General features: G+C 65.6%; 46 protein-coding genes and 1 tRNA gene (1 of these 47 only partly in view). 15 read left to right on the forward strand and 32 right to left on the reverse strand.

What is annotated here, in order from left to right:
- Positions 1–64: 64 nt before the first annotated feature.
- Both fmt and truA read left to right on the forward strand, forming a co-directional pair.
- Positions 65–997 (forward strand): methionyl-tRNA formyltransferase, encoded by a 933-nt coding sequence (gene fmt / locus CXZ10_RS08515; RefSeq protein WP_101288728.1) that lies wholly within the window; start codon positions 65–67, stop codon positions 995–997.
- Positions 998–1,002: 5 nt separating this feature from the next.
- Complete coding sequence (truA, locus tag CXZ10_RS08520) at positions 1,003–1,740, forward strand: tRNA pseudouridine(38-40) synthase TruA (RefSeq protein WP_101288729.1); 738 nt, start codon at positions 1,003–1,005, stop codon at positions 1,738–1,740.
- Positions 1,741–1,785: 45 nt separating this feature from the next.
- Here the strand turns inward: truA and CXZ10_RS08525 are convergent, their stop codons facing one another.
- Entirely contained in the window at positions 1,786–3,369 is a 1,584-nt protein-coding gene (locus CXZ10_RS08525) for an OpgD/OpgG family glucan biosynthesis protein (RefSeq protein WP_101288730.1), read from the reverse strand.
- Between the two features lie 131 nt (positions 3,370–3,500).
- On the opposite strand from CXZ10_RS08525, the gene recD2 reads away from it, so the two are divergent.
- Together recD2 and glgB are read left to right on the forward strand one after the other, a co-directional pair.
- The gene (gene recD2, locus CXZ10_RS08530; protein WP_101288731.1) at positions 3,501–5,684 is read left to right on the forward strand and encodes an SF1B family DNA helicase RecD2; all 2,184 of its coding nucleotides are present in this window, start codon (positions 3,501–3,503) and stop codon (positions 5,682–5,684) included.
- A 261-nt stretch (positions 5,685–5,945) separates the two neighbouring features.
- Complete coding sequence (gene glgB / locus CXZ10_RS08535) at positions 5,946–8,192, forward strand: 1,4-alpha-glucan branching protein GlgB (RefSeq protein WP_101288732.1); 2,247 nt, start codon at positions 5,946–5,948, stop codon at positions 8,190–8,192.
- A gap of 34 nt (positions 8,193–8,226) precedes the next feature.
- On the opposite strand, the gene dapE is transcribed toward glgB, so the two are convergent.
- The 9 genes from dapE to rpmH form a co-directional block, all read right to left on the reverse strand.
- Positions 8,227–9,414: a succinyl-diaminopimelate desuccinylase gene (gene dapE / locus CXZ10_RS08540; RefSeq protein ID WP_101288733.1), complete on the reverse strand. Its 1,188-nt coding sequence runs from the start codon at positions 9,412–9,414 to the stop codon at positions 8,227–8,229.
- Positions 9,415–9,486: 72 nt separating this feature from the next.
- The gene (gene dapD / locus CXZ10_RS08545) at positions 9,487–10,350 is read right to left on the reverse strand and encodes a 2,3,4,5-tetrahydropyridine-2,6-dicarboxylate N-succinyltransferase (RefSeq protein WP_101288985.1); all 864 of its coding nucleotides are present in this window, start codon (positions 10,348–10,350) and stop codon (positions 9,487–9,489) included.
- A 323-nt stretch (positions 10,351–10,673) separates the two neighbouring features.
- Positions 10,674–12,485: a DEAD/DEAH box helicase gene (locus CXZ10_RS08550; RefSeq protein WP_101288734.1), complete on the reverse strand. Its 1,812-nt coding sequence runs from the start codon at positions 12,483–12,485 to the stop codon at positions 10,674–10,676.
- A 116-nt stretch (positions 12,486–12,601) separates the two neighbouring features.
- A complete protein-coding gene (locus CXZ10_RS08555) occupies positions 12,602–13,297 on the reverse strand; it encodes a pyrimidine 5'-nucleotidase (protein WP_101288735.1) in 696 nt (231 codons plus the stop codon).
- The gene (argB, locus tag CXZ10_RS08560) at positions 13,297–14,202 is read right to left on the reverse strand and encodes an acetylglutamate kinase (RefSeq protein WP_101288736.1); all 906 of its coding nucleotides are present in this window, start codon (positions 14,200–14,202) and stop codon (positions 13,297–13,299) included. Before argB ends, CXZ10_RS08555 begins: the two co-directional genes overlap by 1 nt.
- Before the next feature lie 106 nt (positions 14,203–14,308).
- Positions 14,309–14,959 (reverse strand): ribosome biogenesis GTP-binding protein YihA/YsxC, encoded by a 651-nt coding sequence (yihA, locus tag CXZ10_RS08565; protein ID WP_101288737.1) that lies wholly within the window; start codon positions 14,957–14,959, stop codon positions 14,309–14,311.
- 107 nt (positions 14,960–15,066) lie between these two features.
- The gene (yidC, locus tag CXZ10_RS08570; RefSeq protein ID WP_101288738.1) at positions 15,067–16,878 is read right to left on the reverse strand and encodes a membrane protein insertase YidC; all 1,812 of its coding nucleotides are present in this window, start codon (positions 16,876–16,878) and stop codon (positions 15,067–15,069) included.
- Positions 16,875–17,285 carry a ribonuclease P protein component gene (gene rnpA, locus CXZ10_RS08575; protein ID WP_101288986.1) on the reverse strand — a complete coding sequence of 137 codons (411 nt, stop codon included), beginning with the start codon at positions 17,283–17,285 and terminating at the stop codon, positions 16,875–16,877. The genes yidC and rnpA overlap by 4 nt, the downstream gene beginning before the upstream one ends.
- Positions 17,286–17,337: 52 nt before the next feature.
- A complete protein-coding gene (gene rpmH / locus CXZ10_RS08580) occupies positions 17,338–17,472 on the reverse strand; it encodes a 50S ribosomal protein L34 (RefSeq protein WP_026781973.1) in 135 nt (44 codons plus the stop codon).
- Between the two features lie 400 nt (positions 17,473–17,872).
- On the opposite strand from rpmH, the gene CXZ10_RS08585 reads away from it, so the two are divergent.
- Positions 17,873–19,321, forward strand: coding sequence for a sensor histidine kinase (locus CXZ10_RS08585; RefSeq protein WP_180335919.1), 1,449 nt, complete (start codon positions 17,873–17,875; stop codon positions 19,319–19,321).
- Between the two features lie 61 nt (positions 19,322–19,382).
- Here CXZ10_RS08585 and nagB read toward each other — a convergent pair whose 3' ends face one another.
- From nagB to CXZ10_RS08630, 9 genes are all read right to left on the reverse strand, one after another.
- The gene (gene nagB, locus CXZ10_RS08590) at positions 19,383–20,174 is read right to left on the reverse strand and encodes a glucosamine-6-phosphate deaminase (protein WP_245412974.1); all 792 of its coding nucleotides are present in this window, start codon (positions 20,172–20,174) and stop codon (positions 19,383–19,385) included.
- A 63-nt stretch (positions 20,175–20,237) separates the two neighbouring features.
- Positions 20,238–21,446, reverse strand: coding sequence for an ROK family transcriptional regulator (locus CXZ10_RS08595; RefSeq protein ID WP_101288740.1), 1,209 nt, complete (start codon positions 21,444–21,446; stop codon positions 20,238–20,240).
- Between the two features lie 78 nt (positions 21,447–21,524).
- Entirely contained in the window at positions 21,525–22,412 is an 888-nt protein-coding gene (locus CXZ10_RS08600) for a helix-turn-helix domain-containing protein (protein ID WP_101288741.1), read from the reverse strand.
- Between the two features lie 48 nt (positions 22,413–22,460).
- Entirely contained in the window at positions 22,461–25,010 is a 2,550-nt protein-coding gene (ptsP, locus tag CXZ10_RS08605; protein ID WP_180335920.1) for a phosphoenolpyruvate--protein phosphotransferase, read from the reverse strand.
- A gap of 119 nt (positions 25,011–25,129) precedes the next feature.
- Positions 25,130–26,272 (reverse strand): mannitol-1-phosphate 5-dehydrogenase, encoded by a 1,143-nt coding sequence (locus CXZ10_RS08610; RefSeq protein WP_101288743.1) that lies wholly within the window; start codon positions 26,270–26,272, stop codon positions 25,130–25,132.
- 118 nt (positions 26,273–26,390) lie between these two features.
- Positions 26,391–28,313, reverse strand: coding sequence for a PTS mannitol transporter subunit IICBA (locus CXZ10_RS08615; protein WP_101288744.1), 1,923 nt, complete (start codon positions 28,311–28,313; stop codon positions 26,391–26,393).
- A 591-nt stretch (positions 28,314–28,904) separates the two neighbouring features.
- On the reverse strand, positions 28,905–30,728 hold the full coding sequence (gene glmS, locus CXZ10_RS08620; protein WP_101288745.1) for a glutamine--fructose-6-phosphate transaminase (isomerizing): 1,824 nt from the start codon (positions 30,726–30,728) through the stop codon (positions 28,905–28,907).
- 161 nt (positions 30,729–30,889) lie between these two features.
- The gene (locus CXZ10_RS08625) at positions 30,890–31,213 is read right to left on the reverse strand and encodes a PTS fructose transporter subunit IIB (protein WP_101288746.1); all 324 of its coding nucleotides are present in this window, start codon (positions 31,211–31,213) and stop codon (positions 30,890–30,892) included.
- A gap of 196 nt (positions 31,214–31,409) precedes the next feature.
- Positions 31,410–31,943, reverse strand: a complete 534-nt coding sequence (locus CXZ10_RS08630; RefSeq protein WP_244617186.1) for a Crp/Fnr family transcriptional regulator — start codon at positions 31,941–31,943, stop codon at positions 31,410–31,412.
- A 71-nt stretch (positions 31,944–32,014) separates the two neighbouring features.
- On the opposite strand from CXZ10_RS08630, the gene CXZ10_RS08635 reads away from it, so the two are divergent.
- Positions 32,015–32,605, forward strand: coding sequence for a Spy/CpxP family protein refolding chaperone (locus CXZ10_RS08635; protein ID WP_101288988.1), 591 nt, complete (start codon positions 32,015–32,017; stop codon positions 32,603–32,605).
- Between the two features lie 273 nt (positions 32,606–32,878).
- Here CXZ10_RS08635 and CXZ10_RS08640 read toward each other — a convergent pair.
- From CXZ10_RS08640 to CXZ10_RS08650, 3 genes are all read right to left on the reverse strand, one after another.
- Positions 32,879–32,955 (reverse strand) — tRNA-Arg (locus tag CXZ10_RS08640).
- A gap of 249 nt (positions 32,956–33,204) precedes the next feature.
- Positions 33,205–33,492 (reverse strand): hypothetical protein, encoded by a 288-nt coding sequence (locus CXZ10_RS08645; RefSeq protein WP_143741503.1) that lies wholly within the window; start codon positions 33,490–33,492, stop codon positions 33,205–33,207.
- Positions 33,493–33,944: 452 nt separating this feature from the next.
- Positions 33,945–34,805, reverse strand: coding sequence for a MurR/RpiR family transcriptional regulator (locus tag CXZ10_RS08650; RefSeq protein WP_180335921.1), 861 nt, complete (start codon positions 34,803–34,805; stop codon positions 33,945–33,947).
- 119 nt (positions 34,806–34,924) lie between these two features.
- Between CXZ10_RS08650 and CXZ10_RS08655 the strand changes: the two genes are divergently transcribed.
- The 7 genes from CXZ10_RS08655 to CXZ10_RS08685 are packed head-to-tail and all read left to right on the forward strand — an operon-like array spanning position 34,925 to position 44,969.
- The gene (locus CXZ10_RS08655) at positions 34,925–36,154 is read left to right on the forward strand and encodes a diaminopropionate ammonia-lyase (protein ID WP_101288750.1); all 1,230 of its coding nucleotides are present in this window, start codon (positions 34,925–34,927) and stop codon (positions 36,152–36,154) included.
- Positions 36,155–36,156: 2 nt separating this feature from the next.
- Entirely contained in the window at positions 36,157–37,413 is a 1,257-nt protein-coding gene (locus CXZ10_RS08660) for a Zn-dependent hydrolase (protein ID WP_101288751.1), read from the forward strand.
- Positions 37,414–37,427: 14 nt separating this feature from the next.
- Positions 37,428–38,345 (forward strand): N-carbamoyl-D-amino-acid hydrolase, encoded by a 918-nt coding sequence (locus CXZ10_RS08665; protein ID WP_101288752.1) that lies wholly within the window; start codon positions 37,428–37,430, stop codon positions 38,343–38,345.
- Between the two features lie 16 nt (positions 38,346–38,361).
- On the forward strand, positions 38,362–40,386 hold the full coding sequence (locus CXZ10_RS08670; RefSeq protein WP_101288753.1) for a 4Fe-4S binding protein: 2,025 nt from the start codon (positions 38,362–38,364) through the stop codon (positions 40,384–40,386).
- Between the two features lie 13 nt (positions 40,387–40,399).
- Positions 40,400–43,042 carry a selenium-dependent xanthine dehydrogenase gene (gene xdh, locus CXZ10_RS08675; protein ID WP_101288754.1) on the forward strand — a complete coding sequence of 881 codons (2,643 nt, stop codon included), beginning with the start codon at positions 40,400–40,402 and terminating at the stop codon, positions 43,040–43,042.
- On the forward strand, positions 43,033–44,235 hold the full coding sequence (locus CXZ10_RS08680) for an amidohydrolase family protein (RefSeq protein WP_210199885.1): 1,203 nt from the start codon (positions 43,033–43,035) through the stop codon (positions 44,233–44,235). Before xdh ends, CXZ10_RS08680 begins: the two co-directional genes overlap by 10 nt.
- 53 nt (positions 44,236–44,288) lie before the next feature.
- Entirely contained in the window at positions 44,289–44,969 is a 681-nt protein-coding gene (locus CXZ10_RS08685; RefSeq protein WP_101288755.1) for a transaldolase family protein, read from the forward strand.
- Between the two features lie 9 nt (positions 44,970–44,978).
- Here the strand turns inward: CXZ10_RS08685 and CXZ10_RS21520 are convergent, their stop codons facing one another.
- The 8 genes from CXZ10_RS21520 to CXZ10_RS08720 all read right to left on the reverse strand — a co-directional run bounded on the left by CXZ10_RS21520 (position 44,979) and on the right by CXZ10_RS08720 (position 54,452).
- Positions 44,979–45,131, reverse strand: a complete 153-nt coding sequence (locus CXZ10_RS21520) for a hypothetical protein (RefSeq protein ID WP_180335922.1) — start codon at positions 45,129–45,131, stop codon at positions 44,979–44,981.
- 155 nt (positions 45,132–45,286) lie between these two features.
- Entirely contained in the window at positions 45,287–49,045 is a 3,759-nt protein-coding gene (locus CXZ10_RS08690; protein ID WP_101288756.1) for an EAL domain-containing protein, read from the reverse strand.
- Between the two features lie 317 nt (positions 49,046–49,362).
- Positions 49,363–49,695, reverse strand: a complete 333-nt coding sequence (locus CXZ10_RS08695; protein ID WP_101288757.1) for a hypothetical protein — start codon at positions 49,693–49,695, stop codon at positions 49,363–49,365.
- Positions 49,696–49,821: 126 nt separating this feature from the next.
- Positions 49,822–50,691: a formyltetrahydrofolate deformylase gene (gene purU, locus CXZ10_RS08700; RefSeq protein ID WP_101288758.1), complete on the reverse strand. Its 870-nt coding sequence runs from the start codon at positions 50,689–50,691 to the stop codon at positions 49,822–49,824.
- A gap of 98 nt (positions 50,692–50,789) precedes the next feature.
- Positions 50,790–51,845, reverse strand: coding sequence for a molybdenum ABC transporter ATP-binding protein (gene modC, locus CXZ10_RS08705; protein WP_342212722.1), 1,056 nt, complete (start codon positions 51,843–51,845; stop codon positions 50,790–50,792).
- 5 nt (positions 51,846–51,850) lie between these two features.
- On the reverse strand, positions 51,851–52,540 hold the full coding sequence (gene modB / locus CXZ10_RS08710) for a molybdate ABC transporter permease subunit (protein ID WP_101288760.1): 690 nt from the start codon (positions 52,538–52,540) through the stop codon (positions 51,851–51,853).
- Between the two features lie 56 nt (positions 52,541–52,596).
- On the reverse strand, positions 52,597–53,355 hold the full coding sequence (modA, locus tag CXZ10_RS08715) for a molybdate ABC transporter substrate-binding protein (RefSeq protein ID WP_101288761.1): 759 nt from the start codon (positions 53,353–53,355) through the stop codon (positions 52,597–52,599).
- A gap of 80 nt (positions 53,356–53,435) precedes the next feature.
- On the reverse strand, positions 53,436–54,452 hold the full coding sequence (locus tag CXZ10_RS08720) for an AI-2E family transporter (RefSeq protein WP_101288762.1): 1,017 nt from the start codon (positions 54,450–54,452) through the stop codon (positions 53,436–53,438).
- A 129-nt stretch (positions 54,453–54,581) separates the two neighbouring features.
- On the opposite strand from CXZ10_RS08720, the gene CXZ10_RS08725 reads away from it, so the two are divergent.
- Positions 54,582–55,940 (forward strand): GH1 family beta-glucosidase, encoded by a 1,359-nt coding sequence (locus CXZ10_RS08725; protein WP_101288763.1) that lies wholly within the window; start codon positions 54,582–54,584, stop codon positions 55,938–55,940.
- 153 nt (positions 55,941–56,093) lie between these two features.
- Here CXZ10_RS08725 and CXZ10_RS08730 read toward each other — a convergent pair whose 3' ends face one another.
- A complete protein-coding gene (locus tag CXZ10_RS08730; protein WP_143741504.1) occupies positions 56,094–56,387 on the reverse strand; it encodes a hypothetical protein in 294 nt (97 codons plus the stop codon).
- Between the two features lie 418 nt (positions 56,388–56,805).
- Here CXZ10_RS08730 and CXZ10_RS08735 point away from each other — a divergent pair, with 418 nt between their 5' ends.
- Positions 56,806–57,201, forward strand: a complete 396-nt coding sequence (locus tag CXZ10_RS08735) for a flagellar basal body rod protein FlgC (protein WP_101288765.1) — start codon at positions 56,806–56,808, stop codon at positions 57,199–57,201.
- Positions 57,202–57,214: 13 nt separating this feature from the next.
- On the opposite strand, the gene CXZ10_RS08740 is transcribed toward CXZ10_RS08735, so the two are convergent.
- Positions 57,215–57,671, reverse strand: partial view of a DUF4432 family protein gene (locus tag CXZ10_RS08740; RefSeq protein ID WP_101288766.1) — the 3' end only. 662 nt of this gene lie beyond the right edge of the window; 457 of the gene's 1,119 nt are visible here — the last part of the coding sequence; its start codon lies off the right edge, out of view; its stop codon occupies positions 57,215–57,217.

Genomic DNA, 57,671 nt, shown 5'->3' on the forward strand with positions numbered 1-57,671 from the left:
CAACGCTTGACGCCGCCATCCGCATGGTATGAAACGCCGGCAGAACAACTGCCGCAGGATCGCCATGCCGCTCAGGGTCGTCTTCATGGGAACGCCGGACTTCTCGGTGCCGGTGCTCGACGCCGTCGTCGCGGCTGGGCATGAGGTGGTCGCCGCCTATACGCGCGCGCCGAAACCGGCCGGGCGTGGCATGGATCTCCGCCGTTCGCCGGTGCATGTCCGCGCCGACACGCTGGGCATTCCGGTACTGACGCCGAAGACGCTGAGATCCGAGGAGGCACAGGCAGCCTTTTCCGCCCACAACGCCGACGTAGCCGTTGTCGTCGCCTACGGGCTCCTGCTGCCGAAGCCGGTGCTCGACGCCCCGCGCCTCCACTGCCTCAACCTGCATGCCTCGCTGCTGCCGCGCTGGCGCGGCGCCGCGCCGATCAATCGTGCCGTGATGGCCGGCGACCTGGAGTCCGGCGTCATGGTCATGAAGATGGAGGAAGGGCTCGACACCGGACCGGTGGCGCTGACCGCCCGCGTCACCATCGGCCCGGACATGACGGCCGGCGAGTTGCACGACGCGCTGTCGCCCCTGGGCGCCGCGCTGATGGCCGAGGCACTCGGCAAGATCGAAGACGGGTCGATCGCCTTCGTTCCGCAGGGCGAAGAGGGCGTCACCTACGCCTCGAAGATCACCAACGAGGAGACCCGCGTCGACTGGGGGCTTCCCGGCCGGGCGGTCCACGACCATGTGCGCGGCCTCTCGCCCTTCCCCGGCGCCTGGTTCTCCGCCGATCTCGGCAAGGGCGAGGAGCGGATTAAGCTCCTCCGCAGCGAGCGCGCCGAGGGCTCCGACCTGCCGGGAACGCTGCTGTCACCTGACGGTTTCGTCGCTTGCGGTGAGGGGGCCGTGCGTCTTGTCACCGTGCAGCGGGCCGGTTCGAAAGCGATGGCCTTTGCCGACTTCGCGCGCGGCGCCCGCCTCGGCGCCGGCTTCCGGTTCGGCTGACCGTCATGCCCCGTTACCGGATGCTCATCGAATATGACGGCACGGGCTTTTCCGGCTGGCAGTCACAGGCCGAAGGAACCGGCATCCAGGATCACCTGCAAAAGGCGATCCTCCGCTTCACCGGCGAGGCGGTGGTTCTGAAGGGCGCCGGCCGCACCGACGCCGGCGTGCACGCGCTCGGTCAGGTCTGCCACTTCGATATCGGCAAGACGCTGCGCACCGATACCATCCGCGACGCCGGCAACGTGCATCTCCGCCCGCACGCCATCACCATCGTGGCGGCGGACGAGGTGCCGGAGAGTTTCGACGCCCGTTTCTCGGCCGTGAGGCGGCATTACCGCTATCGCGTCTTCGTGCGGCGGGCACCGCCGACGCTGGAGCGCCATCTGGTCTGGCACGTTCCGGTGCCGCTCGACGTCGGGCGCATGGCGGATGCCGCCAAGGTCCTGCTTGGCCGGCACGATTTCACCACCTTCCGCTCCTCGGACTGCCAATCGAAGAGCCCCGTCAAGACGCTCGATCAGCTCGACGTCGTCGAAGCCGGCGGCGAGATACACTTCCTGGTCTCGGCGCGCTCGTTCCTGCACAATCAGGTGCGATCGATGGTCGGTGGGTTGAGGAAGGTCGGCGATGGCCGCTGGACGGTGAACGACCTCAGGGCGTCGCTGGAGGCCGCCGATCGCCGCGCCTGCGCGCCGGTGGCGCCCCCGGAGGGCCTGTGCCTGATGAAGGTGGACTACTGACTGAGAAGGGCGGGAAGCCTCCTCCCCTCCCTATTTGAAATCGGCTTACGCCCGTCCCGCCGGCCAGGTGAAGGTGGTGGGCAGGTGCTGGTAGAGCCAGGTCTCGGTCAGCGTCTTGTCGCCGGCGCGAAGATAGAGGCGCATGTCCACCGGGTTTGGGCCGTCACCCTTGAAATCGAACACGGCACGCCAGCGCGTGGTCCCCACCACCGGCAGCGTATAGACGCCCGAGATGGAGCCGGAGGACGCGGACACCACCGCCTCGACACCCGACGACTGATCGTAACTCTTGAGGTCGCCGCCGTCGAAGTCGATCACGTATTTGACGACACCGGCCGGACGGGCCTGACCGGGCACGCCACCGAAGCCGAGACGCGTCGAGAAGACGCGGCCGACCGGGGCCGGATGCGGCTCGTCGACGCCCCAGGTGAGACGGTAGTCGAAGGCGATCTCGCTGCCCTTGCTGGCCGGTGCCGCCGGCAACCAGTAGGCGACGATGTTGTCGTGGATCTCGTCGTCGGTGGCGATCTCGACGAGTTGCACGGCGCCGTCGCCCCAGTCACCCTTCGGCTCGACCCATACCGTCGCGCGCTTCTCATAGAAGACGCCGTCGTCCTCATAGTTGTTGAAGTCGCGGTCGCGCTGGCAGAGGCCGAAGCCCTTGACGTTCTTGTCGACGAAGGTCGACGTCATGACGTTGACCGGGTTGTTGAGCGGCCGCCAGACGCGTTCGCCGGCACCGTTCCAAATGGAGAGACCGTCCGAATCGTGGATCTCCGGCCGCCAGTCGGGCGCCCGCTGACGGTTGGTCTCGTCGTACCAGAACATCGAGGTGAGCGCCGCCACGCCGAAGCGGGCGATGTCCTCGCGCGGATAAAAGCGCACGGCCATGTCCATGACCACCGTCCGGTCCTTGTCGCGGCTGACATCCCAGCGGACGGCACCCGAAACGCGCGGCCCCTCGAGGTCGGCGTAGATGGCGAACTGGCCCTCCTTGGAGGCGCCGAAGTAGAAGTTGGTAAAGCGGGGGAACTCTTCCGGCGTCGGCATGGCGACGTCGATGGCCAGCGCACGAGCGGACAGGCCGTATTGATCGAGCGCACCCGACGACCGGAAATAGGCGGCGCCAAGGAAGGCCAGCCAGTCGCGCTGACCGGTCTCGTCCATGACGCGGAAGCCGGCAAAGCCGATGTCGCCGGGCAGGTTGGCCGCCGGATTGCCCTCGGGGATGTCGAAATAATCGGGCGTGTAAAGCACTTCCTGCGCCTTGTCGCCGTCGACGAGATAGATGCCGACCGGCAGCTTGAAGTAGCGGCCGAGATGGAAGAAGCGCAGCGGCGCCTTGCCACCGGCCGCCTGGACGGTGTGATCGTCCTTGAACTTGATCTGCCAGTGCCTGTCGTAATCGATGGCTTCCAGCCCCTCGGACGCGCGCGGCACCTCCGGCACGTAAGCTGCGGCGGCTCGTTCCTTGGCGGCGCTCATCAGCTTGCTGAAGGAGAAGGGCTTCGGCTTGCCGAGCCGGGTCGACGCTTCGACGGCGAGAGCCTCGGTCACGGAAAGGCTCGGGACCAGACCAAGGGCGGCCAGCACGGCCAGAAGGTCACGGCGGGTAAGCTCGGACGACATGGAAGGGTTACACTCCGACGAAGAGGCAAGGCAGCGCCGTTGCCGGCTAAACCGGGGCGAGGCGCGACGGGCGCATACATAAACCGATCGAGGCTCGACGAACAGTAGTGGAACACTGCATAACTGGTGAGATGATTGATGATTCCCGACCATCTGAGCGGTTGTTCGAGCGACTCACCGGCACAGTGGAGCGCGTTACCTTCCACAACGAGGAAAACGGCTTCTCGGTGTTGAGAGTGCGCGTGCGCGGCCGCAAGGATCCGGTGGCGGTCGTCGGCCACGTTCCCACGGTGGCGGCGGGCGAAAAGATCGACGCCGAGGGTCAGTGGATGACCGACAAGGTCCACGGCCTGCAGTTCCGCGCCGACCGCATCGATACCCACGAACCGACCGGCAAGGACGCGGTGGTGCGCTTCCTCGGCTCCGGCCTCATTTCCGGTGTCGGACCGGCAATGGCCGAGCGCATCGTGCAGGTGTTCGGGGCCAAGGCGCTCGACGTCATCGAGAATGAGCCGATGCGGCTCGTCACCGTGCCGGGCCTTGGCAAGCAGACCGCGGCCCGCATCGCCGAGAGCTATCGCGAACGCAAGGCGGTGAAGGACGTCATGATCGCCTTCCAGGACAAGGGCATTGGCACGGCGCGCGCCGTCGCCATCTGGAAGGTACTCGGACCGGAGGCGGTGAAGCTGGTCGAGGAGGATCCTTATCGCCTTGCCCGGGAGGTCCGCGGTATCGGCTTTGCCGGCGCCGACGAGATCGCCGAGAAGTTCGGCATCAACCGCGCTGCACCGGAGCGTATCCGGGCCGGCATATCCCACGCCATCGAGAGTGCCGCCGACGACGGCCACACCGCCGTGCCACGTGCCGATGTGCTGGAGAGGGCCGAGCGGCTTCTGGGTGTCGATGCCGACGCCGTCGCCGCCGAGGTGGAAGGGGCGATTGCCCAAGGTGATGTCGAGACCTTCGACATCGACGGCACCGCCTTTCTGGCCGTTCGCCGCCTCGCCCGCTTCGAGCGGTCCGTCGCGAGCCGCCTGAAGGCGCTGTCCGAGGGACGGCCGCCCTGGGGCAAGATCGACGTCGACGCCGCCGTCGAGCGGTTCGAGACGCGGAAGGGCATGCAGCTCAGCCCGTCGCAGCGCGACGCGTTGGCGCTGGTGGCCGGCGCCAAGGTGTCGGTGATCACAGGTGGCCCCGGCGTCGGCAAGACGACGCTGCTCGAGGCACTGCTGGCCACCATCGCGACGGCCAAGCTCACGGTGGCACTCGCCGCGCCCACCGGCCGCGCCGCCCGCCGCATGGCCGAACAGGCCGGCCGCGAGGCGAAGACCATCCACCGCCTTCTCGAAATCGATCCGACCACTGGCGGCTTCAAGCGCTCGGCATCGGAACCGCTCGAAGCGGAAGTGGTGGTGATCGACGAAGCGTCGATGGTCGACGTGCCGCTGATGGCGGCGCTCGTCGAAGCCATCCCGCTCAACGCCGCGCTGATCCTGATCGGCGACGTCGATCAGCTGCCGTCGGTCGGCCCGGGCCAGGTGCTCGCCGATGTCATCGCCTCAGGCCTGGTGCCGGTCGCTCGGCTGACCGAGATCTTCCGGCAGGCCGAGGAAAGCCGGATCATCGTCAACGCTCACCGCATCAACCGCGGGGAATGGCCGGAACCGCCGCCGTCCGGCGAGCTGGCCGACTTCTACGTCATCGAAGCGCGCGGCGCCGATGACGCGCTTGGCAAGATCCTGGAGGTGGTGGGCAACCGCATCCCGCGCCGCTTCGGCCTCGACCCGATGCGCGACGTGCAGGTGATCACGCCGATGCAAAAGGGCATCTGCGGCGCGCGCAACCTCAACGATCGCCTCGCCGAGCTCCTGAACGGCGCGCCGCTCGACCGCATCGAGCGCTTCGGGCAGACCTATGCCACCGGCGACAAGGTGATGCAGATCGAAAACGACTACGATCGCGACGTCTTCAACGGCGATCTCGGCATTCTCAAGCGCATCCGCCAGAAGGAGGACGAAATCGTCGTGGCCTTCGATGGACGCGACGTGAAATACGGTCTTGAGGATCTTGAGGCGCTGACGCGCGCCTATGCCATCACCATCCACAAGAGTCAGGGCTCTGAATATCCGGCGGTGGTGATTCCGCTCTTGCGTGACCATGCGATCATGCTGGCACGCAACCTCCTCTACACGGCGGCGACGCGTGGCCGGCAACTGGTCGTTCTGGTCGCCGAACCGCGGGCGCTCGAAATGGCGCTCTCGGGAGATCGCATCCGCCGCCGTTTCACCCGTCTGAAGTCCATGCTGTCGGGCTGATCTGGGGTGAAGGCGTTTCCCAGGCATTTCCTCGACCCTTGGCCGGCAACTTTGGAAACGGGGTGAACCATCTTCCTTCTGAAAGGTTGACCTCCGGCGATCGGCTTTGCGGCCGATGGTTCATTTGCTGCGCGGTTCCGGCATCGTGCTCCGCCGGCCAGGGGCCAAGACCACCACTTTGGTTGGTCAGAAAGCCATTTGCCCTTGCTGGTGCTTACGCGTAACGTCTGGACACAACGATCGAATTCGGGAGGCGGGTCGATGGTGGATCTCGGGTTGCGTGAGGGACTGACGGACGGTGCGGTCCGGGCGATCACCGAGGGAACCCATGGCGACCCCTTCGCGCTTCTGGGGCCGCATCGAGTATCGGGCGCGCGCACCGTCATCCGGACCTTCAAGCCGAACGCCCGCGCCATCGCGCTGATTGCCGCCGACGGACGCAAGCTTGCCGACTTCCAGCACGTGGAAGGCGGCCTATGGGTGGCCTTTGCCCAGGGTGACCCGGGCCTCTACCGGCTGCGTGTCGAGTGGCCGAACGGCAGCCACGAAGCGGAGGATCCCTACTCCTTCGGCCCGTTGCTCGGCGAGATGGATGTCTACCTGCTGGCTGAGGGGCAGCATCGCCAGCTCACCGAGACACTCGGCGCCGTGGTCACCGAGGTTGGCGGCGTGCCCGGCGTGCGTTTCGCCGTCTGGGCGCCCAATGCCCGGCGCGTGTCGGTGGTCGGCAACTTCAACTCCTGGGATGGCCGCCGCCACCCGATGCGGCTCCGTCGCGAGTGCGGCGTCTGGGAACTGTTCATTCCCCGCCTTCCCATAGGCGAGGCCTATAAATACGAGGTCATCGGCGTCCACGGCGAGCTTCTGCCCGACAAGGCGGATCCGGTCGCCCGTCAGTATGAGCTGGCCCCGGCCACGGCCTCCATCGTCGCCGATCCCAAGCCCTTCGAGTGGCACGACGCCACCTTCATGCGCAATCGCGCCGCCTTCCAGTCGAAGACCGCGCCCTTCTCGGTCTACGAGGTGCATCCCGGCTCCTGGCAGCGGCCGGACGGCAAGCCCGTCACCTGGCGCTTCCTCGCCGAGCATCTGGTCGCCTATGTCAAGCATATGGGCTTCACCCATATCGAGCTGTTGCCGATCATGGAGCATCCGTTCGGCGGTTCCTGGGGGTACCAGCCGCTCGGCCTGTTCGCGCCGACCGCCCGCTATGGTTCGCCGACCGACTTCGCCCGCTTCGTCGACGCCTGCCACGAGGCGGGCATCGGCGTGATCCTCGACTGGGTGCCAGCGCATTTCCCGACCGATGCCCACGGCCTCGCCCGCTTCGACGGCACGCCGCTCTACGAGCATCAGGATCCGCGCGAGGGTTTCCATCAGGACTGGAACACGCTGATCTACAACTTCGGCCGCACCGAGGTGATCGGCTTCCTGGTGGCGTCGGCGCTGGAATGGCTGAAGCGCTTCCATATCGACGGCCTTCGGGTCGATGCCGTGGCCTCGATGCTCTACCGCGACTACTCGCGCCAGCCCGGCGAGTGGATCCCCAACAAGTATGGCGGCCGGGAGAACCTGGAAGCGGTGTCCTTCATCAAGCATCTCAACGGCGTCATAGCCCACGAGGTGCCGGATGCGCTGATGATCGCCGAGGAATCCACCGCCTGGCCAGGCGTCACCGCCTCGCTTGCCGATGGAGGCCTCGGCTTCACCTACAAGTGGAACATGGGTTGGATGCACGACTCGCTCGACTATTTCTCGCTCGAGCCCGTCCATCGCAAGTACCACCACAATCAGCTGACCTTCGCGCTGATGTATGCCTATTCCGAGCGCTTCGTGCTGCCGCTCAGCCACGACGAGGTTGTGCACGGCAAGCGCTCGATCTTCGGCCGCATGCCCGGTGACGATTGGCAGCGGTTTGCCAACATCCGTGCCTACTATGCCTTCATGTGGACCCATCCCGGCAAGAAGCTGTCCTTCATGGGCAACGAGATCGCCCAGGGGCGCGAGTGGAACCACGACGGCACCATCGACCTCTGGCTGGAGAGCCGCGCCAGCAATCTTGGCGTCCAGCGCCTGATGCGCGACCTCAACACGCTCTATCGGGCCGAACCGGCGCTGCATGCCCGCGACTTCGATCCGGAGGGCTTCCAGTGGGTGGTGGTGGACGACAACGAGCAGTCGACGCTGGCCTACATGCGCTGGGGCTTCGAGAATGACGCGCCTTGCCTCGTGGTCGGCAACTTCACGCCGGTGCCGCGTTCAGGCTACCGGTTGGGCGTGCCGCGCGCCGGCCGGTGGCGCGAGGTGTTCAACTCCGACGCCGAGATCTACGGCGGCTCCAACATGGGCAACAAGGGACGGCTCGCTGCCAACAATGCCCCGAGCCACGGCATGAACTTCTCGCTTGACCTCACCCTGCCGCCGCTCGCCGTCGTCATCCTGCGCTGGGACGGCGAAGCGCCCGCCGCCGAAGAAAAGCCGGCGAAGAAGGCCAAGGCGAAGAGCTGAGGCTCGGCAAGACGGGAGGCCTTCGAGGCCTCCCTCATTCTGCGAAGTAGCGATCCAGGAAGGCGCGGTAGATCGCTTTCAGGCGATGAAGGTCATCAAGCGCCACGTGTTCGTCGATCTTGTGCATGGTCTGGCCGACGAGGCCGAACTCGACGACCGGGCAGTAGTTCTTGATGAAGCGGGCGTCCGACGTGCCGCCGGTGGTGGAGAGTTCCGGCCGGCGGCCGGTGACCGCCTCGACGGCGTCCGACAGGCCACCGATCAGGGTGGCGTCGTGGGTCAGGAAGGACACCGCGTTGGTCGGTTCGAAGATCAGCTCATAGGCAAGCGGGGTCGGCCGCCCGGTGCGCAATGGAGCGGCTTCAACTGCCCGCCGGACCCTTCCCTTGATCTCCTCGTGCAGCGCTTCGACCGTCCAGATGTCGTTGAAGCGGATGTTGAAGGCGATCTCCACCTCGGCCGGGACGACGTTGGTGGCGCGGTTGCCGGTCTCGACCGAGGTGACCTCGAGGTTGGACGGTTGGAAGCGCTCGTTGCCGGTGTCGAACGGCGGGTCCATCAGCGCGGCGATGACCGCTGGCGCCACACGCAACGGATTGTCGGCGAGGTGCGGATAGGCGACATGGCCCTGCACGCCCCGGAGCTTGACGAAACCGGACAGCGAGCCGCGACGGCCAACCTTGATCATGTCGCCGAGGGCGCCGGGATTGGTCGGTTCGCCGACGATGGCATGGCTGAAGCGTTCGCCGCGCTTTGACGCCCAGTCGAGGAGCTTCACGGTGCCATTGATCGACGGCCCCTCCTCATCGCCGGTGATCAGGAAGGAGATGCGGCCACCGAAGTCGCGGCCATTGTCCTCGACGAAATCGAGGACGGCGGCGGCAAAGGCGGCGATGCCGCCCTTCATGTCGACGGCGCCACGACCGTAGAGCTTGCCATTCTCGATGTCACCGGCGAACGGGCCGTGGCTCCAGAGGTCAAGCTTGCCGGGCGGTACCACGTCGGTGTGGCCGGCGAAGGTGAGGTGACGGTTGCCGGCACCGATGCCGGCAAAGAGATTCTCGACATCGGGCGTGCCTTCGTCGCTGAAGACGGGGCGGTCCACCTGGAACCCGGCCGGCATCAGCAGACTTTCGAGGAAAGCGAGCGCCCCGCCCTCAGTTGGCGTCACCGACGGGCACATTAGGAGGTCGCGGGCAATGGCGACGGGATCGTGGGGCATATCCTTGTCCTCGAATGCAAACAGCCGGCAGTTTCCCGCCGGCCGTTCGGATAGCACGGATTGATCTTCAGGTCAGTCGCGCAGCAGCTCGTTGATCGAGGTCTTGGAGCGGGTCTTGGCGTCAACCTTCTTGACGATGACGGCGCAGTAGGTCGACGGACCCCAGTCCTGGCCGGGCATCGGCTTGCCGGGTATCGAGCCGGAGACCACCACCGAGTAGGGTGGCACCTTGCCCATGTGGATCTCACCGGTGGCGCGGTCGATGATCTTGGTCGACTTGCCGATGAACACGCCCATGGAGATGACCGAGCCCTCGCCGACGACAACGCCCTCGACCACCTCGGAACGGGCGCCTATGAAGCAATCATCCTCGATGATGGTCGGACCGGCCTGCATCGGCTCCAGCACGCCGCCGATGCCGACGCCGCCCGAGAGGTGAACGTTCTTGCCGATCTGGGCGCAGGAGCCGACGGTGACCCAGGTGTCGACCATGGTTGCGGTATCGACATAGGCGCCGAGGTTGACGAAGGAGGGCATCAGCACCGCGCCCGGCGCGATATAGGCCGAGCGGCGGACGATGGCGCCCGGCACGGCGCGGAAGCCGGCCGCCTCATAGGCCGCGGCGTCCATGCCCTCGAACTTCGAGGGCACCTTGTCCCACCAGGACGCGCCGCCGGGGGCGCCCGAGATCAGCGCCGTGGGCGTCAAGCGGAAGGACAGCAGCACCGCCTTCTTGAGCCACTGGTTGACCACCCACTCGCCGCCGATCTTCTCGGCGACGCGTGCCTTGCCGCCGTCCAGCAGATCGAGCGCCGCTTCGACGGCGTCACGCACCTTGCCTTTCGTCTCCTGCGAGACGGAGGCGCGGTCCTCCCAGGCGGCGTCGAGGATGGCGGCGAGGTCGGCATAGGCGGCCGTGGCGGCAGTCTCGGTCATGTTGATCTCCGAATGGGCCATGCAGGATTGGCATCGGTTTCGTGCTTTAGGGGTTTTGCCCTGATCACGCAACAAAAGCAGCGGTTTTCCGGGACAGATCGTTTTCGGTCCGGGTAGTTGCCAGCCGGCGGAGAAGGTGAAGCAAGCCGGGCTAGCCAGACTATGAAGATATCCGCCGATTCAATATCTTACGCCGAGCCCTGCACTTATCCGGAGGCGTGCGAAGGGCAGTGTTACTCAACGAGGGCAGGCGCTGCGATCGCCGCAGGCCTGCCGAATAAGTAATATCACGCCACCGCGTCGGACTGGCGTTGCCCGGCCGGTCAATGGGCCTTTCGGTCCTTTTTCTTGGCCTTGTAGGGTGGCTTGCCGTCGCGCGGCGCCTCCTTGTAGGGCGGCTTGCCATCGCGCGAAGGCTCCTTATACGGCGGCTTCGCCTTGCCCTTGGGCCGATCATCGCCCTTGAACCGATCGTCGTTCCGCCGTGGCTTGTCCTTGCGCGGACCGGCAGGCGGCGCCACCGGAGGGCCATCGGCGCGGGAGATGCGCACATTCTCGTCATTGCCGGCAGCGGCGAGCCGTTCCATGGCAGCAATACCGCCGGGAGCCACCTCGGCAAATGTCTCGCCATCGGCGAGGCGGATGGCGCCGAAGTCGCGGCCCTTGAGGCCGGACTGGCGGCAGAGGAAGGCCAGAACGCGTTTCACCTCGGCGCCGTCGCGGCGGCCGACCGACAGGCGGAACCAGGCAGAACCGGTGAAGTCCACCGTCTCCCGCACCATCGGTCGGTCCGGGGCGTCGGTGCGGCGCGGCTTGCGCTCCACCGGATCGCTGATTTCTTCGGGCGCCGGCAGACGGGTACGCGCAAGGCGGACGAAGGCGGCGGCCAGTTCCTCCGCCGTCCGTCCTTCGGCGAGGCGGCTTGCAAAGGCGCGCTCGTCCTCGCCCATTTCCTCCGAGAGAAGCGGATCGGCAAGGAGGCGCTCCTCGTCGAGCCGCCGGATGGCGTCGGCCGACGGCGCCGCCTCGGAAAAGAGTTCGATGCCGGCCCCGGCGAGCAGGCTTTCCGCCCGCCGACGGCGGGTGGACGGCACGAGCAGGATGGAAACACCCTTTCGCCCGGCGCGGCCGGTCCGGCCGGAGCGGTGAAGCAGCACCTCGCTGTCGTGCGGCAGGTCGGCGTGAATGACGAGGCCGAGATCGGGCACGTCGATGCCGCGCGCGGCCACGTCGGTGGCGACGCAAACGCGGGCTCGTCCGTCGCGCAGGGCCGACAGCGCCTCGTTACGCTCGCCCTGCCCCATTTCGCCTGACAGCGCCACCACCGAGAAGCCGCGCTCCAGAAGTGCACCGGTGAGGCGCTTCACGCCCTCGCGCGTGCCGCAGAACACGATCGAGGTGGCCGCATCGTGGAATCGCAGCAGATTGACCACCGCCTTCTCGATCTCATGCGGAAAGACCCGAACGGCGTGGTACTCAATGTCGGCGTGGACCTCGCCATCTTCGGCGACATCGACGCGCGCTGCGTCCTTGCGCATGAAGTCGCGGGCGAGGCGGACGATGTCGGCTGGAAGCGTCGCCGAGAAGAGCAAGGTCTGGCGGTCGGCCGGGGCGGCGCCCAACAGCTTTTCGAGGTCTTCGCGGAAGCCAAGGTCGAGCATTTCGTCGGCTTCGTCGAGCACCACGGCGACCGCGTCGGTCAGGTCGAGGTTGCCGCGGTCCAGATGGTCGCAAAGGCGACCGGGCGTGCCGACCACGATATGGGCGCCCTGCGCGAGCTGGCGCTGCTCGCGGCGCGGGTCCATGCCGCCGACGCAGGAGACGAGGCGGGCACCGGTTTCGCCATAGAGCCAGGTGAGCTCACGCGTCACCTGCAGCGCCAGTTCGCGGGTCGGCGCGACGACGAGCGCGAGCGGCTTTCCGGCCGCCGCGAAAATCTCAGCCGGGCCGAGCAGGCGCTCGGCGAGGGCCATGCCGAAGGCAACGGTCTTGCCCGAGCCGGTTCGGGCGGACACCAGCATGTCGGCGCCGGCGAGTTCCGGCGCGGTGACGGCCAATTGGACGGCGGTCGGATCGGCATAGCCACGGGCGGCGAGCGCCCGTGCCAATGCGGGATGAGCTTGAGAAAAGGACATTAGCTTCCTGGGAGGAGCGCGCGAGCAGCGGCGGAGGCCGGCACAGCGCGGAAAAAGCGAAGCCTTGTCATACAGGCGAAGGCTCGATTTCGCCACCCCTCGTGGCGCATGGCTCGTCAGCCGGAAAGCGCATCAATGATGCGGGAGAGGAAACCGGACAGGTCGGCGGTAATGAAGTCGGCATCCGGCGATGCCGGTGGCGGCGCTTGCCGCCCGGTCACCAGCACCGTGCGCATGCCGAGGGCCCGTGGCACGACGAGATTGCGCGGCGCATCCTCGAACATCGCCGCGGTGACCGGTTTGATGGCGAAGCGGTCGAGAAAGGCGGCATAGGTCGCCTCTGCCGGCTTCGGCAGATAGTCGGCGTCGGCAATGTCGAAGACGCCATCGAACCGGTCGGCGATGGCAAGGCAGGCGAGCGTTTCGCCGACATGGGCATGGGTGCCCGAGGTCAGGATGAACTTGCGGCCCGGCAGGCGCAACAGCGCCTCGGCGAGCCTCGCGTCCGGGACGAGCGCCGAACGATCGATGGCATGGACGTCGGCAAGAAAATCGGCGGGGTCGACACCGTGCTCTTCCATGAGCCCCCGAAGCGTCGTGCCGTAACGGGCGGCGTATTCCTTCTGAAGGGCGGCAGCGTCCGCGGCAGTCAGGCCGGTCGCCCGTGCCGTGTAGGCACGGATGCGGCCCATCACGGCCGTGAAAACGCCGCTCTCCGGCGGATAGAGCGTGTCGTCGAGGTCGAAGATCCAGTCCCGAACGCCAGCAAAGACCGAGAGATCGTCGCCGGCGGGCACCTTTCCGGTCGGCATCAGCGGCGGATCAGCGTACCGGCGCCGGTCTCGGTGAAGATCTCCAGGAGGACGGCATGCGCCGTCTTGCCGTTGACGATCACCGCCGCGTCGACGCCGCGCTTCAGCGCGTCGAAGCAGGTTTCCACCTTGGGGATCATGCCGCCGGAAATGGTGCCGTCGGCGATCAGCGCCTGCGCCTCGGCGCGCGTCAGCTGCTTGAGAAGGTGGCCGTCGCGATCGAGCACGCCCGGCACGTCGGTCAGGAACAGCAGGCGTGCGGCGTGCAGCGCACCGGCGATGGCGCCGGCGAAGGTGTCGGCGTTGACGTTGTAGGTCTCTCCGTCGACGCCGGGGGCGACGGGCGCCACCACGGGGATCAGATCCTCCTTGGCCACCATGTCGAGCACGGCCGGGTTCACCACCTTGGGCTCACCGACGAAGCCGAGGTCGATCACCTTTTCCATCTCGCTGTCCGGATCGCGCATGGTGCGCGTCGCCTTCTCGACGGTGACGAGATTGCCGTCCTTGCCGCAGAGGCCTATGGCCCTGCCGCCCTCGGCGTTGATCGCCGAGACGATCTGCTTGTTGATCGAACCGGCCAGCACCATCTCGACGATTTCCATGGTGGCGCGGTCGGTGACGCGCAGGCCGTTCTTGAACTCGCTCTTGATGCCGAGCTTGTCGAGCATCGAACCGATCTGCGGTCCGCCGCCATGCACGACGATCGGCTTCATGCCGGACTGCTTCAGCAGCACGATGTCGCGGGCGAAGGCGCGGGCGAGATCGGGATCGCCCATGGCGTGGCCGCCGTATTTGACCACGATGGTCTTGTCGTCATAGCGCTGCATGTAGGGCAGCGCCTCCGAGATGATGCGGGCGCGCGACAGCATCGCTTCGGCGGATTCGGTCGTGGATGTGGTCATGGCGGCCTCGCGTCGGTTGGATCGACAAGGCCTATAGCCGATCGGGGGGGCAGGCTCAACGCCTGAACCATGGGGCTTCCGACCCGGAACTGCCTAAAATGACGGCTCAGGCGCCGGCCAGCAGCCGGGAAATCGCCGCTCGCAGTTCCTCCACGCCGGCGCCCTTCTCGCTGGAGGTGGCGAGCACCTCAGGGAAGGCGGCCGGACGCTTGCGGATGCGCTCGGCGGTGTCGGCGAGCACCTTGTCGATGCCGCCCGGCTTCAGCTTGTCGGCCTTGGTCAGCACGATCTGGTAGGAGACGGCCGCCTTGTCGAGCAGCGTCAGCACATCCTCGTCGTTCTTCTTGAGGCCATGGCGGGCGTCGATCAGCACGTAGACGCGGCGCAGATTCGGACGGCCGCGCAGATAATCGCGGATCAGCGCGTTCCAGACGTCGACCTTCTCCTTCGGCGCCTCGGCATAGCCATAGCCGGGCATGTCGACGAGCAGGAGGCCGGCCTCGACTTCCGGCCGGAACAGGTTGAGTTCCTGCGTGCGGCCGGGCGTGTTGGAGGTGCGGGCCAAGCCTTGCTGGCCAGTCAGGGCGTTGATGAGGCTCGACTTGCCGACATTGGAACGGCCGGCGAAGGCCACCTCGATGGTTCCGGCGATCGGCGGCAGGTCGTTTGCCTGCGCCATGCCGCGGACGAAGGTCCAGGGACGGGCGAACAGGAGGCGCGTCGCTTCGGGATCGATCGCGGTGCGGGTCTCGTCCATCGTTGCGGTTCCTGAGCTGTCGGAAGCGGGCGATCCTCGCCCTGTAAAGGAAACGGACCGGCTGGGTATAGCCGGTCCGCAGGATTTTACGAGCTTTGGCGGCGATTTCAGCCGGCTTTCGGCTTTCTGGCGAAGGTCGTCTTCAGATTGTCGAACAGCTCGATCTTGACGCCGTGCTTCTTCATGATCAGCGACTGCTGCAGGATCGACAGCAGGTTGTTCCACGACCAGTAGATGACAAGGCCGGCCGGGAAAGACGCCATCATGAAGGTGAAGACGATCGGCATCCAGGTGAACAGCATCGCCTGCGTCGGATCGGGTGGCGCCGGGTTGAGCTTCATCTGGACGAACATGGTAATGCCCATGATGATCGGCCAGATGCCGAGCATCAGGAACTGCGGCGGCATCCAGGGGATCAGCCCGAACAGATTGAAGATGGTCGTCGGGTCGGCAGCCGACAGGTCATGGATCCAGCCGAAGAAGGGCGCGTGACGCATTTCGATGGTCACGTAGAGCACCTTGTAGAGCGAGAAGAACACCGGGATCTGCACGAGGATCGGCAGGCAGCCGGCCAGCGGGTTGATCTTCTCCCGCTTGTAGAGCTCCATCGTCTCCTGCTGCTGCTTGACCTTGTCGTCCGGGTACTTGGCCTTGATGTCGGCCATGGCCGGCTGCAACAGCTTCATCTTGGTCATCGACGCGTAGGACTTGTTGGCGAGCGGGAAGAAGATCGCCTTGACGATCAGCGTCACCAACAGGATGGCGATGCCGAAGTTGCCGACCAGATTGTAGAGATAATCGATCAGCAGGAACATCGGCTTGGTGATCCAGTAGAACCAGCCCCAGTCGATCATGCGGTCGAACTTGACGATGCCGAGATCCCGCTCATAGGCGTCGACGCGCGCCACCGTCTTGGCGCCGGCGAACAGGCGCGTCTCGGTGGCTGCCGTGCCGCCGGCGGGAACCTCTAGGGGATCGCGAAGGTAGTTGGCCTGATAGGTATCGACGTCGCCGGCCAGCGCCCAGGAGAAGCGCGGCTGGAAGGAGACGCCGCCCTCGGGAATAAGCGCTGTCGCCCAATACTTGTCGGTGATGCCAAGCCAGCCGGAGGTGACCGGACCGGGCTTCACGCCTTCGCTGTCCTTCAGATCCTTGTAGGTAGTCTCGGTGAGCCCTTCGTCGCCGAAGACGCCGAGCAGGCCCTCGTGCAACACCCAGGCGCCCGGCACCTGCGGCGTGCCATAGCGGGTGACGAGGCCATAGGGATAAACGGTAGCGGCAGTAGCCGACGTGTTGGCGACGCTGTCCTTCACCGTGAACATGGCGTGGGAGTCGACCGAGATCTCGCGGGTGAAGACGAAGCCGGCGCCATTGTCCCAGGTCAGGGTTACCGGCGTCGACGGCGTCAGGCGCGCGCCCTCCGGCGCGGTCCAGAGCGTATCGGCGCCCGGCAGCTTCACACCGGCCCCGGCCGGCGCCATGAAGCCGAACTCGGCATAGTAGGCATGGTTGGTGCCGAAGGGATTGAGCAGCTTCACCAGCGGCGAGTTGGGCTCGATGGTGTCGCGATAGAGCTTCAGCGACAGATCGTCGATGCGGGCGCCAGCAAGGCTGATCGAGCCGGTGAGCTCCGGCGTGTCGATCGCCACGCGGGGGCTGCGGGCGAGCGCTTCCTCGCGGGAAACGAAAGCCGCCGTGGTGTTGGTGCCAACCGTCGGCGCCGTGCCCTCGGCCGCCGAACCGCTGGCGGCGGTTCCGCCGGTCGGAGCGGTGGTCGTCGTCTGGCCCGCCTTCTGCTCGGCCGCCTGCTGGGCGACCTGGGCCTTTTCGAGCTGCGGGCCAGCGACGAAATACTGCCAGCCGAGCAGCACGGCCAGCGACAGCGCAATGGCCAGGATCATGTTGCGGTTTTCGGTCATGGACCTTTATCTTCCTCGCTCGGCGCCGGCTTCAGCGCCCCCTTGCCGCCGCGCGGCCCCGTCTTGTCGGAGGCCGCAGCGCGAACGGCGCCGACCACTTCGGCGACCAGATCGGTGAACGGCATGTCCAGCGCCGGGCGGCGGCCGACCAGCACGAAATCGCGCTTGGGGTCGGCGACCGCGGCGCCGGCGAGCCGCACCGCTTCCTTGAGGCGGCGCCGGATGCGGTTGCGCACCACGGCGTTGCCCATCTTCTTGGTCACCGTGAAACCAAAGCGGGCATCCGCCTCGGCGTCATCTTCCACCGCATCGGGGCGGCGGAGCGATTGCAGCAAAAAGCCGCGCCGGGGTGTACGGGCACCCCGGGCGACTTTTACGTAGTCATTTCGCTTTTTCAGCCGCTTCATGTCTGGCGCCTCGCGAGCCGGATGGCCGGCGTCCGCCAAGAACAAGGGCCGATCACGCCGACAGACGCTTGCGCCCCTGGGCCCGACGGCGGGCGATCACCTTGCGACCACCGGCGGTGGCCATGCGCGCACGGAAGCCGTGACGGCGCTTGCGAATGAGCTTGGACGGCTGATAAGTCCGCTTCATGGTCGTTTGCCCGCCAGGCGGGCCCCTCGTGTCTGGCGGCGGCCCGGCCTCGGAACGCGTTGCGCTCCGCCTTCGGACAGCTCTCGTGTCTCAACTGGGAAATCGGCCACGTCATATACGGCCAAGCCGGCCGAAAAGACCGGTGGCGCCCTTCCGATCGGAGGGGCTTATACGGGACGGACGGGGGCTCGTCAACGCATCAATGCCATGCAAACCCGTGGAAGACCGCCCGCTTCCCGGCCTTTCCGGCGACTGCTGACATCCGTGGACACATCGTCGGGTTAGGAACGCGGCAAATATGGCAACGCGACAGAATTTTACCTTATTTCAGACGCGGGCCTCTTCCAATTTCTGCGCGAAGCGACAGATAGAGAGCATTCTTTTTTCGGAACCGCCCATAATGGCCCAGACTGACACTTCCGGCGGCTTCACCAAGCCGCACTTCCCGACCAAGCACACCTTCAGTCTGTCCTTCAAGCTCCTGATCTTCACGATCCTTTTCGTGATGTTCGCGGAAGTGCTGCTGTTTGTGCCGGCCATCGCCAATTTCCAGCGCAACTATATCGAATCGAAGATTCATACCGCTGGGATTGTTGCGCATACGCTGACCACCTATCCGGAGACGGCGCTGCCGCGCACGATCCAGGCCGATCTTCTCAACCGGCTGGATGCCTATGCCGTCGCCGTGCGCACGGAAGGCATGAAGCAGCTCGTTGCCATGGCGGATACACCGCCGACCGTCACCCGGAGCATCGACTTCGACAGCCAGATGACCCACGGCATGGTCACGGAGGCGATGGACACCATGCTGTTCGGCGGTGACCGCACCATTCGCGTCACCGGCACCTATGACGGCGAGGGCCAGGTCGAGGTGGTATTCTCGGAGACCCATCTCCGGGACGAGCTCCTGCATTTCGCCGGCCGGCTGCTGCTGGTTTCCTTCCTGATCTCCGCCTTCGTCGGCGTGTTGGTGTTCTTTTCCATCCAGTATCTGATGGTCATCCCGATGCGGCGCCTGGGCAAGTCGATCTACAAATGGTCGCAGGAGCCCGAGAGCGACGACTACCTGGTCCGCTATGGCGGCCGCACCGACGAGATCGGCCGCGCCGAGTTCGCCATAGCCACCATGCAGCAACGCATTCAGGAGCTGTTCAAGCAGCAGAAGCGGCTCGTCGAGCTGGGGCTCGCGGTGTCGAAGATCAACCATGACCTTCGCAATCTGCTCGCCTCGGCCCAGCTCATCTCCGACCGGCTGACGGCCATTCCCGATCCGTCGGTGCAGCGCTTTGCGCCCAAGCTGGTGTCGGCCATCGACCGGGCCATCAACTACTGCCAGTCGGTGCTGGCCTATGGCAAGGCGCAGGAAGCGCCGCCGTCGCGCCGGCTCCTGTCGCTATCGCGGCTCTGCACCGATGTGGCCGAGATGACCGGCATCGTTCATCACGCCAGCATCGAATGGGTGAACGAGGTGCCCGACGACCTGGAGGTCGACGCCGATTCGGACCAGTTGTTCCGGGTGTTGCTCAACCTCGTCCGCAACGCGGCGCAGGCGCTCGAGCAATGCAAGGACGATGCCCTCGTGCGGCGGCTCACCGTGTCGGCCGAGCGTGCCGGCGCCAAGGTCAGCATCCGCATCTCCGACACAGGCCCCGGCCTGTCGGAAAAGGCGAGGGAGTCGCTATTCAAGCCCTTCTCCGGCTCGGTGCGAACCGGCGGCACCGGCCTCGGCCTCGCCATCGTCGCCGAACTCGTCAAGGCGCATGGCGGCACGATCGTCTGCCTCGACGGCGGCCCCGGTGCCACCTTCGTCATCGAGATCCCCGATCGACCGATTCGCGCCGCCGCATGAACGGAAATAGCGGCGGTGCCCACAGCGCCGCCGCTCGCGTTTCGATACAGGTATTGAGAGCTTACTCTGCCGCCAGGCTCTCGCCGGCCACGTCGGCGCCGCTCTCGGCATCGAGCCACCAGCTGACATTGGCGTGACGGCGCAGCACGGTGGCCGGGCAGTCGGGCGTGACGGCACCGAGGAGCGCCGTCCGGACCGCGTCGCGCTTGGTGGCGCCGGTGGCCAGCACGATGATCTCCCGCGACTCCAGAATGGTGCCGATACCCATGGTCATGGCCTGGGTGGGCGGCAGCGCGCCATCGAAGAAGGCCGAGTTGGCCTCCAGCGTCGATTCTTCAAGATCGACGACGCGCGTGCGAGCGGCAAAGTCGGCGCCCGGCTCGTTGAAGCCGATATGGCCGTTTCGGCCGATGCCGAGAAGCTGCAGATCGATGCCGCCCGCCTCGCGGATCATCGCCTCGTAGCGGCTCGCGAAGGCGGCGGGGTCGGCGGCGAGGCCGTCCGGCACGAAGGTCCTGCTCTTGTCGATATCGACGAGATCGAACAACTGGCTGTCCATGGTTGCCCGGTAAGACCGAGGATCCTCGGGCGGCAGGCCGACATACTCATCGAGATTGAACGAGGTGACGCCGGCGAAGCTGATCTCACCGGCACGATGCAGCGCGACAAGCCGCTCGTAGACCGGCTCCATGGTGGCACCCGTCGCAAGGCCCAGAACGACGTTGGGCGTCGCCTTGAGGCGCTCGGCGATGCGATCGGCCACGGCGTTGGCCGCCGCGACGGTGGTGGGAAAGTGATTGATCCGCATCTTGAGCTCCATCGACCGGTCGAGCACGAGCGACCGCCATCTCATAGAGAGATCATGGCGACAGATAATTAGTTCGTCAAGATGCCGAACATAAAATTTCGATGACGGTCAGCCATGCACGGCGGCGGGCAAACGCAGGGGCATCGGCAGATCAGCCGGGCTGAACAAGAGATTGTGGGCCTGATTGAGGGCCAGGGCGACGGCGCCGGTCAAGGCGGCGCGAGCGCCGAGCGACGACACCTCGACGGCGATCGACCGGCGGCTGACTCGCGGCAACTCGGCCCTGATCCAGTCCACCACGCCGGGCAGGCAGCCAACGATGCCCCCCACTACGACCTTGCGCGGTTCAAGCAGCGCGTGGACCGCCACCATGGCCAGCGCGGCGGTGCGGGCCGCGTCGCGGGCCGCGGTGACGGCGGCGGCGTCCTCGCCTTGCAAGGCGGCGGCAAAGATGTCGGCCGGACTCCGCGCCCTGTCGCCCCCAAGCGCCCGATAGCGCTCGCGGATGCCGCGCCCGCCGATGGTGCTTTCGAGGGCGCCCCGCTCCAGGCTGTCGGCGGCGGCCGGATCGGCGCCGATCGGCAGGAAGCCGATCTCGCCGGCCGCCCCGCTGGCGCCGCGGATCAAACGCCCGCCGGTGAGCGCGCCGAGACCGATGCCGGTGCCGAGCGACACGAAGGCCACCTCGTCCACGCCGACGGCGCAGCCGACCCAGGATTCGCCGATCACTGCCGCATTGATGTCATTTTCGATCACGACAGGGCAACCAAGCTCGGCGGACAGCAGCGTACGGACGTCGACATCGCCCAGCCCTTCGAGGTTGGGCGACAGCGACAGGCGCCCGCTGACCGGCTCGACGACGCCGGGCATGGCCACCGCGGCGACGCGAACCTTCTGCCGGTCGATGCCCGCCTCGGCGATCAGTTCGCTCGAAAGCCGGCCGAGCGCCGACACCAGGGCCGTGCCGGCGAGGTCGCCTGAGGGCGCTTCAGCAGAAGCAAGGATATCGCCGACGATGTTGGCGAGCGACAGGCGCAACGACGTGGCGCCAAGCTCGGCGCCGATGACATAGCCAGCCGATGGATCGACCTCGTAGATCACCGCCGCACGGCCGACCGTGCCCGAGGTGACGCCCTTGACGCGGACGAAGCCGCCGCTCTCGAGCACGCGGATCACTTCCGACATGGTCTGCTTGGAAAGGCCGGTGATCTTGGCGAGGGCGGCTCGCGAGGTGGCGCCGGAGTTGAGGAGCACGTCCATGACGGCGCGCACCGAGATCTGGCGCAGCACCGGCGTTGCGGTATCGTCTTGGATCATCGGGCCGGAAGTCTCCCTGGGAGCATCACGGGATCGATCCATACACCCAAACGCGAGACTTCACAGCCCTGCCAACACTTACGCCTTAGCCGCTGCCCCGGCCTGCACCGAATTTCGGTATTCGGTGGGCGTGCGACCCACGACTTTCTTGAACACCTTGTAGAAATAGTTGAAGTCATTGAAGCCGCAGCGCTGGGCGATCTGGGACAATGGCAGGTCGTATTTCTCCAGCATGAACTTGGCCTTGCCGATCCTCACCTGCGTCAGGTAGTCGGAAAACGTCATGGCGCCCTGCTCGCGGAAGACGCGGGAGAAGTAATTGGGGCTGATACGCAGGTGGGCGGCCACCGTGTCGCGGGTGATCAGCCGGTCGAAGTTCTCCTCGATATAGAGGCAGGCAGCGCGGAAGAAGGCCGAAGACTGCCGGTCCTCTTCCGGTACGGGGTTGGCGATCAGCCGGCGGGCGTATTCGAGGATGGACTGCGCCAAGAGGCGGGCGTCCAGGCTGGTGGGGCCCACGTCGTCGCGGTGGCTGGCCATGGCCTCGACCAGATGCTGCAAGGGGCCGTTGCCGGGGATCAGGCAGTTGCGTTTCTCGACCGAGACGAAACGCTGCTCGCCGGCACTCCAGCGCACCAGGCTGACGCCAAGATGGGTGGCGCCAAACAGAAGGCTCAGCACCTCGACGTCCTTGTCCCAAAGCGGCTGGTTCCAGCAGTTGCCGGGAACCACCAGCGCATCGCCCGGACCGAGTTCGCTCTCGATGATCCGCGCGGCGCGGTCACACAGCACATTGGTATAGGTGCCGGCGATGACGAACTCGAAGCGGGCGAACTGCACCTGCAACGCGCCGAGCGGCGGCGCGGCGGCATCGAGGCCGAAGACGATGCGGTGTGGCCAGCCTGCCGCGGCGGCAAGCGCGTCCCCACGGGCAAAATCGTCGAGCGTCACGTTGGCTGTCAACATGGTGCGTCTCCTTATTGCTTGGGGACTTGGGGTACTCGCAGAAAGCCGTCAGAGTCCCGGCCAGCGCCGCGCCACCATCGCCCGGACCTCGGCCGCCGAATCGAGCGACAGCGCCTCCTCCGCCACGGCGCGGCAGGTGCCCTTGTCGAGCGTGCGGATAAAGGCCTTGAGGTCGGGGATGCCGGATCGCGTCGCCGACAGGCTGGTGACGCCGAGACCGATCAGGATGGGCGCCGCCGGCAGTTCCGACGCGAGACCGCCGCACACGCCCACCGGGCAGCCGTGGCGGGCGCCGGCCGCCGCCGCGTCGCCGATCGTCTTGAGGACGGCCGGATGCAGAGAGTCGATCTCAGGGGCGAGCTCGGTGTTGCCGCGATCCATGGCCAGCACATACTGGGTAAGGTCGTTGGTGCCGATCGAGAAGAAGTCGGCCTCCTGTGCCAGCTTGTCGGCCATGGCAACGGCAGCCGGCACCTCGATCATGATGCCGAGCGGCACGTCGGCGGTGACGCCGAGCGCTGCCTTTTCCTCCTCGAAGATACCCTTGGCCCAGCGAAGCTCGCCGATATCGGCGATCATCGGCATCATGATGCGAACGACCGAAACCGGCGTCACCTTGAGGATGGCACGGAACTGCTGGCGCAGGAGGTCGGGCCGCCGCCTGGAAACGCGAATGCCCCGCACGCCGAGGATGGGGTTCTCCTCCGCCGCCTGCTTGAGATAGGGCAGCGGCTTGTCGCCGCCGATATCGAGCGTGCGGATGGTCAGCGGCTTGCCGCGCAGCGCATCGGCGATCGCCTGATACTCGGCCTGCTGTTCGGCCTCGGTGGGGGCCGTCGGCCGATCGAGGAACAGGAACTCGGTCCGGAGCAGACCGGAGCCCTCGGCCCCGAAGGCAAGGCCACGCGCCGCGTCGGCCACCGAGCCGACATTGGCGTAGACAGGCAGACGCGTGCCGTCGGCCATCACGCAATCGATCGGCGCCGCCTCGCGGTTGGCGGCGCGGCGCGCCTCGCGCTCGGCCGCCGCCTTGCGGGTGGCCTCGATGGTCGCCTCGGTTGGGTTCACCTGGATTTCGCCGCGCTCGGCGTCGACGATCAGCGGCGTTCCCTCGGGAATGCGGCGGGCGTCGGCGCCAACGGCAGCCAGCATCGGCACGCCGCTCGCCGCCGAGAGAATGGCCACATGCGACGTGCGGCCGCCCTTGGCGACCACGAAGGCGGCCGGCAGGCGCTCGCCGAAGGCCATGAACTGCGAGGGCAGAAGGTCGTCGGCAATGGCGATGGCGTCCTCGGGCAGCGCAAGACTCTCGGGCGAGCCGCCAGCCAGCACCGTCAGGACCTGCTGCTCGAGATCAACGAGGTCGGCGGCGCGCTCGGCGAGGCGAGCGTTGTCCAGCCCGCGCAGCAGGGCCGCCTGGGCCGAGATCGTATCGGAAAAGGCCCAGCCGGCGCTCTTGCCACGGGCGATGCGGTCGCGGGCGCCTTCGAGGAGCTCGGTGTCTTCGAGAAGCGCGGCATGCGCCGCCATGATCTCCCGCTGCTGCTGGGTACGGCCAGCGGTCGCCTGTTCGCTGAGGTGCTGGTGAACACGGGCGATGGCGGCATCGAGCGCCTCGCTTTCGGCCACCATGTCGCCGCCTTGCTCGGCCGGACGGGCGACTTTCTCCTTGAGATGAACGGCGCGGCCAATGGCAAGGCCGGGCGCGGCGACCACGCCGGCGAGCTGCGGCCGATCGTCAGGGCCGAATGGCGTGAGGTCGACGGGCGCCTCTTCCTCGACAGAAACGGCATCGGAGACACCCGGCAAGGTGCCCTGCCCTGCGTCGACATAGGGCACGATCGGGTCGCCCAGACCGGAGGCGATCGCTTCGATCACGCCGTCGACCGCCGCTGCCGCATCGGCCCCTTCCGCCGAAACGGTCAGACGACTGCCCCAACGGCTACCGAGCGTCAGAAGTGACACGGGGCTCTTGGCGTTGGCCTTGCGCTCGCCGAGCGCGATTTCCACGGCGCTGGCATATTCCTTGGCCTTGGCGGCGAGCAGAGCCGCCGGACGGGCGTGCAGGCCCTCACTCATCTCCAGCACGACATCCCGCTCGAGCCGTTCCACCGGCGGCGGCGCTTCGACGCCGATCGGCATCACCGTCATCACCTCGTCGCCGAAACCGACCGCACCGCCCGATTTGCGCGCCGTGACATGGAAGGCCTCCTCGTTGGTGACAAGGATGGGCGTCGTCACGATGCCGCAGCTCTCTACGAGCGCGGCGAGGTCGAAGCGGATGAGGAGGTCACCGGCGGCGACCCGGTCGCCCTCGGCCACCACGGCGCTGAGACCGGTGCCGCGTAGCGCCACGGCCTCAAGGCCGACATGGACAAGGAACTCCGCGCCCTCGACTGTCATCACCTTCACGGCGTGGCCGCGGCGGTGCACCGAGGTCACCGTGCCGGCCACAGGCGCATGCACCTCGCCGACCTCCGGTTCGATGGCGACGCCGTCGCCCATCATGCCGAGCGCGAACATCGGGTCGGGAACGTCGCCGAGCGGCACGATCCGGCCCTTGAGCGGAGCGCGGACGGAGATGGAGGAGGTGGTCATGCGCTTGTCTCCCATACCTTGTGTCGAGGCAAAGCCTCACATCCGCCGCTGAGATCGGCGGCGACCGGCGATGCGAGGGGGAAGGACGCCTGTCGGCGGCCCATCTTGCCTCGTGGGACCTAAATCTGGGCCGCCGCAGCGATCTCGGCAAGAACCTCGGCGGGAAGCGCGTTGCCGGAGAAGCGATCGACGGCGGCGGCAACGCCGACCTCGGTGATGGCCGCCTGCATTTCCACCGCCTGGGGATCGCCGTCGTTGCGATAGTGAAGGGCCGCCGCGATACCCTTGACGAGGTTCTCGTGCGGCAGACCGTATTCCAGCGTGCCGAGCAGCGGCCGGATCAGACGGTCGCCCTTGCCGAGCTTGCGCAGGGGTTCGCGGCCGACGCGCGCGACATCGTCGCGAATGAAGGGATTGGCAAAGCGGCCGAGGATCTTTTCGATATAGGCCGCGTGCTTGGCCGGATCGAAGCCATAACGGCGGATCAGGACGGCGCCGCTCTCCTCCATCGCCGCCTTGACGACGGCACGGATGCCCTCGTCCTCGATCGCGTCGCGGATGGTCGGCAGCCCCTTCTCGAAGCCGAGGTAGGCGGTGATGGCGTGGCCGGTGTTGAGCGTGAACAGCTTGCGCTCGACGAAGGCCATCAGGTCGTCGGTGAGCTCCATGCCGGGGATGTCGTGCGTCCAACCCTTGAGCTGGGTACGGTCGACGATCCACTCGGAGAATTCCTCGACGGTGACCGCGAGCGGTTCGCCCTCGACCGGCGGCGCCGGCGGCACGATGCGGTCGACGGCGCTGTCGGCGAAACCGACTTCGATCTCCACCACGGCGGCGACGGCTGCCGGCAGATGACCGAAGATCGCGTCCTTGAGCTGCGTCGTGCCACGAATGGTGTTCTCGCAGGCGATGATGTTGAGCGGCGCATGCTTGCCGGCGGCAACGCGCGCCTCAAGGCCGCGGGCGATGGTCGGCGCGATCTTGGGCAGCACGGCCGGCCCGACAGCGGTGGTGACGAGATCGGCGGATGCGATGCGGGCGACGATTTCCTCGCCGATCGACGAGACGGCGGTGACGCCCGTCACCTCCTCGCGGCGGCTGCCCGAGCCGACGATGTCCACGGGATAGCGGCCATCCCTGGCGATCTGTCCGACCAGGGTCTCGTTGACGTCGGCGAAGGTGACCGACCAACCGGCATCGGCCAGGATCTTGCCGATGAACCCGCGGCCGATGTTGCCGGCGCCGAAGTGAATGGCTCGCATGGTCGTCTCCGAAACTGTGCTCTAGCGCATCGGTTTGCCCGAAAACGGCTCCCGCTTTTCGGTCCGATGCTCGGGAAGGAGGCCGCCCATGGGCGGCCCCGGTTGTCAGAAGCCGAGGTCAGCCGAGATCGAGGATGCGCAGCACGTCGGCCGGGTTCTTGGTCGTCGCAAGGTGGGCGACCACCTTGGGATTTTCGAGAACCCTGGCGAGGGCCGACATGACATCCATGTGCTCGTTGCCCTTGGCGGCGAGGCCAACGACGAGACGAGCCACATTCTCGGGTTCGGGACCGAAGAACACGCCGTCGGGATATTGGCAGACGACGATGCCGGTCTTCAGAACCTCGTTCTTCGCTTCGTTGGTGCCGTGCGGCATGGCCAGCGACTGGCCGAGGTAGGTCGACACGATGGTCTCGCGCTGGAGCATGGCGTCGATGTAGCTCGGGGTGATCGCGCCCATCTCCAGAAGCTTGGAGCCGGCGAAGCGAATGGCTTCCTCTTTGGTGGACGCGGTGAGGCCGAGGAAGATATTTTCCTCACCGAGATTAAAAGATGCGCCACCCTCGGGCTGGCCGGCGGCCGGAGCCGCGGCGGAGCCCGCCTTCGCCTTGATTTCGGCGACGATGCGGTCATAGGCCGCGCCATCGAGGAAGTTGGAGATGGAGACGTGCGTCGCACCCGGAGCGGCCCGGCGGGCACGCTCGGTCAGGTCCTTGTGGGTGATGACCACATCCACGTCGGACGGCAGCGCGTTGATCGCGACGTTGCCCGAGCGAATGGCACCGAGACCGGCCTGATCCAGCTTCTTGCGAAGCATGGAGGCCCCCATGGCGGACGAACCCATGCCAGCGTCACAGGCGACCATGATGGACCGCACCGGACCGGAGATGGCAGCCGAGGCAGCGGAAGCCGGAGCGGCCATGCCCTTCGATTCGGCCTTCATGGCCCGCATGCGAGCGGCGGCCGCTTCGAGGTCCTCGGCGGCTTCCTCGGTCTTGTCGGTCTTGAGCAGAACCGAAGCGACCAGGAAGGTCACGGCGGCAGCCAGGACGACCGACGAAATGACACCCACGAAACCATCGGCCGGGGTCATGCCGAGCACGGCGAAGATCGAACCCGGAGAAGCCGGAGCACGCAGGCCGCCGCCGAGCAGCATGTTGGCCGCGACGCCGGTGGCACCGCCAGCGATCATGGCGATGATCAGGCGCGGCTTCATCAGCACATAGGGGAAGTAGATCTCATGGATGCCGCCGAAGAAGTGGATGATGGCGGCAGCCGGCGCCGATTCCTTGGCGTTGCCACGGCCGAAGACCATGTAGGCCAGCAGGAGGCCAAGGCCCGGACCCGGGTTGGCTTCGATCAGGAACACCAGCGACTTGCCCTGTTCGGCGGCCTGCTGGATACCGAGCGGGGTGAAGACGCCGTGGTTGATGGCGTTGTTGAGGAACAGCACCTTGGCCGGCTCGACCAGGACCGAGGCCAGCGGGATGACGCCGGTCTGGATCAAGGTGTTGACGGCGGCACCGAGCACGTTCGACAGCGAAGCGACGATCGGGCCGACAATCGCGTAGGCGATCATGGCGAGGATCATGCCGATGATGCCGGACGAGAAGTTGTTGACCAGCATCTCGAAGCCGGGGCGGATCTTGCCGTCGACGAGCTTGTCGAACTGCTTGATCGCCCAGCCGCCGATCGGACCAACGATCATGGCGCCGAGGAACATCGGGATTTCGGCACCGATGATGGCGCCGGCGGTGACGATGGCGCCAACGACCGCGCCGCGCTCACCATAAACCAGCTTGCCGCCGGTATAGCCAAGCAGAAGCGGCAGCAGATACTTGATCATCGGGCCCACGAGCTGACCGAAATACTCGTTAGGCAGCCAGCCGGTCGGGATGAAGAGGGTGGTAATGATGCCCCAGGCGACGAATGCGCCGATGTTGGGCATCACCATGCTGCTCAGGAAGCGGCCCACTTGCTGGACGCGCACCTTGAGATTGGAGGCCGATCCGTCGCCCCCTGCGGTTCCGGTATATGCCATGTCTTGGAAACTCCTCCACGAAGTCCTGTCACGCCCCAGAGGGAAGCCGACAGACCGCAGAATAAACGACCCCGTCGCCGCAACTACGTTGCGTCGAAGTAATACCGGCTCCCGGGGTGAGCCAGTCAGATCGTTTAACGTGCGAGCCTCTCCGCTCCTCCATCCCAGCCCCGTATTTCACGGTCCGGGAGATACGAAAACACCGCTCCGAACGCCTATCGACGCTCGGACTCCAGCACAGTTCAAATGTTGTTCTTACGGGTCCTCGTTCGATTGTGATGAAAACATGACATCACTATGAGTTAAAGTGGAAAGATATAAACACGACTGTAAAAATGTATCCCACCTTGACGCAACGTCGCGACGCTTCTCGCTCCTCGCGGCGAAAAGCCCATGAAATCCATTGATTTGGAATGATATCCATGACTTGAAAATTGTATGATTGAGGCTTGCCTCAGGCCATACTTAAGTCGACATACGGAGCACCCTGGCTCCCCCGCTTATACTTTTTACTGATGGAAAAAGCAGCGCGCCGGCCTCGAAAGACCGGCGCACCACCCTTGCTCGAACAGGAATCAGCCGATGCGGCGTTTACTCGACGGTAACGCTCTTGGCGAGGTTGCGCGGCTGATCGACATCGGTGCCCTTGGCCACGGCCGTGTGGTAGGCGAGGAGTTGCACCGGCAGCGAATGGAGAATGGGTGCCACAAAGGGATCGACCTTCGGCAGCTCGATCGACCAGCGCACCTTGCCGCCGAGACGGGCGACGCCGTCGGCGTCGGAGATCAGCAGCACGCGGCCGGAACGGGCGGCCACTTCCTGGATGTTGGAGACCACCTTCTCGAAGAGAGCGTCAGACGGGGCGAGCGCGATGACCGGCACGCCATCGTCGATCAGCGAGATGGGACCGTGCTTCATCTCGCCGGCGGCGTAGCCCTCGGCGTGGATATAGCTGATCTCCTTCAGCTTCAATGCGCCCTCAAGGGCGATCGGGTAGGCGGTGCCTCGGCCGAGATAGAGGGCATCGCGGCTTTCGGCCACCATGCTGGCCAGCGCCTGGATGGCGTCGTCGTGGCGCAACACCTCGGCGGCGCGGGCCGGAACTTCACGCAGCGCCAGCGCCAACTCGGCCTCGCGCTCATGGGAAATCGTGCCGCGGGCGCGGGCGAAGGCCAGCACCAGGCAGGCCATGACCGTGAGCTGGGTGGTGAAGGCCTTGGTCGAGGCGACGCCGATCTCCGGGCCGGCCAGGGTGTAGAGCACGCGATCGCTTTCGCGAGCGATGGTACTCTCGGGCACGTTGACGATGGAGACGATGTGTTGCCCTGCCCGCTTGGCATGGCGCAGTGCTTCCAGCGTGTCGAGCGTTTCGCCCGACTGCGACACGAAGACGGCGACGCCGCCCTTCTCGAACGGCGTGTCGCGGTAGCGGAACTCCGAGCCGATGTCCACCTCGACCGGCAGGCGGGCCACCTGCTCGAACCAGTATTTGGCCACCATGGCGACGTAATAGGCGGTGCCGCAGGCGACGATGGTGAGACGGGGCACCTTGGCAGGATCGAAGGGCAAATCGGGCAACGCGATGGTGCCGGTGGACGCGGACACGAAGGCGTTGATGGTGTCGCCGATCACCTGCGGCTGCTCGAAGATCTCCTTGAGCATGAAGTGGCGATGACCGGCCTTGCCGATCAGCGCCGCCGACACGTTGGAGACGTGGATCTTGCGCTCGACCGGCGTATCGTCGGCGGCGCGGATCTCGGCCGAGTTGCGCGTCAGCACCACCCAGTCGCCATCTTCAAGATAGGCGAGCCGGTTGGTGAGCGGCGCCATGGCGAAGGCGTCGGAGGCGAGATACATGGCGCCATCGCCATAGCCGACGGCGAGCGGCGTCCCGCGCCGCGTGCCGACCATCAGGTTCTCCTCGCCAGCAAAAAGAATGGCCAAAGCGAAGGCGCCTTCAAGCCGATGGAAGGCGAGGCGACAGGCTTCGACCGGCGCCTTGCCCTGCTGAAGGTAGTCGGTGATCAGATGGGCGACCACCTCGGTGTCCGTCTCGGTGACGAAGACGTGGCCCTTCCGGGTGAGTTCGGCGGTCAGCGCCTGATAGTTCTCGATGATGCCGTTATGGACCACCGCCACTCTATCCGTCGCATGCGGATGGGCATTGCCCTCGGTGGGACCGCCATGGGTCGCCCAGCGCGTATGACCGATGCCGATGGAACCGGCGAGCGGCGCTTCGGCGAGCCGTCGTTCCAGATTGATCAGCTTGCCCTCGGCGCGACGGCGCTCGATGGCGCCATCCACCAGCGTCGCGATGCCGGCGCTGTCATAGCCGCGGTATTCGAGGCGCTTCAGCCCTTCGAGCAACAGTTCAGAGACACCATCGCGACCGACGATTCCAATAATTCCGCACATTGACGAACTAACCCATTGTTGTCCCGGAGGCCGATCTATCAGACGAAACTCGCCTGGGCGATCGCGCCTTTCATGGGAGGCGACCGTGTCACGCCGAATAACTGGCGACAAGTCAACAATAGTTGCCAAATTTTACAGAAATCTTGCCGAACGGACCGATCCTACGGTCTAGGCAGCGCCAGGGCTTCGGCCAGCACCGCCTCGGGATCGGCGATGGCTCGCGCCGTACCGACGGTCAGCACCGGCACGCTCTGGAAGCGTTCGAGGCCGTCGATATCGACGTCAGCGGCAATGATGGCGGCATGAGCGCGGCCGATGTCCTTGCGTGTCAGGACGTCCTCGCTGCCGAGAGCGCCCTGCGTCTCGACCTTGATGAGATAGCCGAGCCGCTGAGCGGCGGTCAGGAGGCGGGTAGCAGCCATGTAGGTGAGCGCGACACCGGTCGGACAGGCAGTGACGACGACGATCCTGGTGTCGTTCTCCATGTCGCCTCCTTCCCCGCCATTGCCGCTTGCGATCGATCCGCAGCCGGCATCCCCCAACAACACGTCGCTCTGATACTGCAAATGCGCCGAAGCTGCAAACCGGGCGGCAGTAGGCGGGCATTGCCGAGATCAACCGCCAATTGTCCGGAACGGTACCGGCAGCCTCGGTCGCCCCCTTCGGACAGGTCACCCGACTTCAAGACCGCGAGATGCGGCGCCTGGAAAGCTCCCTGTAAAGCGCTTCGCGTGAGACACCGAGCTCCGCAGCAAGATCCTGCCACAACCCCTTGGCGGGCAACGTCCGCCCCTCTTCAAGCCAGGCGTCGAGACGCTCTGCGACCGTGCGGAGCGTTCGGATCTCCGCGCGTAACCTGGCGCTCTGGACAGCTTGCGCCAGATGCGCGGCCCAACCATCGGCAAGGGCGGGATCAGAGGCCAGCCGCGCCCGGAACGTCCCGACCGGGATAGCCCGGACCAGCGCGTCCTTCACGGCATGAGCATCGCAGTGATAAGTCCGCGAATAGGCCGACGCTTCCGCGAGTACCATGCCGGGTCGCGCTCTTTGCTGGACGACGGGCGCCCCCGCCCCGGTGACGCGGGTCAGATTCACCCCACCCGCCACGACAAGAAACATGTGCCTGACGGTATCGCCGCTGTGAAACAGACGGGTTCCCACCTCGACCAGGCGCTGTTCGGCGGCTTCAAAAAGAAGGGCGAGGGCATCCGACATGATCGCTATCATATGCTTCTTGCCGCATTTATGTCACTCTAGGCCGACCGTTGCGGAGATCTCGTCTCATGATGTCCTTGCGCGCCCTGTCGATCGGCCTCGCCATCGCCTTCAATCCGGCCGGTGTTTCCGCTCAGGACCATATGGGCCATAGCTCGCCTTACGCGGGTCTTGAGACACGCGCGATCAAGAGCCTGTCCGAAAGCGACCTCAAGGAGCTGCGCCGGGGCGGCGGCTGGGGGCTTGCACTGCCCGCCGAGTTGAACGGCGTTCCCGGCCCGGCGCACTTGCTGGACCTCAGCGACGAGATTCCGCTCTCTGCCGATCAGGTCGCTGCCATTCAGCGGATCTTCGATGCGATGCGAAGCGAGGCCATCGCCGCCGGGGCGCGGTTGATCGAAGCGGAGGATGCGATCGGGACTGCCTTCCAGTCAGGCGATCTCGACGAGTCCCGCCTGCGTGCGCTGATCGACGAGGCGGAAGCGGCGCGAGCGGACCTTCGCTTCATCCATCTATCCCGCCACCTCTCGACGCCGCCGCTGCTGAGTTCCGAGCAGATCGCGCGGTACAACATGCTGCGGGGCTATCGGCCAGATCCATGTGCCAACGTCCCAAAGGGTCACGACGCCGAGATGTGGAGACACCAGAACAACTGCGGTTGAGACTGGGGACGCCACCTTCCTCCATCGGAGGTATCGGCGGGCGGTTGCCCCGCCGGTCTTCAGAGGCACGATGCAGGAGTTGGTTCAGCCGCTCTCCGGCCACCACAGAGGACCTTGCTGCCACAACCTGCGGCGTCGCCAAGCATCGCAGGCAGCTACTTGGTTTTGCCAAGCAACAGCCGTCAGGTCCTCGTCGCTGCGATCTTCGCGACGAAGCACGATCCGCCATGGACCTGGCGGCCCAACTTACGGGCTTTCGACGTGGTGGGAAAATGGCGCGCTCGAAGAGATTCGAACTCCTGACCCTCAGATTCGTAGTCTGATGCTCTATCCAGCTGAGCTACGAGCGCAAGCCAATACGATATGAACACCGCCGCGATAAAATCGGCGGTCCCGATCGCTGGGGAGTGTCTAACCAACTGGCCGGACGAATGCAAGAGCTTTCTGCTCGGCTGCAGCGGCTTTTTATGAAACGGCCGATTTGCCGTCTTTTCAAGTAGTTAGTCTGAAGTGAGAGGGAGGGAAAACTTGGTCGGCACAATTTCCTTGCCGCCGACCAAGAGACACTTCGCCCAGAACAGCCGACGTCTCTGCGTTCGTCAGACCCGACGGGCTGCCCTGCGGGTTGCACGACGCTCGGCAATGATGGCACCCGTCGAGGTGGCCGCGGCGGGAACCGGCGACTGGACCGGCCGGCGAGATGCGAGAAAGGCCGTCACGACGATGGCGAGCAACATCGGCAGCCAAAACAGGACGCCCGACCACGCCATGAGCCTGTTGAGAGGACCACTACGCCCATTGGTGGCCAGTTCGTGAAGCGACAGCATCGCGAAGCCAAGGCCGACAGCAAAATATGCCAAACTTGCAAAAACAACGAGAGTAAACATTGGCGCCAACCCGAGTGCTACCGATCGAGAACCGATCGGAATGGAAAAGAACCCCTCCGAGCGGTGGCTCGTCGGGCGCTTTCCGGGTCTATCCAAACCCGCATGAACCTGTCGGAACCCGCTTCGCTTGCGCGAATACGAATCCCTCCGGCATGGGTGAGGTGGCCGCCACGAAGCTGGCGCGCTCGCTGTTCACCCGACCCGCACCGAGACTGGAACCCAGCCTCGCACGGAGAAGGTTAATGAAAGATGAGTCAATCGCACCGATCCGACGCATCAACTCGCTTTCATCGGATCGAAGTATACATCTTTTTCACCAAGAGTCGCGCGAAAGTAGAGTTAACGCGCTCAGTTTCTACAGCAAAGACGTGCTCACTGGATCGGAACGCGACCGCAGCGTTTGATTTCACTCGTCATTCTTCCGAAGACCGCCTGCTGCTTCGATCAGTCGATCATCTGCCCGGCGTATGCCGACCAGACAAAAAGGGCTCAAGACGGCGGTGCAGATCCTCGATGGTTGCCAGACGGCTTTCCGCCGACTTTCCGAGCGCCGCGCCGGTCGCCGACGCGAGATGGCTGATAAGGGACATCGGCGCCACATAGCTGTCGAACAGGCTGTCGCCCTTGTTGGGGCAACGTAGCGTCACATGCGCCAGATGGGCGGTTCTGGCCGCCGAGGCGTCGGTGACGAGCAGGATGCGAGCACCCGTGTCGCGGACGGCGGCCATCACGTCGCGCAGCATTGGCGGACGGCGGCGGAAACCGAATACCAGGAGGACGTCGTCACCTCCGAGATCGGCAATATCCTCGGCCAGCGTCTGACCGGCCAGAGGCAGAAGCCGGACGTCGGGTTTCACATGCGCGAGCAGACCCCGCGCATAGGCGGCGAGTGCCGCGGAGTTGCGGAAGCCGATGACGTGGAGGCGCCCTGCGGAAACGAGGATATCCACCGCCGCGGCAAGAGCGGTCGGCGGAAGTTCGACGGCAAGACGCTGGAGGTTTTCAACATCCTGGGCGATGTGCCGGGCAAAATCCGCGGGCTGTTCCGCAGCGGACAGTTCATAAAGCGGCGAGCCCCAGGTGCGCGCGTCGCGGACGGAGCGGCGCAGGTCGCCATAGCTTTCGTAGCCGAGCCGCCGGAAGAAACGAGCGGCTGTCGCCGCCGACACCTCGGCGCGGGCGGCCAGTTCGCCGGCCGTAAAGGCCGAGAGATCGCCGGCCGCCTCGAGCACGACTTCGGCGAGGCGCTTCTCGCTTTCAGTCAGGTCGTCGAACAGCGCGGCGATGCGAGCATCAACTCCGCCGGATGCCATGTCACTCCGCTCGTCTCGACTGCTTGCAGACTCTTTTTTCATTTTTTCCATTTCATGAAAATTCTCTTTCATATACACTTCACTGTCAAGCGGGAGGCCGACAACATGAAACTGGACCGATGACCGACCTTATCTCCAACCCAGCCTTCTCACCCGACAAAGCAGCCCTGCTTGTCAACACGGCTCGCAAAAACGGCCCCTATCCCGAGCCCCTCAAGGAGACGCTGTCGCACGCCGGCTATGTCACCGCCGCCGGGGTCATCACTTCCTGGCCCGGTTACGTGCCGACACCGCTCGCTTCTCTCACGACGCTGGCGGCGCGGCTCGGTGTGGCGAGCATCCGCTACAAGGACGAAAGCGGCCGCTTCGGCCTCGGCTCGTTCAAGGCGCTCGGCGGGGCCTATGCGGTGTTCCGTCTGCTTGTCAAAGAACTCCGGCGACGTGTTGGCCATGTCGATGAGGCGGCACTGGCCGCCGGCCGGCTAAGAGAGGCGGCCAAGCATATCACCGTCTGCTGCGCCACCGATGGCAATCATGGCCGTTCCGTTGCCTGGGGCGCACGGATGTTCGGCGCGCGGGCAGTGATCTTCATCCATGCCACCGTTTCAGAGCGACGCGCCGACGCCATCCGCCGCTATGGCGCCGAAGTCGTCCGCACGGAAGGAAACTACGACGATTCGGTGCGCGAGGCCGACCGGGCCGCCGCCGCCAACGGCTGGTTCGTCGTTTCCGACACCTCCTATCCCGGCTACACCGACATCCCCTGCGACGTCATGCAGGGCTACTCGGTGATGGTGGCCGAAGCTCTCGGCGCCTGTGACGTGCCCCCCACCCATGTCTTCACCCAGGCCGGCGTCGGCGGCCTCGCCGCCGCCGTCATCGCCCATCTCTGGGAAGCCTATGGCGCCAACATGCCCGCCGTCGTCGTGGTTGAGCCGGACAGGGCTGCCTGTCTTTATGAAAGCACCCGAGCCGGCCGGCCGACCGCCGTCACCGGTGATCTCAACACCATCATGGCCGGCATGGCCTGTGGCGAGCCGTCGGTGATCGCCTGGCCGATCGTCGAAGGCGGAGCATCCGCCTTCATGGTCATCCCCGACGAGGCGGCACTTGCCACAATGCAGCTCTTGGCGTCGGGCGCGGCGGGGGCCACCATCGTCGGCGGCGAATCGGGGGTTGCGGGTCTTGCCGGATTGATTGTTGCCGCCAGTCAGCCAGAGTGGCGACGGTCGCTTGGTCTCGACCGCGGCTCCCGTGTCCTGCTCATCGGGAGCGAGGGCGACACCGACCCGGATCTTTACGCCCGCATCGTCGGCCGCAGCGGCGACGCGGTTCGCGCTGGAGCATAGTGATGACAGATCTTTCCCCCGCCCTGCCCGTCAACGGCGATCGTCTCGTCGCGCGCCTCAAGGCGCTCGGGCAGATCGGCGCACTGCCGGAGGGTGGCGTCTGCCGGCTTGCCCTGACGCCGGAGGACGGGGCCGGCCGCGACCTCGTGGTCGGCTGGATGCGGGAGCAGGGTCTGGACGTGGCGATCGACCCGATCGGCAATATCTTCGGCACCCGCAGGGGCACGCAGGACGGCCCGTCGGTGATGATGGGCTCGCATATCGACACGGTGGCGACCGGCGGCCTCTATGACGGCAATCTCGGCGTGCTCGCCGGCCTCGAGGTGCTGCAAGCGCTTGATGACGCCGGCATCGCCACCGTCCATCCGGTGACTGTCGCCGCCTTCACCAACGAGGAAGGCGCCCGCTTCCAGCCGGACATGCTGGGCAGTCTCGTGCATGTCGGCGACCTGCCGCTGCAGGAGGCGCTCGACACCATTTCCATCGACGGTACGCGGCTCGGTGACGACCTCGCCGACATTGGCTATGCCGGCACCGCGGCGCTCGGCGGCATCAAGGCGGCCGCCTATCTCGAATATCATATCGAGCAGGGCCCGGTGCTGGAGGCCGAGGGCATCGACATCGGCGTCGTCGAGGGCGTGCAGGGCATTTCCTGGACCGAGATCACGCTGTCCGGCCGGTCGAGCCACGCCGGCGCAACGCCCATGCGCCTCCGGCGCGATGCCGGCCTTGCCGCCGCCCGCATCGCCCATGGCGTCGCCGACATCGCGAAATCGATCGGCGGTGACATGGTCGGCACGGTCGGTTCGCTACGTCTCCGTCCCAACCTCGTCAATGTCGTCGCCGAGATGGCACAGATGACCGTCGACCTTCGCCATCCGCAGGAGAAAGTGCTGGCCGAGGCCGAGGCACGGCTCGCCGCCCTGGTGGCGAGGGTTGCCGAAGAGGAGCACGTCTCCTTCACCCGGCGCCAACTGGCCCGCTTCCAGCCGGTAGCCTTTGACCGCGATCTGGTCGGTCGCGTCGAGCACACGGCTAGGAGCCTTGGCCTTTCCACCCGCCGCATGTTCTCCGGCGCCGGCCACGACGCCCAGATGCTGGCCCGCACCTGCCCGGCCGCCATGGTGTTCGTGCCGTCCATTGCCGGGCTCAGCCACAACACCGCCGAATACACGGCGCCCGGCGACATCGCCAACGGCCTTGCCGTGCTCGGCACGCTGGCGCTGGAACTGGCCGGCCGCGCCAACTCACCCGCCTGAGGAGTACTGAAGAAATGTCCCGCACCATCGTCGTCGGTGCCGCCCAGCTTGGCCCGATCGCCCGCGCCGACAGCCGCGAGGTGGTCGTTGCCAGGATGATCGCTCTACTCGAAAAGGCCGCCCGGCGCGGCTGCGATCTCGTCGTCTATCCGGAACTGGCGCTGACCACCTTCTTCCCGCGCTGGTTCATGGAAGACCAGGCCGAGGTCGACGCTTTCTTCGAGACCGAAATGCCCGGCCCGGCGACGGCGCCGCTGTTTGCCAAGGTCAAGGAACTCGGCGTCGCCATCAGCTTCGGCTATGCCGAGAAGACGGTGATCGACGGCCGTGTCAGGCGCTTCAACACCTCGATCATCGTCGACAAGACCGGCGCGATCGTCCATCGCTACCACAAGGTCCATCTACCTGGGCATACGGAGAACGAGCCCTGGCGGGCGTTCCAGCATCTCGAGAAGCGCTATTTCGAGCCGGGCGATACCTTCTTCGCGCCGGCCGATTGCCTCGGCGGCAAGCTCGGCATGGCCATCTGCAACGATCGCCGCTGGCCGGAGACCTACCGCGAGCATGCCCTGCGCGGCACGGAAATGGTGCTGATCGGCTACAACACGCCCTATCACTATCCGCTCGCTCCCGAGCACGACCATCTCCAGTGCTTCCACAATCACCTGGCCATGCAGGCGGGCGCCTACGCCAACGGCATGTGGGTGGTGGGCGTCGGCAAGGCCGGCAACGAGGAGAACTGCGTGCTGATCGGCCAGAGCTGCATCATCGCGCCGACCGGCGAGATCGTCGCCATGGCCTCGACGCTCGGCGACGAGCTGGTCACGCATGACTGCGACCTCGATCGCTGCACCGAGATCCGGGCCAATATCTTCAACTTCCAGAAGCACCGGCGGCCGGAAATGTATCCGCTCCTGTCGGCGCCGGTCTGATGCGGGATTGATTTGCATGGCCGACCTGACGCCGATCCCATTGCCGGTGCTCATCAACCGGATGTTCCGCGAGCTTGAAGCGAAGAAGAGCGCCTTTCATCTGCCGCGCTTCAAGTTCGCCAAGGCGGCGGCCGGTCGCGATCTCTCCACCTCGATCTTCGGCCGCAGGGCGGCGACGCCCTTCGGGCCGGCAGCCGGGCCGCATACGCAGCTGGCGCAGAATATCGTCTTGAGCTGGCTGGCCGGTGGCCGGGTGATCGAGCTCAAGACGGTGCAGGTGCTCGATCACCTGGAGATCGCCCGCCCCTGCATCGACATGGAGACGGTGGGCTTCAACATCGAGTGGTCGCAGGAACTGTCCCTCCAACAATCGCTCGAGGAGTACGTCAAGGCGACGATGCTGATCGAGATGGCCAAGGCGGAGGGATTTGCCCCCGGCCTTGAGGACACCGTCATCGATATGAGCGTCGGCTACGATCTCGACGGCATTCGGTCGGATAAGGTGCGCGCCTTCATCGCCGGCATGAAGGACGCGAGTACTGTCATCGAGCGGCTGCGCCCGCAGATTCCCGAGGCCTACGCTCGCTTTCGCGATCTGGCGTTCCCGACCTGCATCTCCGACAGCGTCACCATCTCCACGTTCCACGGCTGTCCACCCAGCGAGATCGAGGCGATTGCTGGTCATCTGATGGCCGAGGAAGGGCTCGACGTCGTCGTCAAGCTCAACCCGACGCTTCTCGGCAAAGCAGACCTCAACGCTCTCCTGCACAACAAGCTCGGCTACACCGACCTCGTGGTGCCCGACGCGACCTTCGAGAAGGACGCGAAATGGGGGGATGTAAAAGGTATCGTCTCCCGGCTGGGCGAGCTGGCCGACAAGCTCGGGCGCGGCTTCGGCGTCAAGTTCTCCAACACGCTGCTCGTTCATAACCACAAGCAGTTCTTCCCGGCCGGCACCGGCGAAATGTATCTTTCCGGCCCACCGCTGCACGTGCTGGCCATCGAGTTGGTCGACCGCTTCCGCGCCGAGTTCGGCGACCGCTTCCCGATCTCCTTCTCCGCCGGCATCGACGTCGGCAACTTCGCCGACACGGTAGCGCTCGGCCTCAAGCCGGTCAGCGTCTGTACCGACCTCTTGAAGGGGGCGGGCTACGGCAAGGGCGCCGAGTATATTGCCGACCTCGCCGACCGCCTGGCCGAGGTGGAAGCATCCGACCTCGATACCTATGCCCTGAAAGCCTTCGGGCTTGCCGGAGCGGCGCTCGACGATCTCGATCTCCCAGCGGAGCGCAAGGCGAAGCTTGCCGCAGCGCTTGAGACGGGTGAAGATCTGCGAGAAGCCGCCGGCCCGGACTTCGACGCTTGGGTGTCGGCCGCCCGGCTTCGCAACACCGCCCATTATGCTGCCCGCGTGCGTGCCGACCGCCGCTACAGCCGGCCCGAGGTGGACAACCCGCCGCGCCGGACGGGCGTGGCACTGGCGCTTCTCGACTGCGAGACTTGCGGCAAGTGCGTCAACGTTTGTCCCAACGACGCAATCTTCCGCTATCCGCTGTCGCAGGAACCGGTCGTTACGGCGGTGCTGCAACCGGGCCCTGGGATGGTGGTCGGCGAAACGCAGCCCGTGACGCGCGCCCAGCAGATCGGCATCTTCGCCGACGTCTGCAATCGCTGCGGCAACTGCGATGTCACCTGTCCGGAAACGGGCGGCCCGTTCGCCCGCAAAGCCAACCTGTTCGGTTCAGCCTCGAGCCTCGATGACGCGCCGGACCGCGATGGCCTCGCCATCGAACGGACGGCTATGGGACTACGTCTGCACGTGCGCGACGATGGCCGGCGCTTCACGATCGAAGATGACGGTACCCGCCTCACCTGCAACGGCGGCGGTTTCGACCTCTCGATCGACCCGGTCTCGCCGGAAGCGACCGTCGGCACCTCCGACAGCCCGGTCGATATCGGCCGCCTGATCCTCTTCGCCCGCATCGCCCGCGCCGTCACGGCGCCGACCATCGTCACCTATGCCAACGCCGCCTTCGACTGAACGGACCCACCAGATGCCCATGATCACCCTCACCGTCAACGGTCGCGACCACCAACTTGAGGTCGAGGCGGACGAGACGCTGCTTTCCGTGTTGCGCGACCGCCTGAAGGTCACCTCGGTGAAGGACGCCTGCTCGGGTCAGGGACAGTGCGGCTGCTGTCTGGCGCTGATCGGCGGCAAGCCGAGCAAGACCTGCACCCTCAAGGCTGTAGCCGTGAAGGGCCGGCCGGTCGTCACGCTGGAAGGCGTCGATGCGGCGGAGCGCCAGCTCTACGCCGACGCTTTCCAGGCCGCTGCCGGTGTCCAGTGCGGCTTCTGCACCCCTGGTCTCGTGGTGCGGATCAAGGCGCTGACCGATGCCGGCGAGGCAACGGATCGGCAGGAGATCGCCGCCGCTCTTGACGGCCATCTCTGCCGCTGCACCGGCTACAAGAAGGTGATCGACGCCGTCGAGCTGATCCGCGACGTCAAGGCGGGCGTGAAACCGCATCCGCAGCCGACAGCGGATGGCGGCGTCGGCCAGCCGGTCGAGCGTTTCCGGGGCGGCGACCTTGCGCTCGGCGATCGGCCGTTCCTGGCCGACATCGACGTGCCCGGCCTGCTGCATGGCGCATTCGTGCTGTCGCCGCACGCCCGGGCCCGCGTGAACTCCATCGACCTTTCGAAAGCCCTCGCCCATCCTGGCGTGGTGCGCATCGCCACCGCCGACGACGTGCCGGGCGACCGCTGGGTCGGTCAGATCAAGAAGGACTGGCCGGTGTTCGTCGCGGTCGGAGAAGAGGTGCGTTATGTCGGCGACGTCATTGCCGCCGTTGCTGCCGAAACGCCGCGTGCGGCCCGTGCCGCCGCCGCGCTCGTCGCCGTCGACTACACGGTGCTGGAACCGACGCTGTCGCCGGAGGAGGCGCTGAAGCCCGGCGCCCGGCAGGTCAACCCGCGCCAGCCCAACCTTCTGTCCGAGACGGTCATCGAGCGCGGCGACGCCGATGCGGCGCTCGCCGCCTCTGCCCATGTCGTTTCCGGCACATGGCAGACGCAGCGCATCGAGCATTTGTTCCTGGAGCCGGAAGCCTGTCTCGCCGTGCCGCTCGAAGACGGCCGCCTGCATCTCTATTCGCAGGGCCAGGGCGTGTTCGAGGACCGCAAGGCGGTGGCCGGCGTGCTGGGCGAGCCGGTGGACAATATCTTCGTCGAGCTGGTACCGACCGGCGGCGCCTTCGGCGGCAAGGAAGACATGACGGTGCAGGCACAGACGGCCGTGCTGGCCCGCCTGACCGGCCGGCCGGTGCGCCTGGTTCTCTCCCGCGAGGAGTCGGTGCGCGTCCATCCCAAGCGCCATCCGATGAAGATGGCCTACTCCGTCGGCTGCGACGCGGAGGGGCATATCACCGCCGCCAAGATCGACATTCTCGGCGACAGCGGCTGCTACGCCTCGGTGGGCGACAAGGTGCTGGAGCGCGCCGCCGGCCATGCTTGCGGGCCCTATCGGGTACCGGCGCTGTCCATCCATTCGATTGCCGCCTACACCAACAATCCGCCCTGTGGCGCCATGCGCGGCTTCGGCGTCAACCAGACGTCGTTCGCCATGGAAGGCTGCCTCGACCTTCTAGCCGAGAAGGTCGGTATAGACGGCTGGGAAATGCGCTGGCGCAACGGCGTGCGGGTCGGCGACGTCTTCTCGTCGGGCCAGATCCTCGAAAAGTCGGTCGGCCTCGAAAAGTCGCTGCTTGCCGTCAAGGACGCCTATTACGCAGCGAAAGCCGAGGGCAAGGCGGTGGGCATCGCCTGCGCGGTGAAGAACTCCGGCATCGGCAACGGCGCGCTCGAATGGGGCAAGTGCCGCCTGGAAATCGAGGCGGAGGACCGCATCGGTCTCCATATTGGCTTCACCGAGATGGGACAGGGTCTGCTGACCATTTCCGCCCAGTCGGCAGCCGAGGTGACGGGCCTGCCGTCGTCGATCTTCGTGCCGCAGGTGAACAGCCGCTTCGATGTCGGTGTCGGCCAGACCACCGGGTCGCGCGGCACGCTCCTGGCCGGTAACGCGGTGATCAAGGCGGCGAAGGCGCTGCGCGCCGCGCTCGACGAAGGCAAGACGCTGAAGGATCTGGTCGGCGAGGTGTTCGCCGGCGACATCCTGATCGACGACACCACCGCGCCGGGGCAACTCAAGAACGGCAAGATCAAAACGCACACCGCCTTCGGCTGGGCGACGCAGGTGGCGATCCTCGACGACACCGGCCGCGTCGCCAAGGTGGTCGCCGCCCATGACGTCGGCAAGGCGCTCAACCCGAAGCTTGCCGAAGGACAGATCGAGGGCGCCGTGCACATGGGCCTTGGTTACGCGCTCACCGAACAGCTTCCCTGTGAGGATGGCATGCCGGTCACCGCCAACGTCCGCGAGATCGGCGTGCTCAGGGCCTCCGACATGCCGGAGGTGGAGGTGATCCTGATCGAGGAACACGAGCCGGAGGGGCCGTTCGGCGCCAAGGGTATCGGCGAGATCGGCCTCGTGCCGACGGCCGGTGCCGTCGCCGCGGCGCTGGCGGCTTTTGACGGCGTGCGGCGCACGGTGCTGCCGATGATCGACAGTCCGGCGGCGCGGGCGCTGTCGGTCGGCCTCGATCCCGCGCTCGATCGGAGCCAATGGCATTGACCCGTTCGATCACCAGTTCAGTCACCTTGGGGCCAGACCGGACGGGCCTCACCGTGGCGATCGTCGATGGCGTGATCGCGGCGACAGCCGACCCGGCTGCTCCGGTGATCGCCTGTCCGGATGGCGAAATCGCGCCGGGCGCCGTCTGCGCCCATACCCATCTTTACTCGGGCCTTGCGCCCTTCGGCATGCCGCCAGCCGAACCGGCGCCGGCCAGTTTCATCGAAATCCTGGAAAAGGTCTGGTGGCGGCTCGACCGGGCGCTTAATGCAGAGGCGCTCAGGGCATCGGCCCGCGACTACATCGCCAAGGCATTGCTCGCCGGCACCACCAGCCTCGTCGATCATCACGAGTCGCCGCACTTCATCAGCGGCTCGCTGCAGGTGCTGGCGAATGCCGCCGAAGACCTCGGCGTGCGGGCGCTTCTCGCCTTCGGCGCCACCGAGCGCAACTTCGGCCGTGCCGAAGCCGAGGCCGGTCTCGTCGAGTGCGGCAACGTCGAGGAGACGCCGCTCGTCCGTCGCCTGATCGGCCTGCACGCCAGCTTCACCGTGTCGGACGACACCATTCGGGCAGCGGGCGAGCTTTGCCAAACGCTGGGCACCGTGATGCACGTCCATGTTGCCGAAGCTCTAGAGGATGTCGAGGACGCACGGGAGCGTGGCTACGCCGGTCCGCTCGAACGGCTTGTTGCCCTTGATGCGCTGCCGGCCGGATCGATCCTGGCCCATGGCGTGCACCTTTCCGGCGACGAGGTGCGTGAGGCCGACAGACGCAGCCTCTGGCTGGTCCAGAACCCACGCTCCAACGAAGGCAACCGCGTCGGCTATGCCGTCAATCTCCGCCACTCGGACAAGGTCGCGCTCGGTTGCGACGGCTGGAACGCCGACATGGCGGTCGAGGAAGCCGCCCTTTTCCGCCTGGCCGAGACGCATGGTGACGATCGGGGGGCGACACGGCTTGAAGCGGGCCAACGGTTGATCGCCGAACGCTTCGGGTTTGCCGCCACGGGGCTCGCGGCCGGCGCGGCCGGCGACGTGGTGGTTCGGAAGGATGGCAAGGTAACGACGGTGGTGGTCGGTGGGCGTGTCGTCGTTCGCGACGGTTCCCTCGTCGCAGCCGATGCCGGCGCGATCGAATCCGAGGCGCGAGCCGAGGCCGCACGTCTCTGGAGGAGAATGTCGGCGCTCTGATCCCCGGTGACGACGCGGTCGGCCAAGGCTATTGTCGTCGCAGGGAGAGCCAGATGATCTATTTTCTCGACACCGCCGACACCGCCGCCATCGCCCGCCTTGCCGACCTCTATCCGATCGCCGGCGTCACCACCAATCCGACGCTGATCGCGCGCGAGAAGCGGCCGTTTGCCGACATCATCAAGGATATCCGCGCTGTGATCGGCGACGGTGCCATGCTGCACGTCCAGGTGACGGGCAACGACGCCGACACCATGGTGGCCGAGGCGCGCAAGCTCGCCGACTTCGTCGGGGCCGGCTTCCATCCCAAGGTGCCGGTGACGGCGGAGGGCATCAAGGCGATCCGGCGGCTGTCCGGCCTCGGTTTCCGCGTGACGGCGACGGCCATCGTCACGGCCCAGCAGGCGCTGATGGCGGCGGTGGCGGGCGCGGCCTTCACCGCGCCCTATGTCAACCGGCTCGACATGATCGGCGGCGACGGCGTCAGGGTCGTCGCCGACATCGTCCATCTCTTCCGCATCCACGCCCTGCCGACTCGGCTGCTGACCGCCTCATTCAAGAACGTCCAGCAGGTGCATGACATCGCCATGGCCGGCGCGCATTCGGCAACGCTGCCGCCCGACATACTGGAAGCGCTGATCCGCCACCCGCTGACCGATTCCGGCATCGCCGGCTTTGCCGCCGACTGGGCGGCCGCCTATGGCGAAGGCCGAACCACGGCCGACCTCATCTGAGGTCGACCATCAAGCCGCCGATTTCTTCTTGCCGGCGTGATGGGTGGCGTCGTCGGTCGCCTTGGCGAAGACCTCCGTCACCGACGCGGTCTTGGCACCGGCGGGCTTCGTCGCCTTGGGCTTGCGCACTTCCTTGGTCTTTCTCACCTGTCCCTTGGCCATGTCGCTCTCCTCAGCGAAAGCGCAGCCGACGCAACGGTCGCCGCGCGCCTTTCCTCCGTCGGGCCGGTCTTCCGGCTGGCCACCGACGTGAACATGATGAGCCGGCTTTCGGGGAGTTACAACCTGAGCTTAGGTCCAAGGGACGTGAGCAAGACTCAGGCGCGTAGCGGTTCGGCCACGTCGTCGGCCGACATGGCGCCATAGTCGCCGAGAACGGCGCTGAAATCGCGTGGCCGGCTGAAGAAGTAGCCTTGGCCGTAACGGACGCCGAGAGCAGCCAACTCCCTCAGCGTCGCCTCGTCCTCAATCCGTTCGGCGATCACGTCCACGCCGAGTTCGCAGCCGATTTCGTTGATCGCCCGCACGACGGTACGGTCATAGGCGCTGCCGGCCATGTTGTGAACGAAGCTGCCGTCGATCTTGATGGCATCGACGTCGAAACTCTTGAGATAGGTGAAGGACGACAGACCGGAGCCGAAATCGTCGAGACTCACCCGGCAGCCGATGCCACGAGCGGCACGGATGAAGTCGCGCGCCACCTCGAAGGAGTTGATCACCGCCGTCTCGGTGATCTCGAGCGTCAGCCGCGACGGCGACAGAGGGCTGGCCTTGAAGAGGTCGGCGAGATAGCGCCAGAGCGTCGGGTCGTTGAGCGAGTTGGCCGACAGGTTGACGGCGACGCCGAGATCGGGCACCGTCATGATTGACGGTCCGAAATCGCCGATGACCTTGGCGAGTACCCAGCGGTCGATGGCGCCCATCAGCTCGAAGCGCTCGGCGGCGGGAATGAAGCTATCGGGGGTCGACAGGCCGCCGTTCTCATCGAGCATGCGGATGAGGAGTTCGAGCGAGCGGCTCGTCGCCTCTGGAGCCGCAATCGACCGGATCTCCTGGGCATAAAGCACGAAGCGGTCATTCTCGATTGTTTCGCGGATGCGGGCGGCCATGCGGAAGTCGCTCATGTGCCGTTGCGCTTCGCCGGTTTCCTGCAGGAACACCGAGACGCGACCTCGACCAGCCGCTTTGGCCGCGTAGCAGGCGACATCGGCCTCGGCGAGGACCGCCTCGGCGCTTGCCGTGGTCACGTCGACCTGGGAGACGCCGGCACTGGCGCCGATCTCATAGACCTTGCCCTCCCAGGTGAACCGGATGGCTTCGATGGCACCGATGAGCTTTTCGCCGACGAAGGCCGCGAACTGACGGTCACAATTCTCGATCAGCACGGCAAACTCGTCGCCGCCCAGCCGGGCCAGGCAATCGCTGATCGGCACGATCGCCCGCATGGTGCGCGCCACTTCCTGCAGAAGGGCATCGCCAGCCAGATGTCCGGCCGTGTCGTTGACGATCTTGAAGCGGTCGAGGTCGACGAACAGCAGACCGTGCCGGCTGCCATCCTGACGAGCCGCGGCGATCATGCTCTGGATGCGCGTCTCGAAATGGCGGCGATTGGCAAGGCCGGTGAGGTCGTCGTGGGTGGCAGCATGGGCAAGCGACCGCTGCATGGCGCGTTCGGCCGACACGTCCTGGAAAACCAGGACGGCGCCAGCCCGACCATCGGCTCCGGCGGCAGCGACTGGTGCGGCCGCCTCGCGAATGTAGTGCACATCGCGGCCACGCACGTCGATGACCTGCGTTCCGACCCGTTCGACAGGGGCGCCTGTTTCCAACACCTGCCGCACGCAGGAGGTGGCCGGCAGGCCGCTGTCGTCATGAACGGCCTGGAAGACTTCCTCGATCGGACGACCGCAGGCATCCGCCTCGGAGAAGCCGGTCATACGTCGGGCGGCGGGATTGATCAGCGCGACGCGACCATCGGCGTCGGTGGCGATCACGCCGTCGGAAATCGCGTGCAAGGTTGTCTTGAGGCGTTCCTTCTCGTCCCGCAACGCCTGAGCGGAGCTGACCTGCTCGCTGATATCCCAGGCCGTACCGAGCAGCAGCCTGTCGCCGTTGGACAGCGTCACCCGATCGGCAAGCACGCGGATATGCACGACGCCGCGTGTCGGGCTCAGCAGACGGCAGGTGGTGTTGACCCGTGCCTCGGGATCGACCGCTGCCTGATGCAGCATGTCGGACAGGGCCGGCCGGTCTTCCGGATGAACGAAGCGCAGCCATTCCAGTGAGCGCTGTCCGGCGCCGTCACCTGTCATCTGACCGAAGGTCTCGCCATTCCAAGTCGCGGCACCGGTGGCGAGATCGATGCTCCAGAGGCCGATGCCGCCGGCTTCGACGGCGAGACGCACGCGCTCCTCGAGGAGCTGAATCTCCCGTTCTGCAGCCTTGTTGCGCGAAATGTCGGTGTGCGTGCCGATGATGCGAAGCGGTCGTCCCTCTTCGTCGCGGGCGATCGTCTTGCCACGGTCGAGGATCCATACCCAGTGACCGTCCTTGTGGCGAAGGCGGAACTCCGCCTCAAGCCATTCCGTCTCGCCGCGTTCATGAGCATCGTTGACAAGAAGAAACGCGTCGCGGTCGTCGGGATGCATCAATTGGAGCCAAGCGTCGCCGCCGTCGATCGACACGTCGTCGGGCTCGTAGCCAAGCATTCGCTTCCAGGTGGGCGAGGTGTAGAGGCGGCCGGCCGGCTTGTCGACGTCCCACACGCCCTGCTGGCCGTTCTCCAGCGCGAAGGCCCAGCGGCTCTCGCTCTCGGCTATGGCTTCGAGCGTCCGCTTCTTGAGATCGATGTCCTCAACCTGGGTGATCAACCGATCCGGCCGGCCTGTCGCGGGGTCAGTGAAGACGATGATGGACACTTCCACCCAGAAGACTTCGCCTGACTTGCGCACGTAGCGCTTCTCGGCCTTGAGGCTGCGAATCCTGCCTTCGGAGATTCCCTCGCAAAAACTGTCCAGCCGGTCGCGATCCTCCTCGTAGGTGATGTCCTTGAAGCTGCGTCCAATGAGCTCAGCCTCGCTATATCCCGTCATGGCGCAGAAGGCGGCGTTGACCTTTCGGTAGAGGCAGTCGGCATCGATGATCGTCACGCCGATACTGGCGTCGTCCATCGAGCGGCGAAACAGGTTCTCGCTTTCGGCGAGATCGCGCTCACGCTGGCGCAGGCGTTCGAGCAACACGCAGGTGGCGATCGGCAACAGCGTGCCGACGGAGACGCCGAGCGGCATCAACACCGGCAACTGCAGGGCGTCGGCCTTGCCGTAGTTCGCCATCATGGTGACGAACCAGACGGCACCTGAGAGGATGGCCATATCGACCGGTCGCAGGACAAAGCTCGCCAGCAGCAGGGGGACGGCGAAGAACACCACGGGCTCGGGCAGGGTCGAGGTCGCGGCCAGCGCACCAGCCGAGAACAGCGCCACCATCAGCGCGAACAGTCCCCCCGTCAGCCAAGCCGGTCTTTCGCCCAGGCGCCCGGCATCCCGCTGAAGATAAAGCAGCGAGGGCAGGAAGATGGCAAAGCCGGAGGTCGCCCCGGCCCACCAGACGTCGATTGGCATCGGCAGGCTCGACAGGAAACCAGTCGCCCTGAGCGACAGGACGACGACAAGACAGACCAGGGGCGGAATGAAGGTCGCGGCAAGCCCGGCGGCAACCTCGAACACTCCCTCGTTGCGCGACCTCTCCGCCCACGTCCGAACGAGGTCGATCATCATCAGGCCGATACCCATCATCAGGCCGGTGACGAAAAAGAAGGAAAGCAGGAAGGACGGCTCGCCGCCGCTGAAGGAAGCAAACAGGAACCAGCCGACAAGAGCGCCGGCAAGGCCGGCAATGCGGTCTCCAGCGGTCCGGTTGGCCAGGAGAGCGACAATCACCGCGTCAGCCGGCCAGACGGGCGTTCGTATATCGGCCAGCGCGACGGTGGCGATGATCACCGTCGACAGCCCGGCGTACAGCAGACCGCAAGCTGCAAATATGCCGAGCCGACCTCCGGGGAACACGCCTTTCAGCACCGCAGCTCCATGCCTTGGATGAGGATGCGGCAAGTTTGACAGGTCGACATGAAACAACGCTTAACGTCGTGCAAAACTTCAGCTTCCGGAAGGACGCGGCAAGAGCATTCGCTGGGCGACCAAATGTTTCAACTCGGTCGGCGAATGCTCTAAGGAGAAGCGCCCTCAAGCAAGGACGATGGTCTTCTTGCCGCGGCCGACAGCGAGGAGATCCTCGGCAGACAGCGCATGGGTCGCAGGCCAGGTCTCCTGCTCGATGACTGGCCCGCTCCCCTGACCGATCGTTGCTTTAGCTCCTCAGAAGCGTCGCCCCAGCTTCACTCCTCAAAAGAGAACCGCCCCACCTCACAGACATTGACGCCGGCCTTCGTGGTTTCCGTGGCGTCTTCAAACACGGCGCGAAAGTCATATTTGCAGTAGCCGGAGCCGTCATCGATGTTGATCGTTACCTCACCGCCCGGTGGAAGCGCACCTTCTCCAAAGATATCTTCCTGCCAATCATTCTGGCCGGTATTCGAGGCGTAAAACTCCTGGATCGTCGTGGAGGTATTGTTGACCACCACGACGCGACGGTCATAGGCGCTGGCGTCGGCCACGCACATGACGAAAATGGCAGCGGCCAGCGCCGATGCCTGCATCTGAAAATTCATGTCTCCCCCCGCTTTGTCTGCCACGGATCAATAAGATCTGCATCCAGAGACGCGCAGCAAAGCACGCCGGCAAACCAGGGTCACGAGCGACTTTGGGGGCTGTCGGGGAGGATCCGTGCGGGGGCGTCAGGCGAAGACGATGGTCTTCTTGCCGTGCATCAGAACGCGTGCCTCAAGATGCAGCTTCACCGCACGGGCAAGGACGCGCGACTCATTGTCGCGGCCGACGGCGACCAGATCCTCGGCGGAGAGGGCGTGGGTGACGCGCGAGGTTTCCTGCTCGATGATCGGACCCTCGTCGAGGTCGGGCGTCACGTAGTGAGCGGTGGCGCCGATCAGCTTGACGCCGCGCTCGTGCGCCTGGTGGTAGGGCCGGGCGCCCTTGAAGGACGGCAGGAAGGAGTGATGAATGTTGATGATCTTGCCGAACAGCGCCGACGACAGCTTGTCGGACAGAACCTGCATGTAGCGGGCAAGCACCACCAGTTCGGCGCCGGTCTCTTCGACGAGAGCCATCACCTTGGCTTCCTGCTCTTCCTTGTTCGACTTGTCCTTGTCGACCGGCCAGTAATAGTAGGGAATGCCCTGCGCCTCGGCGAAGGCGCGGCTGTCCTCGTGATTGGAGACGATGGCGGCCACCTCCGCCTTCAGCCAGCCGACTCGGATCTGGTACATCAGGTGCTGCAGGCAGTGGTCGAACTTCGACACCATGATGACGATCTTCGGCGTGCGGGCGGCGTCAACGAGATCGACGGTCATTCCGAAGGTCTCGATGGTGTCGGACAGTGCGGCGCGGATCGTCTCGGCGCTCAGGGCGGCCGGCGTCTCGAAGGCGATGCGCATGAAGAAGCGGTTGGTAACGCGGTCCCAGAACTGGGCGCTTTCGGCGATGTTGCCACCGAGACCGGCAAGGATGGTGGTGACCGAGGCGACGATGCGCGGACGATCGGCGCAGGAGAGCGTGAGAATGTGGGTGCGCTTGTGAGCGTCGGCCATGGTCGGAAACCTCGTCGGCAGTTCAGTCGACGCTAGTTAGCTTGGCCGGCCCGGAGAAGAAAGAGGCTAAAGCATTCAGATGCCGCGCCGGCAGGATTTCACAGAGGCCGCTCGTCGAGTGCCACAGATTTGACCAAGGCGAAGACTTGTCGCCCCGGTTCAAGGCCAAGCTCGGCCACCGCCGCCCGCGTGACCGAGGCGGCGAGACGCGTGCCGCCTTGCAGCGCCACATCGACGGTGACGCTCGGACCGGACCCGTCGGGAATGTCGGCGACGGTGCCGGCCAACACGGTGCGGATGGTAACGCCCTCCGGGCGACGGGTGGCCAGCGCCACGTCGGTTGCATGGACCAGCACGCGCACCGCTCGCCCGAGCGGCCGCACGAGGCCGTTCAGCCAGACGATGCCAGCGGGCGTTTCAATGGGGGTCAGGTGGAACGCATCATCCGGCGCACCGAGCCGTCCCTCGACCACCGACATGATCGCGAAGCGATCGGCGGCGATGCGAAACACGTCGGCGGGCGAGCCTTGGCGCGCGACCCTGCCCGCTTCGAGCACCACGATCTTGCCGGCAAGCCGCGCCACCTCTTCCACGGCATGGCTGACGTAGACGATGGGGATGCCGAACTCGTCGCGCAGGGCCTCGATCAGCGGCAGGATTTCCAGGCGCCTCGCCACGTCGAGTGAGGCGAGCGGCTCGTCCATCAACAGCAGACGCGGCGAGGCAAGCATCGCGCGCCCCAGGGCAACGCGCTGCTGTTCGCCGCCGCTCAGCGTCGCCGGACGTCGGTCGAGAAGATGACCTATGCCGAGCGTTTCGATCACAGGCTCCTCGGCGACGCGCCGTTGGTCCCGCGGCGTGAACAGCCGTCCGTAACGGAGATTGTTCCGAACGGAGAGATGGGGGAAAAGCCGCGCCTCCTGGAACACCACGCCGATGCGTCGGCGGTACGGCGGCACGTGGCGTCCCTTGCCATCGGCCAGAACCGTGCCGTCGACCACGACCCGGCCGGAGGCAAGGCGCGTCAGGCCGGCGATGATCTTGATCACCGACGATTTGCCCGAGCCGGAAGGGCCGAACAAGGCGGTGACGCCGCCGTCGCCGGAAAAGCCGACGTCGAGTTGGAAGTCGCCGAGGCGTTGGTTGATCTCCACCTCGATCAAGAGGAGGCCCTCCTGAACCGGCGGGCAATGACCTCCGAGGCGACGAGAGCGGCAAGGCCGATAACGGCGGCGATAACCGAGAGGAGAAGCGCCTCGGCGTCGCCCTCCGGACTCTGGCTTGCCGTGTAGATGGCCGAGGCGATGGTGCGCGTCTCACCTGGAATGTTGGAGACGAAGGTGATGGTGGCGCCGAACTCGCCCAGCGCCTTGGCAAAACCCAGCGTCGCACCGACCAGAATGCCGGGCAGCGACAATGGCAAGGTCACCAAAAAGAAGGTGGAGACCGGGCCGGCGCCCAGAGTGCCGGACGCCTGTTCCAACCGGGCGTCGACCGCCTCGATGGACAGTCGGATCGCGCGGACGATGATCGGCAGCGCCATGATCACGGCGGCGACCACGGCGCCGGTCCAGCGAAAGGCGAAGACGATGCCGAAATGCTGGTCGAGAAAGGCGCCGACCGGTCCCTTGCGGCCCAGGAGCAGCAGCAGCACATAGCCCGTCACCACCGGCGGCAGCACCAGGGGCAGATGAATGACTCCGTCGAACAGTGCCTTGCCGGGGAAGCGCCCGCGGGCCAGGACCAAGGCCAGCAGGGTGGACAGCGGGACGCCCCACAAGGTCGCCACGGCGGCGACCTTGAAGCTCAGGGCGATGGCGATCCAGGCGTCTGGGGAAAGTTCCGGCATGGACTTACAGTGTTCGATCGGAACCGGGCCGGCAAGGGGTCATCGGCGGGGTCAGGTCATTCGGCCGGCTTGACGAAGCCGGCGGCCCCGAACACCGCGTTCGCTTCCGATCCCTTGAGATAGGCGAGGAAGTCGGCGGCGGCGGTTGCGGCGCCCTTGGTGAGACCGACCGGATAAACGATCGGCTTGTGACTGCTTTCCGGGAAGGTGGCAACGACCGCCACGCCCGGTTCGGCGACGGCGTCGGTGCCGTAGACGATGCCGAGCTTGGCCTCGCCACGGGCGACCATCTGCAAGGCGACGCGCACATTCTCGGCCGGCGCAAAGCGCGGCGACAGCGCATCGTAGAGACCGAGCGACTTCAGCGCCTCCTCGGCATAGGCGCCGGCCGGAACGCTCTTGGCTTCGCCAACGGCGAGACGCTCCTGACCGAGAACGGCCGGCAGCGAGGCCTTGTCGGCGAAATCGATGGCGACCTTGTCATCCTTGGCGGCCACCAGCACCAGCGAGTTGCCGAGAAGGTTGAAGCTACCGTCCTTCATCAGGCCCTTGTCGTTGACATAGGCCATCCACTTGAGGTCGGCGGAGATGAAGATGTCGGCGGGAGCGCCGGCCTCGATCTGCTTGGCGAGCGCGCCGGACGCGGCCGGGGTGATCACCACCTCCACGTCTCGGTCGGCCTTGTAGCTGTCGGCGATCTTCTGGAGTGACGGCGCCACCGAAGCGGCGGCGAAGACCCGGATCTGATCGGCGGCGACGGCGGCCGAGGTCACGACACCGAGCGCCAGCGCGGCGGCAAGGGCAAGCATTCTCATGGCGATAGGTTCCCGTCTGATCGTTATACATTTTAGGTTATAACGATAGGCGAGCGAAGGCAAGCGTCGGGCGGCGGTCTTCAGATCAGGCCATTGGCCGACAGTTCTTCCTTGACGTAGGCGTAGAAGACGGGGGCGGCGATCAACCCCGGCACCCCGAAGGTCGCCTCCATGGCGAGCATCACCGTCAGCATTTCCCAGGCGCGGGAGTTGATCTGGGTGCCGATGATGCGGGCGTTGACGAAATATTCGAGCTTGTGGATGGCGATCAGGAATATGAGCGCGGCGATCGCCGCCGGCGCCGACACGCCGAGGCTGACGATGAAGATCACCGTGTTGGAAATGATATTGCCGATGACCGGCAGCAGGCCGACGATGAAGGTGACCGCCACCATTGTTTTCAGAAACGGCAGTTGCACGCCGATCAGCGGATCGAGACCGTAGAGGAAGAGGGCGGTCAGCGTCGTGTTGAGGAGCGAAATGCGGATCTGCGCGAAAACCACGCGGCGGAAGGACAACGTCAGGCGGCGAACGCGCGTAATCAGCTCGACGGCCAGCGGCCCGTGCGGCTTCTCCGGCGGTTTGCGGAACAGGACCAGCGAGCCGATGATGATGCCGAAGAGGATATAGACGAGGATGCGTCCGACGTCCTGGCCGAAGCGCTGCAGCTCCCAGGCATTGTCTTGCAGGAACTTCACCGCCTGCCGCCTGAGCTCGTCGGTATTGACCGGCAGATAGTCGCCGATCCACGGCGGCAGATAGGTACGGCCGGTCTCCAGCACCTGGGCCATCTTGTGGATGAGGGCGAACAGCCCTTCCGAGCCATTGGTGAACAAAGAGCCGGCGGCAACGACAGCAGCGGTAATGCCGAGCGAGATCACCGAGACGATGGCGATAAGCGCCACCGCCTTGCCCATTTGCTGCGTCCAGCCGGTACGATTGCGCAACCAGGGAGCGGCGCTGATCGCCGTCTCGTGGACGAGCAGACCGGCCAGCAGACCGGCGAGCAGACCCATTTCAAGGCAGAGCAACAGGGCGATGCCGACGATCAGATACGAAGCGATCTTCACCCAGTTGTACGAAGTCAGCTTGTCCATCTGCCGCGGCCATCTCCATCAGTGATGCCCAAATACAGCCCATTCCTTATGAACGCAAAAAGAAACCGTGGGGGCTTCCGGGGTGAACCGATTCATGGCAATGCGTTGTGTCCGACGAGGAGGAACCCGATGTCCAGCACTGCGCTTTCCAAGCGTTTTTCGCGCGATTTTGTGTTTGGTTACGCCACCGCCGCCTACCAGATCGAAGGCGCCCATGACGAGGATGGACGCAAGCCGAGCATATGGGACGCCTTTTCGCGCATACCGGGCCGCGTGAGGAATGGCGATACGGGCGACGTCGCCTGCGACCACTATCATCGCATGCCCGAGGATGTCCGGCTGCTGAGATCCTTATCGGCCGATGCCTATCGCTTCTCGATCGCCTGGCCACGCGTCATTCCCGACGGCCGCGGTCCGGTCAATGAAAAGGGCATCGATTTCTACGACCGGCTGATCGACGAACTCTTGAAGGCCGAGATCAAGCCCTATGCCACGCTTTATCATTGGGATCTGCCGATCGAGCAGCATGGGCGTGGTGGCTGGTGCGCCCGCGACACCGCCTATGCTTTCGCCGACTATACCGACGTGGTGATGGCTCGCCTCGGCGACCGCCTCTCCGGGATCATGACGCTGAACGAGCCCTGGTGCTCCGGTCACCTCTCCTACCTCATCGGCGAGCACGCGCCGGGCGAGCGCAATCTGACGGCGGCGCTCGCCGCCATCCATACGCTGAACCTCGCCCATGGCCTTGCCATGCAGGCGATCAAGGCGCGCCGCGCCGACCTGCCGGCCGGCATCGTCTATAACGCCAAGGCGCTCTATTCCGCCAGCGAGCGCCCCGAGGACATCGCCGCCACCGAACGCTACCGCGCCTTCCACGACGGCGTGTTCATGGATCCGGTGTTTCTGGGCCACTATCCGGCCGACGTTGTCGAGGCCTTCGGCCCCATCATGCCGAAGATCGAGGCGGACGATCTCAAGATCATCTCGACGCCGATCGATTTCCTGGGCCTCAACTTCTATGCGCCGGAACGCATCGCCGCCGACCCTGCCCTGCCGTTCCCGCGCGCCCGCTCTGTCCAGGCCGAGAACGTGCCGCGTTCGGCCATGGGCTGGGAGATCCATGCTCCCGCCCTCGACCGCCTGCTGACCGACCTCGACGCCCGCTACGAGCTGCCGCCGATCTACATCGCCGAGAACGGCTGCGCCCAATATGACGAGCTCGTCGACGGCAAATGCGACGATCCAGGCCGCATCGACTATCTCGAGAAGCACCTCACCGTGCTGGCCGACGCCCGCGACAAGGGCATCCGCGTCGACGGTTACTTCGTCTGGTCGCTGATGGACAATTTCGAATGGTCGCACGGCTACGCCAAGCGTTTCGGCGTGGTCTACGTCGATTACGAGACGCAGAAGCGCATCCCCAAGTCGTCGGCCGTCTGGTACCGCGACCTGATCGCCGGACGGGCTCAGGCGGCGTCGGTCTAGCCTGTCCCCTCAAGCAAAAAGCCCCGGGAGCGATGCTCCCGGGGCAGTTGATCGGCGCGCCTGGAAGGGAAACGGCCGAGAAGGACAACCAAGGAAAGACACTGGTGAAACAAAGGACTGAATGAAGACAGTCTGAAAAGGCCTGGACTAGGATCAGGTGCTGAAAGCTTCGATCGCAGGCCGGCCCGTCAAGCCGAGGCCGTCGCGGAAAAGCGAGTATTGGCGGCGGCCACGCTGCGCCGGCTTGCCGGAACCTTGCCGCGCCAAGCGACGCACCGCCCGTTCGGCGGCAAAGCCATTGTCGAAAGTCGCCCCTTCAAGGGAACGGAAACGCGGATCGACCGCGTGGAACTCGTAGACACCACCCGCACCCACCAACACACCGGCCGCCTCGCCGGCCAACTCAACAATATAACCACTATCCATTTTTGCCTCCGGGGCCGGCATGTACCGACCGACCTTCAAACCCGCTCAAGGGCATTTAGTTTCAGCGCACGTTCAAAAAAGTCGCCGACAACAGCAAGAGCGAAGCGGGGTGAGAGGCATCATCAGGTCACGGACGGTCATGGTCGCCTCCTGTAGGGACAAGGCACCACCATGCCCCGAGGCATGGCGCTTTAGCGTTTGATCGGCGGTCGCAAGCTACTGGTCAAATCCCGCCGCATCCGTCTTCGGATGCCCTTTCATTTGGCATTGAAGGGGGCGGTTCTTCGAGGAACCACCGTCCAAATATTCCCGAGAATGGAGATAAATCGTCCAGGTGACATCCAGGGCGGGCAATGATTCAAATTCTCGGCATTGCGGCAAGGGCGGCTTAGCATGTCCGACGGACAATGATCGGTCTCAAGCCTCCGGAGCCGTTCAGATGTCCATCTCGCCCATTTCCGTGTCAGGCATGCAGGCCGCCGCGACGCGGCTCGAAGCGGCGGCGCAGAACATCGCCAACGCGAGATCGTCAGGCCCGCTGCCGACCAGCTCCGGGGCCACCACCGCCTATGCGCCGGTGACCGTGAAACAGTCGGACGTCAAGGGCGGAGGCGTGTCCGCACGCATCGTCAACGCCGGCGGCGACCCCTATATCCCGACCTATGACCCATCGTCGCCGGATGCCGACGCCGAGGGCATGGTGGCCGCCCCCAACGTCGACATGGCCAGCGAACTGGTCAACGTCATGACCGCCCGCATGAGCTATGAAGCCTCCGCGAAGACCCTGAAGGTGGCCAACGACATGATGAAGACGACGCTCGACGCCTTCAGCTGAACGTTGCGTCCCCTTAGGCGCGCTGGCGCTTCACTGCCTCGATATGACGGGCCATGGCCTCCGTCTCCGCCGGCGTGAAGACGGCGGCGATGATCTCGGTCGTGAAACTCTCCCCCTTGCCGAGCGGTGCGTGGTTGATCGGCTGACCATTCACGCGCGCCGCCTCGCCGGGCGACCGGACGGGGAAGGCCATGCCGACCGCCTCCTGGTCGCCGGTGCGGCAGATCCAGCGGGCAGCAGTGCCGGTATCCTCGGGCTTGAAGGAGGTGTAGTCGGCCGTCCCGTCCGGATGAACCTGCATGAAATGCGCCTTGCCCTCGTCGTCGGTCAGCGGATCGAAGGCGAACACCACTTCCGGCGCGAAAATCTTGTCCGACGTCAGGGTACCGGCCTTGCTGGGATCCTTCGCCAGCTCGGCGATCCACTCGACGTAGCCCGGTCCGGGTTGGATATGCGGCGGAATTTCCTGA

The sequence above is a fragment of the Pleomorphomonas diazotrophica genome (genome assembly GCF_002844595.1).
GTDB lineage: Bacteria > Pseudomonadota > Alphaproteobacteria > Rhizobiales > Pleomorphomonadaceae > Pleomorphomonas > Pleomorphomonas diazotrophica.

What these genes read in the sequence shown, in the direction of transcription:
- fmt (WP_101288728.1), top strand. Translation starts at nt 65, where the DNA reads ATGCCGCTCAGGGTCGTCTTCATGGGAACGCCGGACTTCTCGGTGCCG.
- truA (WP_101288729.1), top strand. Translation starts at nt 1,003, where the DNA reads ATGCCCCGTTACCGGATGCTCATCGAATATGACGGCACGGGCTTTTCC.
- CXZ10_RS08525 (WP_101288730.1), bottom strand. Translation starts at nt 3,369, where the DNA reads ATGTCGTCCGAGCTTACCCGCCGTGACCTTCTGGCCGTGCTGGCCGCC.
- recD2 (WP_101288731.1), top strand. Translation starts at nt 3,501, where the DNA reads ATGATTGATGATTCCCGACCATCTGAGCGGTTGTTCGAGCGACTCACC.
- glgB (WP_101288732.1), top strand. Translation starts at nt 5,946, where the DNA reads ATGGTGGATCTCGGGTTGCGTGAGGGACTGACGGACGGTGCGGTCCGG.
- dapE (WP_101288733.1), bottom strand. Translation starts at nt 9,414, where the DNA reads ATGCCCCACGATCCCGTCGCCATTGCCCGCGACCTCCTAATGTGCCCG.
- dapD (WP_101288985.1), bottom strand. Translation starts at nt 10,350, where the DNA reads ATGACCGAGACTGCCGCCACGGCCGCCTATGCCGACCTCGCCGCCATC.
- CXZ10_RS08550 (WP_101288734.1), bottom strand. Translation starts at nt 12,485, where the DNA reads ATGTCCTTTTCTCAAGCTCATCCCGCATTGGCACGGGCGCTCGCCGCC.
- CXZ10_RS08555 (WP_101288735.1), bottom strand. Translation starts at nt 13,297, where the DNA reads ATGCCGACCGGAAAGGTGCCCGCCGGCGACGATCTCTCGGTCTTTGCT.
- argB (WP_101288736.1), bottom strand. Translation starts at nt 14,202, where the DNA reads ATGACCACATCCACGACCGAATCCGCCGAAGCGATGCTGTCGCGCGCC.
- yihA (WP_101288737.1), bottom strand. Translation starts at nt 14,959, where the DNA reads ATGGACGAGACCCGCACCGCGATCGATCCCGAAGCGACGCGCCTCCTG.
- yidC (WP_101288738.1), bottom strand. Translation starts at nt 16,878, where the DNA reads ATGACCGAAAACCGCAACATGATCCTGGCCATTGCGCTGTCGCTGGCC.
- rnpA (WP_101288986.1), bottom strand. Translation starts at nt 17,285, where the DNA reads ATGAAGCGGCTGAAAAAGCGAAATGACTACGTAAAAGTCGCCCGGGGT.
- rpmH (WP_026781973.1), bottom strand. Translation starts at nt 17,472, where the DNA reads ATGAAGCGGACTTATCAGCCGTCCAAGCTCATTCGCAAGCGCCGTCAC.
- CXZ10_RS08585 (WP_180335919.1), top strand. Translation starts at nt 17,873, where the DNA reads ATGGCCCAGACTGACACTTCCGGCGGCTTCACCAAGCCGCACTTCCCG.
- nagB (WP_245412974.1), bottom strand. Translation starts at nt 20,174, where the DNA reads ATGAGATGGCGGTCGCTCGTGCTCGACCGGTCGATGGAGCTCAAGATG.
- CXZ10_RS08595 (WP_101288740.1), bottom strand. Translation starts at nt 21,446, where the DNA reads ATGATCCAAGACGATACCGCAACGCCGGTGCTGCGCCAGATCTCGGTG.
- CXZ10_RS08600 (WP_101288741.1), bottom strand. Translation starts at nt 22,412, where the DNA reads ATGTTGACAGCCAACGTGACGCTCGACGATTTTGCCCGTGGGGACGCG.
- ptsP (WP_180335920.1), bottom strand. Translation starts at nt 25,010, where the DNA reads ATGACCACCTCCTCCATCTCCGTCCGCGCTCCGCTCAAGGGCCGGATC.
- CXZ10_RS08610 (WP_101288743.1), bottom strand. Translation starts at nt 26,272, where the DNA reads ATGCGAGCCATTCACTTCGGCGCCGGCAACATCGGCCGCGGGTTCATC.
- CXZ10_RS08615 (WP_101288744.1), bottom strand. Translation starts at nt 28,313, where the DNA reads ATGGCATATACCGGAACCGCAGGGGGCGACGGATCGGCCTCCAATCTC.
- glmS (WP_101288745.1), bottom strand. Translation starts at nt 30,728, where the DNA reads ATGTGCGGAATTATTGGAATCGTCGGTCGCGATGGTGTCTCTGAACTG.
- CXZ10_RS08625 (WP_101288746.1), bottom strand. Translation starts at nt 31,213, where the DNA reads ATGGAGAACGACACCAGGATCGTCGTCGTCACTGCCTGTCCGACCGGT.
- CXZ10_RS08630 (WP_244617186.1), bottom strand. Translation starts at nt 31,943, where the DNA reads ATGTCGGATGCCCTCGCCCTTCTTTTTGAAGCCGCCGAACAGCGCCTG.
- CXZ10_RS08635 (WP_101288988.1), top strand. Translation starts at nt 32,015, where the DNA reads ATGTCCTTGCGCGCCCTGTCGATCGGCCTCGCCATCGCCTTCAATCCG.
- CXZ10_RS08645 (WP_143741503.1), bottom strand. Translation starts at nt 33,492, where the DNA reads ATGTTTACTCTCGTTGTTTTTGCAAGTTTGGCATATTTTGCTGTCGGC.
- CXZ10_RS08650 (WP_180335921.1), bottom strand. Translation starts at nt 34,805, where the DNA reads ATGGCATCCGGCGGAGTTGATGCTCGCATCGCCGCGCTGTTCGACGAC.
- CXZ10_RS08655 (WP_101288750.1), top strand. Translation starts at nt 34,925, where the DNA reads ATGACCGACCTTATCTCCAACCCAGCCTTCTCACCCGACAAAGCAGCC.
- CXZ10_RS08660 (WP_101288751.1), top strand. Translation starts at nt 36,157, where the DNA reads ATGACAGATCTTTCCCCCGCCCTGCCCGTCAACGGCGATCGTCTCGTC.
- CXZ10_RS08665 (WP_101288752.1), top strand. Translation starts at nt 37,428, where the DNA reads ATGTCCCGCACCATCGTCGTCGGTGCCGCCCAGCTTGGCCCGATCGCC.
- CXZ10_RS08670 (WP_101288753.1), top strand. Translation starts at nt 38,362, where the DNA reads ATGGCCGACCTGACGCCGATCCCATTGCCGGTGCTCATCAACCGGATG.
- xdh (WP_101288754.1), top strand. Translation starts at nt 40,400, where the DNA reads ATGCCCATGATCACCCTCACCGTCAACGGTCGCGACCACCAACTTGAG.
- CXZ10_RS08680 (WP_210199885.1), top strand. Translation starts at nt 43,033, where the DNA reads ATGGCATTGACCCGTTCGATCACCAGTTCAGTCACCTTGGGGCCAGAC.
- CXZ10_RS08685 (WP_101288755.1), top strand. Translation starts at nt 44,289, where the DNA reads ATGATCTATTTTCTCGACACCGCCGACACCGCCGCCATCGCCCGCCTT.
- CXZ10_RS21520 (WP_180335922.1), bottom strand. Translation starts at nt 45,131, where the DNA reads ATGGCCAAGGGACAGGTGAGAAAGACCAAGGAAGTGCGCAAGCCCAAG.
- CXZ10_RS08695 (WP_101288757.1), bottom strand. Translation starts at nt 49,695, where the DNA reads ATGAATTTTCAGATGCAGGCATCGGCGCTGGCCGCTGCCATTTTCGTC.
- purU (WP_101288758.1), bottom strand. Translation starts at nt 50,691, where the DNA reads ATGGCCGACGCTCACAAGCGCACCCACATTCTCACGCTCTCCTGCGCC.
- modB (WP_101288760.1), bottom strand. Translation starts at nt 52,540, where the DNA reads ATGCCGGAACTTTCCCCAGACGCCTGGATCGCCATCGCCCTGAGCTTC.
- modA (WP_101288761.1), bottom strand. Translation starts at nt 53,355, where the DNA reads ATGAGAATGCTTGCCCTTGCCGCCGCGCTGGCGCTCGGTGTCGTGACC.
- CXZ10_RS08720 (WP_101288762.1), bottom strand. Translation starts at nt 54,452, where the DNA reads ATGGACAAGCTGACTTCGTACAACTGGGTGAAGATCGCTTCGTATCTG.
- CXZ10_RS08725 (WP_101288763.1), top strand. Translation starts at nt 54,582, where the DNA reads ATGTCCAGCACTGCGCTTTCCAAGCGTTTTTCGCGCGATTTTGTGTTT.
- CXZ10_RS08730 (WP_143741504.1), bottom strand. Translation starts at nt 56,387, where the DNA reads ATGCCGGCCCCGGAGGCAAAAATGGATAGTGGTTATATTGTTGAGTTG.
- CXZ10_RS08735 (WP_101288765.1), top strand. Translation starts at nt 56,806, where the DNA reads ATGTCCATCTCGCCCATTTCCGTGTCAGGCATGCAGGCCGCCGCGACG.